Consider the following 52,985-nt stretch of genomic DNA (forward strand, 5'->3'; position numbering starts at 1 on the left):
CAACTTCAACCACTTGACTCGCTTCGATCTCTCGTTAGCGGGAGGCGAATTCTACAGCGTTTCAACTCGCTGTCAACTACCTTTTTCACCGCTGCCGATCTATTCGACCGAAGCACTTCCAGCACCATCACTAAACATCTAACTCATTGATTAACAAGGAGTTTTCCGTTTCGACTGCGCCGGAAGTGGGGCGAATTATAGAGATATAAAGCAGCACGTCAAGGACTATCTGTAACATTTCTATGTATCACGCCCAAATAGGCCATAACAAGAGAGGGGAGGCCTTACGGCCTCCCCTCTCTTTCTAGCCGCACTTACAGGCTTGGGAATGCGAACTGCGAAGCCTCATGGCTGGCGCGTTGTGGCCAGCGCTGAGTGATTGCCTTGCGGCGGGTGTAGAAACGCACCCCATCCGGGCCATATGCATGCAGGTCACCGAACAGCGAACGCTTCCAGCCACCAAAGCTGTGGTAAGCCACCGGTACCGGCAGCGGCACGTTGACACCGACCATACCCACTTCAATTTCGTCGCAGAACAAGCGAGCGGCCTCACCGTCGCGGGTGAAGATACATGTGCCATTGCCGTACTCGTGCTCGTTGATGAGCTGCATTGCTTCCTCCAGGCTTTTAACCCGTACGACGCACAGCACTGGCCCGAAGATCTCTTCTTTATAGATGCGCATCTCTGGCGTCACGCGGTCAAACAGGCAGCCCCCCAGGAAGAAGCCTTCCTCATGACCGGCGACACTCAGGCCGCGACCATCAACAACCAGTTCGGCACCGGCCTTGAGACCGTCTTCCACATAGCCTGCCACCTTGTCGCGATGCTGCCCGGTAACCAACGGCCCCATGTCCAGACCACAGGAAGTGCCTGCACCGATTTTCAGCGCCTTGATCTGTGGCACCAGCTTGGCCACCAATGCATCAGCGACCTGGTCACCGACACATACGGCAACCGAGATCGCCATGCAACGCTCGCCACAGGAACCGTAAGCGGCACCCATCAGTGCGCTGACCGCGTTATCCAGGTCGGCATCCGGCATCAGTACTGCGTGGTTCTTCGCACCACCCAGCGCTTGTACGCGCTTGCCACGGGCAGCGCCTTCTTTATAGATGTACTCCGCGATTGGCGTAGAACCTACAAAGCTCAGTGCTTTGACTTCAGGTGCTTCAATCAGGGCATCCACGGCAACCTTGTCGCCGTGCACCACGTTGAGCACACCGTCAGGCAGGCCAGCCTCTTGCAACAGTTGAGCAATCAGTAACGTCGAGCTTGGGTCACGCTCAGACGGTTTGAGGATGAAGCAGTTGCCACAAACGATGGCCAGTGGGTACATCCACAGTGGAACCATGGCTGGGAAGTTGAACGGAGTGATGCCGGCAACCACACCCAGCGGCTGGAAGTCGGACCAGGCGTCAATGTTCGGGCCGACATTGCGGCTGTACTCACCCTTCAGTACTTCGGGTGCGGCACAGGCAAACTCAACGTTCTCGATACCCCGCTTCAGTTCACCAGCGGCGTCTTCCAGGGTCTTGCCGTGCTCTTCGCTGATCAACTGGGAGATACGCGCTTCGTTCTTTTCCAGAAGTTGCTTGAAGCGGAACATTATCTGAGCGCGTTTAGCCGCGGGTGTATTGCGCCAGGCCGGAAACGCTGCCTTGGCGGCATCGATAGCCTGTTGGACCGTTTCCTTGCTGGCCAACGCTACCTTGTGGATAACCTGGCCAGTGGACGGGTTAAAGACCTCGGCGGTACGTTCGCCGCCAGACACCAGGTCGCCGTTGATCAAATGTTGAACAATGCTCATGCAGAACTCCAGAGAGGGTGCTAGTCCAGGCGCGGGGCTGCCCGCGCCTGCTACTTATATATAGAAGGGCTCAGTCGACCTGGTTCAGCGCTTCGCCGACTGCATCGAACAGACGGTCCAGCTCCTGCGGCTTAGCGTTGAAGGTTGGTCCGAACTGCAGGGTGTCACCGCCGAAGCGGACGTAGAAACCGGCTTTCCACAGTTTCATCGCTGCTTCATAAGGGCGAACGATGGCATCGCCGTCACGCGCAGCAATCTGGATCGCACCCGCCAAGCCGTAGTTACGAATATCAACGATGTTCTTCGCACCCTTCACGCCGTGCAGCACGCTCTCGAAGTGCGGTGCCAGCTCAGCGGCAGCCTGAACCAGGCCTTCTTTCTGCAACAGGTCCAAGGCCGCAATACCTGCCGCGCAGGCAACTGGGTGCGCCGAGTAGGTATAGCCATGGGGGAACTCCACTGCATACTCGGGAGTCGGCTGGTTCATGAAGGTCTGGTAGATCTCAGTACTGGCAATCACGGCCCCCATCGGAATGGCGCCGTTTGTGACCTGCTTGGCGATACACATCAGGTCTGGCGTAACACCAAAGGCCTCAGCGCCAAAGTTCGCCCCCATGCGACCAAAACCGGTAATCACTTCATCGAAGATCAGCAAAATGTTGTGCTGGTCACAGATCTCGCGCAAACGCTTCAGGTAGCCCTTCGGTGGCGGCAATACGCCTGCCGAACCCGCCAGCGGCTCAACGATCAGCGCAGCAATGTTCGAGGCGTCATGCAGCTCGATCAGCTTGAGCATCTCATCGGCCAGGGCGATACCGCCTTCTTCAGGCATACCCTTGGTAAAGGCGTTGCTGGCCAGCACGGTGTGAGGCAGGTGATCGACGTCCAGCAACTGGCCGAACATCTTGCGGTTGCCATTCACCCCGCCAAGGCTGGTACCGGCAATGTTCACGCCGTGATAGCCACGGGCACGACCGATCAGCTTGGTCTTGGTTGCCTGCCCCTTCAGGCGCCAGTAGGCACGCACCATCTTCACAGCGGTGTCGGCGCACTCAGAGCCCGAGTTGGTATAAAAGACGTGGTTAAGATTGCCCGGGGTCAGATCGGTGATCTTCTCGGCCAATTGGAACGACAGCGGATGACCAAACTGGAAGGCTGGCGAATAGTCGAGGACACCCAACTGACGCGACACGGCTTCCTGGATTTCCTTGCGGGTATGGCCCGCACCACAGGTCCACAAGCCCGACAGTGCGTCGTAGATCTTGCGGCCCTTGTCATCGGTCAGATAACTGCCTTCAGCGGCGACGATCAGGCGCGGATCACGCTGGAAGTTACGGTTGGCGGTATACGGCATCCAGTGCGCATCCAGCTTGAGCTGGCTGGCCAGACCGTTCGGTGCGTGTTCAGGCATGTTCATCGGACAAACCTCGCAAGGCGATTGGGTGATGTGTGTTGTTGCAGCTAAGTTGTCATGGCTATAAAGTCTGAAAAAGCCTACTTTTCTAATCTTTAGATAACCGAGCACTAAACTATGAGCCGTCGCCCGGAGCCCCTTGCCCAGGTCAGTGATTTCGATATTCGCTTGCTGAAGATCTACCGCAGCGTGGTGGAGTGCGGCGGCTTTTCGGCTGCCGAGAACGTACTGGGCATTGGTCGATCGGCAATCAGCCAGCAGATGAGCGACCTGGAGCAACGCCTTGGCTTGCGCTTGTGCCAGCGGGGCCGTGCCGGTTTCTCGCTGACCGAGGAAGGCCGCGAGGTCTATCAATCTGCGCTTCAGTTGCTCAGCGCACTTGAAAGTTTTCGCACCGAAGTCAACGGTCTGCACCAGCACCTGCGAGGCGAGTTGAACATCGGCCTGACCGACAACCTGGTCACCCTTCCACACATGCGGATCACCCATGCCTTGGCACAACTCAAGGATCGTGGCCCCGACGTGCGTATCCAGATCCGCATGATTGCACCCAGTCAGGTCGAGCAAGGTGTGCTGGACGGCAGCCTGCATGTTGGCGTGGTACCACAAACCAGCCCGCTCTCCGGGCTGGAGTACGAGCCACTGTACAGCGAGCGCTCACTGCTCTACTGCGCCGTGGGGCATCCATTGTTCTACGTCGACGATCGCCAGCTCGACGACGAACGCCTGAACACCCAGGACGCCATTGCACCGACGTTTCGCTTGCCCGCCGACATTCAGGCTCACTATCAAGTGCTCAACTGCACCGCCAGTGCCTCGGACCGCGAGGGCATGGCCTTTCTGATCCTGACTGGGCGCTACATCGGTTATCTGCCAGACCATTACGCCAGTTCCTGGGTACAACAGGGACGATTGCGAGCCCTCAAAGCCAGCGAACGCTTTTATGATTTGGGGTTGTCCTGGGTAACCCGTAAAGGCCGCCGACCACACCTGGTACTGGAGAGCTTTCTGGAAAGCCTTGCCGCGACCCGCTAAGAGGCTGGCACAGCAGTACCAAACACCCAAAAAAACACGAAGATTGCGTTTTTTAGCGGGTAGATGCTTGCCTGATAGCCGTGACTGGGTTATCTGTTGCTCTGCATTTACTTCGTATTTTCCGGAAACGCCCCATGACCCTGGAAGTCCCTGCGCATCGCCTGACAGCCTCCGGCAAACCTGCTGGTCGCATACGCCAAAAGAACGAGCAAGCTATTCTCAAGGCCGCCGAAGACGAGTTCGCCCGCCATGGCTTCAAAGGCACCAGCATGAACACCATTGCGCAGAACGCCGGGCTGCCCAAGGCCAACCTGCACTACTACTTCACCAACAAGCTGGGGCTTTACGTTGCGGTGCTGAGCAACATCCTCGAACTATGGGACAGCACCTTCAACACCCTGAACAGCGATGACGATCCCGCTGTTGCGCTGAGCAACTATATTCGCACCAAGATCGAGTTTTCGCGGCGCAACCCACAAGCCTCACGCATCTTCGCCATGGAGATCATCAGTGGCGGCCAGTGCCTGAGCGAGTACTTCAACCAGGACTATCGCACCTGGTTCCAGGGGCGGGCAGCGGTCTTCCAGAGCTGGATCGACGCTGGCAAGATGGACCCCGTCGATCCAGTACATTTGATCTTCCTGTTATGGGGCAGTACCCAGCACTACGCAGACTTCGCGACCCAGATCTGCCAGGTCACCGGCCGTAGCCGCCTGACCAAGCAGGACATGGAAGAAGCCAGCAACAACCTTATCCACATCATCCTCAAAGGCTGTGGCCTGACACCTCCCAATTGAACATCGTTTATGCCTTCAACTCTGTTGGACACCTGCGAGTTTCGCGAAGAAATCCGTAAAAGCCGCTTCATTACCCTCGCAGGCCCGATCAGTAGCCCAACTGAAGCTCAACAATTCATTGAGCGACACAGTGATCTGGCTGCAACCCATAACTGCTGGGCCTGGAAAATCGGTCAGCAGTACCGTAGCAGCGACGATGGCGAGCCTGGTGGTACCGCAGGCCGGCCAATTCTCGCCGCCATTGAAGCCCAGGACTGCGACCAGGTCGTTGTGCTGGTGATCCGCTGGTACGGCGGTATTCAATTAGGTACTGGAGGCTTGGCACGGGCTTACGGTGGTGGCGCCAACAAGTGCCTGCAGCAGGCCGATAAAAGACGCCTGGTCAGCCGAGTCGGCCTGCGCTGCAGTTGCACGTTCAGCGAACTGGCACTGCTCAAACTACGCGTCGCAGAAGTCGACGGCCTGGTGCTGGATGAGAAATTCACCGCCAATGGCGTCGACGTGCAGATTGCCCTTGGCGAAGCGCACATCGAGCCTCTCCAGCGCCAATTGGCGGACCTCAGCCGCGGCCGGATCCTGTTGGAACGTACCTGACAGTTGCCCACATCCACTGTGGGCCTGGCTGTGGATAAGCTCTGAGCATTCCTCTACAGCCCTTTTAAAACGTGGCCTGCAAGCAAACGATCATATTTTGATCAATATTTGATGACAGCGCTTCAATTGCCCGAAAATCAGACGCTTAGGTTGATTTATAGCCAATCGAAGACTGCCCACTGACGCTTATACCTCTGTTTTCGCCTTGCACACAGATACTGTGGAGCAACCTGTGGATAAACCGTGTACGCCTTAGCCAAGCGCTTGAACGGTCACGCCTGTGGCAAGCTGGTTGTTTTTTGAACAATCCTGACACTCAGTGCAACGTCATGACGAAGGCGCCCCGCCGCGTCATCGCGACCGAACTGCACCTTGGCTGAAGGCTGGAGTATGCTTCAAGGCCACTCCCAAATGAGCCTCGGCACATGCATTGGTAAATGCCCTCAACCCTGCAGTGTGAGCGGCAATGCCGTGCGCCTCCTTGAAAGGAACCCTACGCATGAGCACCCAGAAAAACGCATTGATCATTGGCGCATCACGCGGCCTGGGCCTTGGCCTGGTGCAGCGTCTGAACGAAGAAGGCTGGAACGTCGTGGCCACCGTCCGCGACCCGCAAAAAGCCGCTGCGCTGAACGCAGTGTCGAATGTTCAGGTCGAGACACTGGAGATGAACAGCAGCGCCCAACTTGACGCGCTTCAACAGCGCCTCAAGGGGCAGACCTTCGACCTGTTGTTCATCAACGCCGGCGTCAAGGGCCCGGACAACCAGAACGCTGAGCACGCGAACCTCGATGAGGTCGGTCAACTGTTCATGACCAACGCTGTAGCGCCCATTCGTGTCGCCCAGCGCTTTGCCCATCAGGTAAAGACAGACGGGGGCGTGATCGCCTTCATGAGCTCAATCCTAGGCAGTATCAGCATTCCCGATGCGCCAGAACTGGCCTTGTACAAAGCCAGCAAGGCCGCGCTGAACTCCATGATCAACAGTTTCTACGGCCCCCTGGAAATCCCCGGTCTGACCGTATTGGCCATGCACCCGGGTTGGGTCAAGACCGACATGGGCGGTGAAGGTGCCGAAATTGATGTCGCCACCAGCACCCGTGGCATGGTTGAACAGGTCAAGGCAAACAGCGGCCGGGGTGGCCTGTATTTCATCAACTACAAAGGCGAGCCCCTGATCTGGTGAATTGAATCACCACCGCTGAAACAGTAGACTCCAGGTCTCGCCTCCATGGCGGACCTGGATCAGCAGACAGGGCAACACTGAGCTGGCTAACCTGAACCCACTTTCAGAGGAGCCGGCACCATGCCTGCGACCCGTATCTGGTTGAAAAACCCCCTCGCCATCTTCACCGCCAACACCCTTGACGCCCGCGGCGGCCTGGTGATCGAAAATGGCCGTATCCACGAAGTTCTTGGCTTGGGACAATCTCCCGCCGCCCCCTGCGATCAGATCTTCGATGCCCGCGAGCACGTGCTGCTGCCCGGGCTGATCAACACCCATCATCACTTCTACCAGACCCTCACCCGCGCATGGGCGCCGGTGGTCAACCAGCCACTGTTCCCCTGGCTCAAGACGCTCTACCCGGTCTGGGCTCGTCTGACCCCCGAGCGGCTTAAAGTGGCCACCCAGGTTGCACTGGCTGAACTGTTATTGTCGGGCTGCACAACGGCAGCCGATCACCACTACCTGTTTCCCGAGGGCCTGGAAGAGGCCATCGATGTGCAAGTCGAAAGCGTGCGGGAACTGGGCATGCGTGCGATGCTCACACGCGGCTCGATGAGCCTGGGCGAAGCCGATGGGGGGCTGCCGCCGCAGCAAACTGTGCAACAGGGCGAAGTGATCCTTGCGGACAGCCAGCGACTTATCCACAACTACCATGAGCGCGGCGACGGCGCGCAGATCCAGATTGCCCTGGCCCCTTGCTCGCCCTTCTCGGTCACCCGCGAAATCATGCAGGCCAGCGCCAGCCTGGCGGAAGAACTGGATGTACGCCTGCATACACACCTGGCAGAAACCCTGGACGAAGAAGACTTCTGCCTGCAACGCTTCGGCCTGCGCACCGTCGACTACCTGGACAGTGTCGGCTGGCTTGGGCCACGCACCTGGCTGGCCCACGGCATTCATTTCAACCCCGATGAAATCGCCCGCCTCGGCAAAGCCGGCACGGGCATCTGCCATTGCCCGAGTTCCAACATGCGCCTGGCTTCGGGTATCTGCCCGACCATGGACCTTAGCAATGCCGGTGCGCCGGTCGGGCTGGGTGTGGATGGCTCTGCGTCCAACGATGCCTCCAACATGATGCTGGAAACTCGCCAGGCCCTGTACCTGCAACGCCTGCGCTATGGTGCGCAAGCCATTACGCCGGAACGGGTACTGGGCTGGGCAACCCGAGGCTCTGCACAATTGCTCGGGCGCAACGACATCGGCGAACTGGCGCCGGGTAAACAGGCCGACCTGGCCCTGTTCAAACTCGACGAACTGCGCTTCTCAGGCAGCCACGATCCGCTCTCAGCCCTGCTGCTGTGCGGCGCAGACCGCGCTGATCGAGTGATGGTCGGTGGCCGCTGGCGTGTCATCGATGGGCACATCGACGGCCTGGACCTCAAAGCACTCATCGCCAACCATCGCCAGGCTGCAGCGGCGTTGATGGCAGGCTAAGCAACTGAAGCCAATGCACGCTCTCATCGATGGCATATACAGCGCCATCGATGGGATTACTGTCGTGATCACTCATCCTAGCAGTGTGCAGGCACGCTAGAATGACGGCATCTGTACCTGAAGAGAAACGATTATGTACGACTGGCTTAACGCGCTGCCCAAAGCAGAATTGCACCTGCACCTGGAGGGATCGCTGGAGCCCGAGTTGCTGTTCGCCCTGGCCGAACGCAACAAGATTGCCCTGCCCTGGAACGATGTCGAAGCCCTGCGCGCGGCCTACGCGTTCAACAACCTGCAGGAGTTTCTCGACCTCTATTACCAAGGCGCCGATGTACTGCGCACCGAGCAGGACTTCTACGACCTGACCTGGGCCTACCTGCAACGCTGCAAGGCGCAGAACGTGATTCATACCGAGCCGTTCTTCGACCCTCAGACCCACACCGACCGCGGCATTCCTTTTGAAGTGGTGCTCAGAGGCATTGGCCGCGCACTGGAAGATGGCCGCAAGCAATTGGGTATCAGCAGCGGCCTGATCCTCAGTTTCCTGCGTCACCTGAGCGAGGAAGAAGCCCAGAAAACGCTGGATCAGGCGCTGCCCTTTCGCGATGCATTCATTGCCGTTGGCCTGGACAGCTCGGAGCTCGGCCACCCACCCAGCAAGTTCCAGCGGGTATTCGACCGTGCCCGCAGCGAGGGCTTCCTGACCGTTGCCCACGCTGGCGAAGAAGGCCCACCGGAATACATTTGGGAGGCACTGGATTTGCTGAAAATCCAGCGTATCGACCACGGGGTTCGGGCCATCGAGGACGAGCGATTGATGCAACGCATCATCGATGAGCAAATTCCACTGACCGTCTGCCCACTGTCCAACACCAAACTCTGCGTGTTCGACCATATGAGCCATCACAACATTCTCGACATGCTCGAGCGCGGTGTGAAGGTCACGGTCAACTCCGACGACCCGGCCTACTTCGGTGGCTACGTCACGGAAAACTTCCATGCCCTGTACACCCACCTGGGCATGACCCAAGACCAGGCCCGTCGCCTGGCGCAGAACAGCCTGGATGCACGTCTGATCAAGGCCTGAGCCCAGATGGGGTAGTGGCTGTCCAGCCACTACCCCAAACTAGCGCGCGACACTAACGGATAACGGCCTTCAGCCAGCCACCTTGGCCACGACGGGTTGAGCCATCTGACGAATCTTGTGCATACCGGCTGAGGTGACATGCAAGGCGCGTGAATCATCATTCACGCGAACCCAACCAGACTGGATAATCAGTTTTAATACGCTGCTTCCCAACGCCCCGCCCAGATGCGGACGCCGCTCACTCCATTCACTGCAACAATTGCACGGGACGCCCATCTTGCGCTGTCGTTGAGCCAACGCTTCAATGTAAATGCCCAGACGGGCAAACTCCACACGCCCCTCCTGAGTCACTTCAAGCTGCTGCTCGACCAACTCCAACCACCCGCAGTCAAGTAACCGCTGATAGAGATCGGCCGCCAACTCGCCTCCCAGGTGATCGCCACACAAACGTGCCCGACGCATCGACAAGGGAATGCTGGGGTTGCCTTTTTCGGCAGCACTGCCTTTCACCTCAAGCCCGAGAACCTGAACACTGGCCAGCGCCTCAACGGCTGCCCCAACCTCTGGCGTTGCGAGTTTGAAGTAACGTTTACGTCCACGCGCCTCCAGCTTCAACAAGCCACTGGCCGACAACCTGGCCAGATGTGCGCACGCCGAGGAGGGCGTCAGCCCGGCCATTACGGCCAGTTCCTCCGAAGGCCGAGCCATCCCATCAATCAACGCCCAGAGCATGGCGCTACGTTTTGGGTCAGCCAGCAAGGTTGCAACTTTGCTTATACTCGAAACAGATTTCATCTCTTCACTCCCCGAGAAAAAGTCACTCTTTGCCAATTGATCAGGACACTATCAACAGCGATGCTCCGCTCCCGTGAGCGCAGAGAGCCGACTGTTTCGCAGACAACTACTAGATCGATGAAATCAAATGATGGGAGGCCCGCAGTTCGTTCCCTGCCATGGAAGCATCTCACGCTGTTAAACGATGACAACGCCAGTATAAGCCTGCGCATGGAAACAAAAATCACTTAAACCCGAGGCTATGCCGGCAATACTCTGTGCTTCGCTCAACCTTGAACAAAATTAATGCCGGTTGATATAAGCGGCCTTTTCACCCCTCTATCCTTCACGCCACGAAAACCATGTCTCGTAGCGTTTCATTTAATAATTATGTTCTTTCACTGACGTAACAAAGCCTACGCAGTGAGTACATTAAACCCGCAGATAAATAGTCTGTAATTGTAAGATGGGCGGAGTGACGTCCTATACGAAACTAACACTCGTGCCTCCGGTAATTGTCGGCAACACTCATTGCATGAGCCCTGTGACAACGGCAATGGCTTACTGAGCGGCGTTGCGCTCATACCTTGCGGAAAAGAGGTCAGGCCAAAGGCACGCATGTGCTGGAAGGTTTCCGAGCTATAGGCATGACCGCCAGTCAGCCTGATGACCCAGGTCATGTCGCCCCCTGTGCACCAACGCTAAACTGATGTCACCTGTTACTTGCCAAGTGGAGTCGGTGCGATGAACATCGTTGTCAAAGCAGTCGCTACAAAATCCGGAAGCCCATGGCAAGTGCAACTCGACCAGCACGTGGTGAGCTTTCGCAGCGAAGCCGAAGCACGGGCCTTCGTCACCACGCTGCAAGCCCGCCTACAGGCACCGCATCCACTCAAGCGGGTCGGCTGAGCATCAGCCAGCGTGTGACCTGAGAGAACACAACGGCCATCACGCCGCACAAGCTGATCACCAGTGCCATCGGTATGGCGCTGCCATCATCCAGTGCGCTGACCAACGCCGCAGCACCTGCCGCCACACTGAACTGCAGGCACCCCAGTAATGCCGAAGCACTCCCAGCCCGCGCGCCCTGACCATTCATGGCACAGGCCGAGGCATTCGGCACAATCGCGCCCAGGCTGGCAATGCCTATGAACAACGGTATCAACAACGGCCACAAGGCGGCCGGATGCAGGGCGCTGAGCGCCAGTAGAACCAGCCCGGCCGTCACGTATGCCCATACCGCCCGCGACAACAGTACAGCTGGACCGCGCCTGGCCAACAACCGCGCATTCACTTGCGCCATCAGGATGAACCCGGCGGCATTGGTGCCGAACAACCAGCCGTAGTGCTCGGCAGGCACACCGTACAGTTTGATGAACACGAACGGCGAACCTGCGATGTAGGCAAACATGCCCGCGATGGCGACGCCGCCGGTCAGGGCATGCCCAAGAAAGACACGGTCGTTGAGCAAACGCCCATACTGGCGCAACGCACCAGACAAGGGCTGGCGCGGCTGATGCGCAGGCAGGCTCTCGGGCAAACCGAGTAACACCGCCAAGGTGCATAAGGCACTGAACACCGTCAGCACCAGGAAAATCGACTGCCAGCCGTGCAAACTGACCAGAACCCCACCAAACATCGGCGCCAGAATCGGCGCAAGGCCCATGACCAGCATCAACTGGGAAAAGACCTTGGCCGAGCCAACGGCATCGCACGTATCACTGACAATCGCTCGCGATAAGACCATCCCGGCACAACCGCCCAACGCCTGAACAAAACGCGCCACAATCAGCGCCTCCAGTGTCGGTGCGAACGCACAGGCCAGCGAGGCAACGGTAAACAGCACAAGGCCGATCAACAGCGGAATACGACGCCCGAAACGATCGGCCACCGGCCCGTAGGCCAACTGCCCCAGGGACAGGCCAAGAAAGTAGGCGGCCAACGTCGCCTGAATGTGCTTCTCATCGGTGGCGAACGCCTGCGCCATGGCCGGAAAGCCCGGCAAATAGAAATCAATTGCCAGGGGGCCGAAGGCACTCAAGGCACCAAGAATCAAAACGGTTCGCAGGTTCATCGGAAATCCGTAGCAGGCTAAGCAAGTTCGCTAGTCTAACCGTACGGGATCCATTACAGATGAGCTGTTGGCCATTGCTGTAAAAAAAAAGAGCGAACCTGCGTCCGCCCTTTCAGGTTATCAGGCCACCTCGGCCTGATAACCTTCTTCATGGATCAGTTCGATAATTTTCGAAGGTGTCAGGGTGCTTTGCACACGCACCTGTTTCTGACCCAGATCGACTTCAACCACCGCCGTCGGATCCTGGTTTTGCACCGCGTGGGTAACCGCTTTGACGCAGTGGCCGCAGGTCATGCCTTGGACATTGAATACATGCATCGGGAGTGCCTCCGTTCAGGTTTTGATGCAGTCTCAAGCTTGCCACCGTGGCAAGGTCAAGTTCCTCGATCTGCTGCCGGGCTGGAAATCGGCGCCCGCCTCGGCCAAGCTGCGCTCCTGACGATTCATGATTCAGGAGATTCAACTCATGCGCAGGGCAGCATTGGGCCTTTTCGGCCTGCTGGGTATGTTCGGCCTCGCCCCCCAGGCCAGTGCCGAAGGCCCCTCGGACTATAGCGTGCTGATCATTTCCCGGGAACGCCTGGAAGTGGCGACGACCTGCGAGATAGGTCTGTACCTCAACGATCATCTGGCGGGCCGGCTGTTCCAGGAACAATCGACTTCGTTCAACCTGCCAGCAGGCCCGGTAGCAGTGCGCATGCGCTTGTTACCAGGACAAGCCCCCGGCTGCCTGCCGGGTATCGAGAATCAACGCAGCACCCAATTGAACCTGCAGGCCGGGCAGATCAATAAGTACCGAATAGCGGTGGATCAAAATGGCCTCTACCTGAAAAAGGCAAGCCTGGGCTATTGACCTTCCCCGCGTGGGAAGGTTGAAGCTGGAGGCACGCCCAAGGAGGAACGCCCCCATGCCCGAATCTACCACCTTCGACCTGCCAATCGCTGGCATGACCTGCGCCAGCTGCGCAGGTCGCGTCGAGCGAGCATTGCGCAAGGTCGCTGGCACCGAACAGGTCAGTGTCAACCTTGCCACTGAGCAGGCACGCGTCACCGCACCGCCGCAGAGCCTGCCGGCATTGCTTGAAGCCGTCACGGATGCCGGCTACAGCGTGCCCACTCAAAGCCTTGAGCTGCAGATCAGCGGGATGACCTGCGCGTCCTGCGTCGGTCGGGTCGAACGCGCACTGGCCAAAGTGCCCGGGGTTCACCGCGTTAGCGTCAACTTGGCCAACGAGCGCGCCCATGTCGAGGTTCTCGGCACGATTGATACCGCGCTGTTGACTGGCGCAGTCGAACGCGCCGGTTACACTGCCACCCTGCCGCTCACCGGCAAGGCCGACCAGGACGTCGCCGAGCGCCGCTTGCACAAGGAGCGTTGGGCGGTAGGCCTGGCGATTGCCTTGGCCCTGCCGCTGGTACTGCCAATGCTGCTGCAGCCCTTCGGTATTCACTGGATGCTGCCGGCCTGGCTGCAGTTCGCCCTGGCCACGCCGGTTCAGTTCATCCTGGGGGCACGCTTCTATGTCGCCGCCTGGAAGGCCGTGCGGGCCGGGGCAGGCAATATGGACCTGCTGGTCGCGCTGGGTACCAGCGCCGGTTACGGCCTGAGCCTCTATGAGTGGGCGCGCACCAGCTCCGGAAGCATGTCCCACCTGTACTTTGAAGCCTCAGCGGTGGTGATCGCTTTGGTACTGCTCGGCAAGTACCTGGAGAGCCGCGCCAAACGCCAGACGGCCAGCGCCATCCGCGCCCTGGAGGCACTGCGCCCTGAACGTGCGTTGCAGGTGATCGATGGCCAGGAGCGCGATGTGCCGATCAGCGCCTTGCGCTTGAATGACCTGGTAATGGTCAAGCCGGGCGAACGCTTCCCGGTGGATGGCGAGGTAATCGAAGGGCAAAGCCATGCCGATGAAGCCTTGATCAGTGGCGAGAGCCTGCCCGTGCCCAAGCAACCGGGCGACCGTGTAACCGGCGGCGCGATCAACGGGGAAGGCCGCTTGCTGGTGCGTACCCTGGCGCTGGGCACCGAAACCGTGTTGGCCCGCATCATCCGCTTGGTCGAAGACGCTCAGGCGGCCAAGGCGCCGATCCAGAAACTGGTCGACCGCGTCAGCCAGGTATTCGTGCCCGTGGTGCTCCTGCTGGCCCTGGCGACACTCGCGGGTTGGTGGCTGGTCGGCGCCCCCATGGAAACTGCACTGCTCAACGCCGTCGCGGTTCTGGTCATCGCCTGCCCCTGTGCGCTGGGCCTGGCGACACCAACAGCCATCATGGCCGGTACCGGCGTGGCGGCTCGTCACGGCATCCTGATCAAGGACGCCGAAGCGCTGGAACGTGCCCATGCGGTCAATCGCGTGGTCTTCGACAAGACCGGTACCTTGACCTCCGGTAGCCCGCGCATTGTCCACAGCCAGGCGGTGGTCGGCGATCAGGCGCAGTTGTTGCAACTGGCCGGTGCGCTGCAGCGTGGCAGCGAACACCCATTGGCCAAGGCCGTTCTCGACGCCTGTGATGAACAGCACCTGGAAGTGCCGCCCATCAGCGCCAGCCAATCCCTCACCGGACGCGGCATCGCCGGTAGCCTGGATGGACGCGAACTGGCGCTGGGTAACCGCCGGCTGCTTGATGAAAGTGGCTTGCAACCGGGCGATCTGGCCAAGGCTGCACAGGAATGGGAAGCGGAAGGTCGTACCCTTTCCTGGCTGATCGAGCGCGCCCCGCAGGCGCGCGTGCTGGGCTTGCTGGCCTTTGGTGACAGCCTCAAGCCTGGCGCACTGCAAGCGGTTCAACAGCTCAGTGAGCAAGGCATCAGCAGCCACCTGCTAACCGGCGACAACCGTGGCAGCGCGCGCGTGGTGGCCCTGGCGCTGGGCATCGAAGATGTGCATGCCGAAGTGTTGCCGGCAGACAAAGCCGCCACCGTTCTGGCACTTAAACGCTCAGGCACCGTGGCCATGGTCGGCGACGGTATCAACGACGCTCCTGCCTTGGCGGCGGCGGACATCGGCATTGCCATGGGCGGAGGTACTGACGTTGCCATGCAGGCCGCCGGTATTACCCTGATGCGCGGTGATCCGCGCCTGGTGCCAGCGGCCCTGGAGATCAGCCGCAAGACCTACGCCAAGATCCGCCAGAACCTGTTCTGGGCCTTTATCTACAACATGATCGGGATTCCGTTGGCCGCTTTCGGCCTGCTCAACCCGGTGCTGGCGGGTGCTGCCATGGCCCTGTCCAGTGTCAGTGTGGTCAGCAACGCACTGTGGCTTAAAACCTGGAAACCCGAGATCCGACAACAGGACGACGCCCCATGAACATTGGTCAAGCCGCCCGCCACACGGGCCTCAGCGCCAAGATGATCCGTTACTACGAGTCGATTGGCCTGCTCAAGCCGGCCCTGCGCAGCGACAGCGGCTATCGCCTCTACCAACCGGAAGACCTGCACAGCCTGGCCTTCATCAAGCGCTCACGCGACCTGGGTTTCTCGCTTGAGGAAGTCGCTCGGCTGCTCACACTCTGGCAAGACCGCCAGCGCGCCAGTGCCGATGTGAAGGCACTGGCCAATGAACACATTGCCGACCTCAATCGCCGTATTGACGAACTGGTCAGCCTACGTGACACCCTGAATGAACTGGTCGCCCACTGCCAGGGCGACGACCGGCCGGACTGCCCGATCCTCAAGGACCTGGCTGCCGGCGGTTGCTGCCACTAACCCTGGCTTACTGCATCCAGGGCGGGGTAGGCTCGGCCTCCACGCCCTCCTGTGCAAGGGCTGCGCGACGACGGGCTTCGTCGGCGCGCGCGGCATCGATTTCACGCATCACATCGGCCACATTGGCACTGTGCTCGGTTTCGGCAAACTGCCCGCTCAGCTCGGTCTCCGGCAGCAGTTCACCCGCCTGATACAGCGCCCACATTTCCTTAGCGTATCGGGTTGCCTTGAGCTCGGGCGCAAAGCGCCCAAAGTAGCTGGCCATGTTGCCAACATCGCGCTCAAGCATGCTGAACGCATGGTTGTTGCCCGCGGCATCCACCGCCTGTGGCAGGTCGATAATCACCGGCCCCTCTGGCCCCAGCAGCACGTTGAACTCCGACAGGTCGCCATGCACCAACCCGGCGCAGAGCATCAATACGATCTGGCGAATGACAAATGCGTGGTACTCCAGGGCCTGCTCGGGCTCAAGCTCCACATCATTGAGGCGCGGCGCGGCGTCGCCATGTTCGTCGACGACCAGCTCCATCAGCAGAACACCGTCGAGAAAGTCATAGGGCTTGGGAACCCGAACGCCTGCGTTCGCCAAGCGGAACAGCGCGGCTACTTCGGCGTTCTGCCAGGCCTCTTCAGCCTCCTTGCGTCCATACTTCGAGCCCTTGGCCATGGCACGTGCCTGGCGGCTGTTGCGTACTTTACGACCTTCCTGGTACTCGGCGGCCTGACGGAAACTGCGCTTGTTAGCCTCTTTGTAGACCTTGGCGCAGCGCAGGTGCTGACCGCAGCGTACCACGTAGACCGCTGCCTCCTTGCCACTCATCAGGGGGCGCAACACTTCGTCGACCAACCCGTCTTCCACGAGCGGTTCAATCCGTTTTGGCGTCTTCATCAGCTTTGATTCTGGCTCCTTGTGAGGCGTATAGGGGTTTGTAACGGCAAACCGCGCGACCCGCCATTCTTTTTATGAGTAAAACGCCGGCAAAAAGTCAGATTCGGCTGTTTTGCCAATAAACACGGGGGTTTTCTTCTACGACACTTTATTTCCTCTGCACCCTGCCGATCCACTCTTTAGAGGGTTCATGTGTTTAATAAGAATGATTCGGAGCGCGGATGAACATCAAACAGAAATTGACCTGGGCCTTTGCCGTCATTGCCAGCCTGCCCATTCTAGTGGTCGCCACGCTGGTGGTGTTGAACCTGCGCACGGACGCTCGTGAATCCTTCATCGACGGCAGCAACCGCGAGATTCGCCAAGTCGCCAATGCCATGCAGCTGTTTTTTGAAGGCATCAGCCAGAACATCGACTACATGGCCGCACAGCCTCTGTTCACTGGCACCGGCGCGGGATTGAAACAGTACATCAGTGCCGATGCAGCCAGTATCGCCCAAGGCGAACAGGACAAGCGCCTGGTCGACTTCTTCACTCGCATGGCCGCCAGTCATCCCGCTTACGCCTATGTTTCCTACGGCGTCAAAGACGGCGGTTACGCCTCCTGGCCAGATGATCCGAAACTGGCCAACTATGATCCGCGCCAACGCCCCTGGTACCAGACCGCGATGGCTAACCCAGGCAAAACACTGCGCACTGCTGCTTACTACTGGGCACCTGATGACGCGGTACTGCTCAGCACCGTACGCACCGTGTCGAACTCATTGGGTTCGCCCGGTGGAGTGGTCAGCGTCGATGTTTCGATCAAACAGCTGACCGAGTTGGTCAAGCAGATCAAGCTGGGTGAAAGTGGCTACCTGATGCTGCTTGAACGCAACGGCAACGTGCTGGTCGACCCACATCAGCCCGAGCACAACTTCAAGATGCTGGGCTCTCTGGGCGAAGGCTATGCGCAACTGGCCAAGGTCGAGAAAGGACTGGTAGAAGTCGAGCTTGATGGCGTGCGCTACATGGCCAACGTCTGGCCGTCCGAACAACTGGGCTGGAGCTTTATCGGCCTGGTCCGTCAGGACGAAGTCATGGGCGCGGCCACGCAACTGACCTGGTTGATCGCGGCCATTGCCTTGGTGCTGGCCGCCGTCTTCGCCGTTGTCGGGGCGACCTTCGCGCGCTTGATCGTGCGCCCGATCAACAGTGTCAGCCTGGGCCTGGAAGGCATTGCCCAGGGAGAAGGTGACCTGACCCGCAACCTCGAAGTACGGGGTCGTGACGAAACCGCTCAACTGGCCAACTGGTTCAACCAGTTCCTCGCGGCCATCCGCAGCCTCATCCAGCATATCGGCCAGGCTGCCGGAAAGATCCTCGCCACCTCCAGCAACTCGACCCGCGTCTCCGGCGACATGGTCGAAGCCGCCGGGCGCCAGCGTGAAGCGGTGGATATGGTGTCCACGGCGTTCCATGAAATGGTTGCCACCGCCAACGAAGTCGCGCGCTCCTGCAGCCAGGCCGCCGAATCGGCCGACAGCGGCCAACAGCAGGCCCGGGAAGGCCAGCAGCAGATCGACGCAGCCGTTCAGAGCGTTGATCGCCTGAGCCAGGAAATCGAGCAGTCAGCGCAATCGATGCAACAACTGGAGCGCGACAGCAACGACATCCAGTCGATTCTCGGCACCATCCGCTCCATCGCCGAACAGACCAACCTGCTGGCGCTCAACGCCGCCATTGAGGCCGCACGCGCCGGTGAGCAGGGTCGAGGGTTCGCCGTGGTGGCCGACGAAGTACGCGCCCTGGCCAAACGCACGGCCGACTCCACAGCCGAAATCGATGGCTTGCTGGGGAATCTGGCGCAACGCACCAGCCAGGTTGCGCAACAAATGCACGCCAGCCTGGAAGTGTCGCAACAATCGGTCAGCCGTATTGGCATGGCACGCACCAGCTTCGGGCAGATCCGCGAGTCGGTGGACGTCATTCGTGACATGAACACCCAGATCGCCACTGCAGCCGAAGAGCAGCATCAGGTCGCCGAGGACATCAACCGGCACATCAGCCAGATCCATGGTGACGCGCAACTGGTAGCCGAACTGGCTAGCGCAGCGCGGCATGACTCCGAAAGCCTGGCCGGGTTGTCCAACGAACTGGATTCGCTGGTGCGCCGTTTCCGTACCTGATGTCCTGCCTTGGGGGGCCGGCTACAGGCCCAGGCTCCCCGGGGTAAAACCAAACAAGCGCTTGAACGCTGCGATGTAGGCAGAGGTTGAGTCATAACCACACCCCAGCGCAGCCTCCGTTACCCCTGCGCCCTGTTCAAGCACGCTGAGCGAGGACAGTAGGCGCATCCGCTGGCGCCAGCCTCGAAAGCTCAAACCTGTCTCGCGCTGGAACAGGCGAGTCAGGGTTTTCTCCGACATGTTCAACTGCTCCGCCCACTGGCCAAGGGTGTCGGACTGTGTTGGCTGTTCAAGCAGGCTGTCGCATAGTTCACGTAAGCGCGGATGCTGTGGCAACGGCAAGGAAAAGCCCACCTCCGCCAGCCCCTGCAACTGGTCAAGCAATACCTGCACCAGGCGCGCCTCGGGGCTGTTGCCTTCGGGGTACTCCACCGGCAACTGGCAAAACTGCTTGATCAACTCACGGGCCAGCGGCGTGACGGCCAGCACCCGACAGCCGTCCGGCGCCCACTGCGCATCCTCGCGTCGCACATAAACACTGCGCATCTCGGCACGCATCGACGACACCACTTCATGCTCGACCCCCGCAGGAATCCAGATGCCCCACTGTGGCGGTGCAAAGTAACTACCTTCAGCGGTATAGACCCCAAGCACACCGCTGATCGCATAGGAGAACTGCACCCAATCATGTTGATGCCGCGAGGTCCAGGATCCAGCGCTGAGACTTTCGGCTCGCGCATACAGCGGCCGGGGCAGGCGCTCCAGCGTGGGAATCGGGCGAGGGCCTGAAGGTTGTCCGTTACGCGGCATCGATTGACCTGGTATCGCAAGACGGTAGAGACCTCGCAGGTTAGCCTCTGTCATCGCCAATTACAAAATATCCACAGGCCTCCCCATGCAAGCGTTCAAACACCTCAAGCGCGTGGTAACCGACTGGTTCCTCTGCGGCATGTTCATCGCCACCCTGCTCGCCTGGCTGTTCCCTCGTTTTGGAAGCAGCGGTGGTGCCCTGCATGCCGAGTACGTGACCAACATCGGCGTGTTCCTGGTGTTTTTCCTGCACGGGGTCAACCTGTCCAGCGAACAGATTCGTCACGGCCTGAAAAACTGGCGCCTGCACCTGATGGTGCAAGGCTTTACCTTCGTGGTCTTTCCCCTGCTCTGGCTGGTCGGCAAGACATTACTGGGTACCCAGGTACCGGCCCTGCTGATGCTGGGCTTCCTCTACCTGTGCGCCCTGCCCTCAACCATCTCGTCCTCGGTGGCGCTCACCGGTAGCGCCAAGGGCAACGTACCCGCTGCGATTCTCAACGCCAGCCTGTCCAGCGTGCTGGGTATCTTCATCACCCCTTGGTTGGTCAGCCTGGTGGTTGGCAGCGGCAGTGACGGCATCGATCTTGGCTCAACCTTGCTCGACCTGTGCGCCATGCTCCTGCTGCCGCTGCTGCTTGGGCAACTGCTGCGGCCCTGGCTCGGATACCTCTTCGCCCGTTACAAGCGCTACACCGCCGTGCTGGACAAACTGGTGATCCTGCTGCTGGTCTATGCCGCGTTCTGCAACTCGATGGTTTCGGGAATGTGGCAACAACAGGGCACCGCAGTGATCGCTATGGCCCTGCTCGGCAGTGCACTGTTGCTGGCGCTGGTGCTATGGCTGACCACTCGAAGTGCCCGCGCCTTGAACTTCAGCCCGGCGGACGAAATCGCCGCAGTGTTCTGCGCCAGCAAGAAGTCCCTGGCCGCCGGCGCGCCCATGGCTGCACTGATCTTCGGCGCTCACCCCGGGCTTGGGCTGATCCTGCTGCCGATCATGATCTACCACCCGCTGCAATTGATCGTCTGCTCAGTCATGGCCGAGCAGTACGCCAACCGTACAACTCGCATCGACAGCAGCGCCGCCCTCAGCGCTCAATAATCGCCGTCACGCCCTGGCCGCCGGCTGCACAGATAGAAATCAGCCCGCGGCCTTTGCCAGCATGTGCCAACAGCTTGGCCATATTGGCCAGGATGCGCCCACCGGTCGCGGCAAACGGATGCCCGGCCGCCAACGAACTGCCCTTGACGTTGAGCTTGCTGCGGTCGATGCGGCCCAGCGGCGCCTCTAGGCCAAGGCGGTCGCGGCAGTAAACAGGGTCTTCCCAGGCCTTGAGCGTGCATAACACCTGCGCGGCAAACGCCTCATGGATTTCGTAGTAGTCGAAGTCCTGCAGGCTCAGGCCATTGCGCGCCAGCAGCCGTGGCACCGCATAGGCCGGGGCCATCAACAGCCCCTCCTGGCCCCGGACAAAATCCACCGCCGCGCTCTCGCCGTCGACCAGCCAGGCCATCACCGGCAAACCACGCTCCTGCGCCCAGGCTTCACTCCCCAGCAAGACCACCGAGGCACCATCGGTCAACGGCGTCGAGTTACCTGCCGTGAGGCTACCTTGGCTGCTTCGATCGAACACCGGTTTGAGTGCAGCAAGCGTGTCCAGAGTAAGGTCGGGGCGCAGGTTCTGGTCGCGGTTCAAACCCAGGAAAGGTGTCAGCAGGTCATCGTGCCAGCCCTCGGCAAAAGACGCCGCCAGGTTCTGATGGCTGCGCAAGGCCAGTTCGTCCTGAGCCAGACGCTCAATCTGCCAGGTACGCGCCATCAACTCGCAGTGCTGGCCCATCGACAGGCCTGTGCGAGGCTCGCCATTACGCGGCAATTCGGGCTTCAGGTGCCGGAAGCGCAGTTGCAACAGTGCCTTGAGCTTTTCACCCGTACCTTTCGCCCGATTGGCCTGCAACAGGATCCGACGCAAGCCTTCGCTCACCGCAATTGGCGCATCCGAAGTGGTATCAACACCCCCGGCAACCCCGCATTCGATCTGCCCCAGAGCGATCTTGTTGGCGACCAGCAACGCCGCTTCCAGCCCAGTGCCACACGCTTGCTGCACATCATAGGCCGGCGTTTGCGCTGACAACCGCGAGCCGAGGACACATTCGCGGGCCAGGTTGAAATCCCGTGAATGCTTGAGCACCGCGCCAGCGGCCACCTCGCCCAGGCGCACGCCGTGCAGGCTGAAGCGCTCGATCAGCCCCTCCAGGGCCGCAGTGAGCATGTCCTGGTTGCTGGCCTTGGCATAAGGGCCATTCGCGCGAGCAAAGGGGATTCGGTTACCACCGATTATTGCGACCCGGCGCAAAGAACGCATGCACAACCTCCTTGTGTTGAGGGCAGACTCGATACAGCGTAGGTGTTTTTTCCACCTTCAAGCGACCAACGGCAAAACATGGTCCACACTTTGAGGCTGATCTCATGGAGGCCTCATTCATGTCCGACCGCTATCTCGACTTCGCCAACTCCGACTTCGGTCGCCGCCTGGTCGGTGTCATCGGCTTGCCGACACCGGCCCGCCTGGAGCGCTGGGAGGCCGGCCGGATGCGTCCGATCGAAGGGGCGCTGCTGCTGGGCGGTGGGGCACTGTCGCGGCAGGTCGCCGGGTTTGCCACACGCCTGACCGACGAGGTCTACAGCTATGCCGATGAGGGCCTGCAACTGCCGGCGTGGGTGGCGGGCCTGGGGCCATCGCTCAAGGCGGTGCTGTTCGATGCCAGCGAACTGGAGGACATCGACCAGCTCAAGCAACTGCGCGAGTTCTTCCAGCCGCTGCTACGTAGCCTTGATGCCAATGCGTCAGTGGTGATTCTCGGGCGTGCCCCGGAACAGCTCGAAGCGCCGCTGGCCAGTGTTGCCCAGCGTGCCCTGGAGGGCTTCAGCCGTTCGCTGGCGAAAGAACTGCGCAACGGCGGCAGACTGCAACTGCTGTATGTCGGCGACGGTGCCGAGGACCAGCTTGAAGGCGCACTGCGTTTCTTCCTGTCGCCCAAGAGTGCCTTCATCTCCGGCCAGGTGCTGCGCTTGAATGCTTGCACCAGCCACGTTCAGGACTGGACGCGCCCCCTGGCCGGGCGCAAGGCACTGGTGACCGGCGCCGCACGCGGTATTGGTGCGGCCATCGCCGAAACCCTCACCCGTGACGGTGCAGACGTTGTGCTGCTCGACGTACCGCAGGCCAAGGCCGAGCTTGAAGCGCTCGCAACCCGCCTGGGGGCACGCAGCCTGGCCCTGAATATCTGTGCGGACGATGCTCCAGAACAGCTCATCGCAGGCCTACCTGATGGCCTCGATATCGTCGTTCACAACGCCGGAATCACCCGTGACAAGACCTTGGCCAACATGACCCCGGAGTACTGGGACTCGGTCATGGCCGTTAACCTTAAGGCACCACAGATCCTCACCCAGGCCTTGCTCGACAGAGGCGCCCTGCACGCCAACGCCCGCATCGTGCTGCTGGCCTCGATCAGTGGTATTGCGGGCAACCGCGGGCAGTCCAACTATGCCGCCAGCAAGGCCGGCCTGATTGGCCTGGCCCAGGCCTGGGCGCCACGCCTGGCCAGCACGGGGAGCAGCATCAACGCCGTCGCCCCGGGTTTCATTGAAACGCGGATGACCGCCGCCATTCCTTTCGCCCTGCGCGAGGCAGGCCGGCGCATGAGTTCACTGGGCCAGGGCGGCCTGCCACAGGATGTCGCCGAAGCCGTGGCCTGGCTGGTGCAGCCGGGCAGCGGCGCGGTCAACGGACAGGTGCTGAGGGTCTGCGGGCAAGCGGTCATGGGGGCTTGAGCATGACGCATCAATGGCATGAACTGAGCACGACCGCCGCGCTGCCTGGGCTGTACCTGCGAGCAGCGCGCAAGCGCAAGATCAGCGGCACCAGCTTGCCGACGACCGGGCTACGCTGCAGCCTTGAGGTCAATGCCGAGCGACTGGCAGCCTACCGCACGCTGTGCCACTTTGGTGACGACCCGCTGCTGCCCGCGACCTGGCCGCATGTAATGGCATTCCCCCTGCAACTGCAGTTGCTCACTGCCAACGACTTTCCGTTTCCGCTGCCAGGCCTGGTTCACCTGAGCAACAGCATTCACGTCATACGACCGCTGGGCGGTGTCACCCGACTGCACTTCGCGGTGCGGGTGGATAACCTGCAGGCCCATGAGAAAGGCGCAACCTTCGACCTCATCACCGAAGCCCGCGATGGTCTCGGGCTGCTCTGGAGCGAAACCAGCCGCATGCTGTGCCGAGGCGTGAAACTTCCAGGCGAACCCGCCTGCGAACCTGAAGCCGAAGCCCTGCCCCTGAGCGAACTGACCCGCTGGTACGCCGACAGCAACATCGGACGACGCTATGCACGCCTCTGTGGCGACTACAACCCGATCCACCTGAGCGCCATCAGCGCCCGCCTGTTTGGTTTCCCCAAAGCCATTGCCCATGGCATGTGGAGCAAAGCCATGGCCCTGGCCGCCTTGCGTGGCCACCTGCCAACCGGTGGTTACGCGATTGAGGTCAATTTCCACAAACCGGTACGCTTGCCCAGCGAGGTGATACTCGACGCCAGCCCTGCCGCACCCGCCGGGCAACTGCGTCTGAGTGGTCATGGCGGGTTGGTGCATATACAGGGGACATGGCGAGCGCTCGAAGCCCGCTGAGCCAGCAACCTCCGGCCTTGAGGTCCTTGCGTTGCAGCGCGCTCAGGCTGAAGCTATGCAGCCTGAGGAGACTACCCCATGAATTTGCAAGCATTGACCGAGCGACTGCACCGCATTCGTGACAATAACGACTGGCGCGGCTTTCATAGCCCGAAAAACCTGGCCATGGCGGCCAGCGTTGAAATGGCCGAACTGGTCGAAATTTTCCAGTGGCTGAGCGAAGACCAGTCGCGCCAACTCTCCAGGGAGCAACTGGAACACGCCGGCCAGGAAGTCGGCGATGTCGTCCTCTACCTGCTATTACTGTGCAGTGAACTGGGCCTGGACATGGAGCAGGTCGTCACACTCAAGTTGGCTGACAGCGAGAGGCGTTTCGCCCGATGAATGACCGTCACTTCGATGAGCTGGCGACCCGTTTTGCCGAAAAGATCTACGGTGGAGCAAAAGGTGCGATTCGTCTGGCGGTGCTCCAGGCCGACCTTGTCGAGAGCCTGCCAGAGCGCCCACTACGCGTTCTCGATATTGGTGCAGGCCTGGGCCATATGGCCTTGTGGCTGGCCGAGCGCGGCCACCAGGTAACCCTGGCCGAGCCCGCCGCGCCGATGCTTGACGGTGCCCGGGCACGTTTTGCCGACGCAGGCCAACACGCCACGTTCATCCAGGCCCCCTGGCAAGACCTGCTCGGCCAACTCACCGAGCCCTATGACCTGGTGTTATGCCACGCCGTGCTTGAATGGCTGGCCGAGCCCGAGGCCATTCTGCCCGTCCTGCATCAACTGACACGCCCCGGTGGCTGGTTGTCGTTGGCGTTCTACAACCGTGATGCCTTGGTGTACCGCAACCTGCTCAAGGGCCATTTCCGCAAAATGCGGCGCAACAGCATGGCTGGCGAAAAGCAGAGCCTGACCCCGCAAAAACCACTTGATCCACGCGAACTCAAGGTGCACCTTGAACGCCTGTGGCAGGTTGAAAACGAAAGCGGCGTGCGGGTTTTCCACGACTACATGCCGAGCGAATTCCAGGCCAAGGCCGCGTTGAGCGACCTGCTGGAAATGGAACTGGCGCATCGCCGCCATCCGGTGTTCGCCGGGCTGGGCCGCTACCTGCACTGGATCTGCCGGCCCCTGTAGCGGGTCGACTGGAGCACGACATGTCGTACCGCCCTGTTGCTGCGAGCCTGATCTGCCTGGCCTTGGTTGGCTGTCAGGGCAGCAACCCTTATGTCGCCAGCGCTCTGCCAATGCCGCCAGCACCCACGCATGCAGCCAACACCTTCGATGCCAGCGCCTACCCGGCAGCGAACCGTGATTATGCGCACTACCGCAGCTGGAGCTGGCGCAATGGCCAACTGCCCGATGGCAGTAGCATCGCCGATCCGGCGCAACTGGCCGAGGCGGTCAGTAACGCACTTGACCAACACGGCCTGCGGCCCTCCCGCGAGCAGCCCGCCGACCTGCAGGTCAGCGCCAGCCTCAGTGTGGAAAAACGCCTGCGCCAGGTTCGTGAGGACGACTACCCTTATGGTGGCTATGGGTACAGCGGTTATGGCTATGGTCACCACGGCGGTTATGGCATGTACACCAGCGTCCCCATCGTGCGGACCTACGAAATCGAAGTGTTAGTGGTGCGCCTGCACCTGTTCGACGCCAGCAATGGCCAAGCGGTCTGGAGTGCCAGCGCCGAAGCCGCGAACCCGAGCTCCGAGCGGGGCCGTGCCGATGCAGTGCGTAGCGCAATCAACAAAGCACTGGAGGGTTATCCTCCCAGTTAGGTTGTAGAGGCCACCGGAGAACCGTCATGTTCCGCCGTATTGCGTTACTTGCCTTGTTTGCCCTGTTGAGTGCTTGCCAGAGCAACAATGTCACCCAGGACTTCGACGCCAGCCGAGACTTCGCCAGCTACCGTAGCTGGGCCTGGAAAGAACCGGCCTTGCAGTACCGGCCCGACGATCCGCGCATCCAGAGTGACTTGACCGAGCAACGCATCCGCCAGGCCATCAGTGGTCAGCTCGATCAACGCGGCCTGCGCCCAGCGCAAGGCAGCAGCCATGCCGATCTGAGCGTACAGGCCTACCTGATCGTCGAAAACCGCCAGCAGCAGGTCACGACCAACTATGGTGGCGCATGGAACGGCTATTGGGGCGGCTACTGGGGCGGGCCGGCCTACAACGAAACCCGCAGCGTCGACTACACGGTGGCCACCATTCAGGTCGACCTGTTCGACGGCCATGACGGCAAGCTGGTCTGGCGCGGCAGCGCTGAACACGTCATGAGCAACTACCCGCCCAGCCCTGCAGAGCGCAGCAGTGCGATCCAGCAAACCGTCGCCAAGGTCCTGGCCAACTACCCTCCGCGCTGAGCTTTTTTTTCCGCCGTGGCTGAAGGCGTCTACCCTGAAAGAGAGAGCAGACGGCTCCTAGAATCAATCATCGAAAAGGATGGCAACTCACCCATGCAAAGCATCGTCCTGCTGCTGTGGCTCGCCTTGTGTGCCGAACAGGATGTACGTGAACGCGAGGTCGCCAATACCCTGACACTGGGTGCAGCCACGTGCGCACTGGCTTACCTGTTTACCACCGGGCATACCTGGATAGGCGCCGACGCCAGCGAAGGCGGCTGGGCGCTGGCCCTGGTCATGCTGCTGACCTTACCCGGCTACATGCTTGGTCATGTGGGTGCGGGTGACGTCAAGCTGCTCGCCGCGTTGGCACTGGCCACCGACAAGATGCATGTCCTGGGCACCTTTATCGGTGCGGGCGTGGCCTTGGTGATCTGGCTATTGAGCCGGCGCTGGCTGTGGTCGCTCTTGAGCCTGCGAGTGAAAAAACGCCTCACGCAACTGCGTGAAGCGTCATCGAGCAAACAGCCCTTCGCACCGTTCCTGATGGCAGGCTTTCTTCTGGCTGCGGTGTGGATCCAGTAACCGAACCGCCCCTGCTTAGCGCTCGCGCTTCAAAATGACACGCTTCCTGCCAGGGACCGGCGGCCAGTGCCCGCCAGATTCTGCGCCCCAGAACCTGTTCAAGACGTTGAAAATTGCCTGAGGGCGGTACGATCAACCGCTCACTCATGAACACCGGCACGGCCTCCGATACGCCAGTATCCCGACTGAGCACCTGCCCGCAGAAACAGGCCACAAGCGCTCCCAGTAGAAACGCCCTCACCAGGCTAATGGTAATGCGACTACTCATGTCGGCCCCCTCTGCTCAAACGACCACTCACAGTGTCTTTTCAGGCAGCGCCCCAACTCTGCAGCGGCATTCAATGGCTTCGTTAATTGACGGTAGCGCAAGGAAAACGAAATGCCATCCCGTACAGGTTTACAACTTCAGGCTGACGCTCACGGTAAAACGCGGCTGCCGATCGACGCTGTCAAACGCTGCATCGGCCAAAGGTTTGGCGATCTCCAATGACAGGTTGTAGTCACGCAAATCCCCCATGCGCACCCCCAGCGCCAGCGATGCCAGGTGCGCACTGCGTACATCCAGTTTGTTGAACCAGGCCTGGGCGGTATCCAGTACAGCATACGGTTGCACCACGTTCAGTAGGCCACCCTCTCCCATGACGCTGTAGTTGACCTCATAAGCCAAGCCCCATCCTTTGTCGCCAGAGGCTTGGTCGACCGGGTAACCTCGCCCAAAATACCGCCCACCAAACACGGCCCGTTCACTGTCCGGCAGGCTGTCGTCGCTCCAGTACAGAGCCCCCGATGCCACACCCTGCCAATTGTCGAAGAAACGGTCACGCTGGACGCCGGACACGCGCAGGCGCAAAAAATCCAGGTCGTAATCGCTGTTGGTTTTGGCCCCCAGGTAATCAAGCCCCTGGTACACACCTCCACTGATCATCCGCAGTTGCCGCTCATCAGCCTTGCGCCAATCCCCCTCAAAGCTGAGCACACGGGTATCGGTATCCGTTGAGGTATTGAGCGGCGTACCGTCAGCCCGATAGTCAATGCGGTCACGCACCGCGTAGAGCCTTGCCGCAACATTCAGCCATTCGTCAGGTGCGGCAATCAGTGGCTGGCTCAGCCCCGCCGATACGGTATCGCTACGCCAATCCCGCAGCAGCTCCTGGCCATTGCGAAGGTGTAGCGGCGTGTCCGACTCCGTGCGGAAGGTCGAGGCAGCCAGGTTCAACTGGCTGCCCTCGCTGTCCAGGTACTGGGCATAGTCGAGACGGTAGTAACGCTGATGATCATCGCCCGGCGCAAACAAGCCACCAACACTCAATTGCTCACCCAGCGCCGTCTGCGACTGGCTGTCCAGGCTCAACAGCGCTTGAGGGTCTGCACGGCTGCCATCGTTCAGTACCACTGCGGCCGCCAAGGGTTTGCGCGAGGCCCTGACGATCAACCGGGCAGCACCGTCCGACGGGCTGGCGGGGCTCAACAAGCCTTTCAGGGTCACGCCTGGGATGTGGTTCATCAAGCGGGTGTAGCGCTCAAAGGTCTGCTGGGTCAGTGGTTTTTCCGCTCTGATCCTCTCTGCCAGGCGTGTCACATAGGCCGACACCGGGCCGACATCACCGCGCAGTTCAACGTCGCGCACGTAGCCTTCAACCAGCACCACCCGCAAGGAACCTTCACTGAAGTCCTGATCCGGCACCACCGCATAAGACAGAAAATAGCCATCACGGTGATAACGCTCGGTCAATCGCGCCGTGGCCTCAAGCACCTCGTCAAGGGTGACGGCGCGTTCTATCAGGTCCTGATAGTTGTCTTTCAAATCACTCAGTGGGTAGACCGTACCACCCTCAAAATGCACCTTTCGAAACCACACCCGAGTACCGGTCGGCAAACGCAACAAAGGCGGTTTCGCAGGCGCGACAAACACATCGGCTGCGGCCGGGCGATAGGCATCGATCGGCAGGTTCGATGTCGGCAGGTAGCGTTCGATCGCACTGCGATTGAGGTCATTCTGCAAGGCATCGGCGCACACGCCACACCCCCAGGAAAGGCCCAGCAATGCGAGGGTCATCGAACGCATAGGACACTCCTTGACCCTGAATGTACGGGGCGGCTCGACGGTGCGTTTCGTCTAACCCAAGCGTAGGTGTTGCCCGAACAACCGTCTAATTGGCCATCCGGTCTACAGTTGCCAGAGGCAAGACGAGCACCCCTCGCCGCCTGCCGTTATAATCCGCGCCCCTTTTTTCTGGAGATTGCCATGCCCGCCCCTGCCTGGTGGCTGCTCTGCCTGCCGTTCGTCGCTGGCGCCTTTCTGCCGCTGCAAGCCGGTATCAACGGCCAGTTGGCCAAACAGGTGTCCAGCGTGCTCGCCGCCGCCCTGATTTCCTTTGGTGTCGGCACCGTCGCGCTGCTTGCGCTGGTGTTGCTGCAGCGCGAAGTGCCTGGTTTCAACGCACTCAAGAGCCTGACCTGGTGGCACTGGTGCGGTGGTCTGCTGGGTGCCTTTTTCATTACAACGGCCGCCTTTGCCGGCCCGCGCATTGGCGCATTGCTGTTCATGGCGCTGGTACTGGCCGGACAGCTGGCAATGGCCTTGACCCTCGACCATTTCGGCTGGGCCGGCTTTCGCGAAGCGCCGGCCAGCCTGGGCAAGGTCGCCGGTTTGCTGCTGGTACTGGCCGGCGTCTGGATGATTCGTCGCGGCTGAAAAAGCTGCGGCTCAGTCGTTGACCTGAAACTCGATACGCGCGGTCTGCCCGCTGGCGTCGAGTGCACTCAACTCATAACGGCCGGCCTGCTCGAAACTGACCGTGAGGCTATCCTGTGCAGCAGTCTCGCCCAGCGGCGCGCCGTTGAGGAACCACCAGCGCTGGCCACTGCCACCCAAGGCCGACACTTTCAGTTGCAGCGCGTCGCGACTGGTCGCCGGTCGGCGCAATTGGTCGCCGTTGCGCACACCAACAATCGACAACGGCGCGGTTGCGTCCGGCACCTTCGGCGGGCACCGTGGATCAATGGCCGGCAACCGTGCCTCGCGTCGTTCCCCCCGGGGCAACCACGGTTCCAGCGGCGCAGGCCACAAGGCGATGTCGCGTGCATGGGCACCGGGGCACGCCGCATCGACACGCAAGCCCTGGTCATTGACCCAGACCTTTTCCAGCAAGCCCACACTCAGGGGCTGATCAAGCGCCTGCAACGTCGGCGGCGTGGTGCCATCAAGCGTCCAGGCGAAACGTTGCCGCCGACAGTTGTCATCCTGCCGGGCCATCTGCTGGCCCAGTGGCCAGCAGATCGCTGCCACCCCAACGTTGGCCGGTACGGCTGCTACCGGTGCGGTGATGCCGCGCTGGCTGTCGCGGTTACTCAACACGTCATGCACCTGCAGCATCAACGGCGCCGCCGAGGCCAGGCCAAACTGGCCCGGCACCGGTGTGCCATCGGGGCGGCCGATCCAGATCCCGATCAGGTAGCGTGGGCCGACACCAATCGACCAGGCATCGCGAAAGCCATAACTGGTGCCCGTCTTCCAGGCCAGTTGTGGCCGCTGCACCAACTCGGCATGGGGGTCGAGGTCTGGGCGGGCCTGGCCACTGAGAATGCGCCGCGTGATCCACGCCGCACCCGGCGACAACAGGCGCCGCTCCAGCAGTGGGTCGTCGGGCTGCAAACGCAGCGCGGCACTCATGCCGTTGCGGGCAAAGGCACTGTAACCGCTGACCAGATCCTCAAGGCGGCTGCCCGCTCCGCCCAGGATCAACGACAGGTTGGGCTCGGCCAGTGGTGGCAGCGTCAACGGCATGCCGCCCTGACGCATCTGCGCGGCAAAGCGTTTCGGCCCATAGGCTTCGAGCAATTGCACCGCGGGTAGGTTCAGAGACAAGGCCAGGGCCGAACTGGCCGAAACCGGCCCGCTGAAACCCTGAGAAAAATTGCCGGGACGGTAGTCGCCGTAACGCCGAGGTACGTCCTGCAGCAGCGACTCGGAGTGAATCAACCCTTCATCAAGCGCCATCCCGAACAGGAACGGTTTGAGGGTCGAACCGGGTGAGCGCAGGGCACTGATCATGTCGACATGACCGAAGCGCCGGGTATCGCCGAGATCGACCGAGCCCAAGTAAGCGCGCACGGCCATGGTCTGCGACTCGACCACCAGAATCGCTGCCGACGTACGTTCAGGCAGGCGCGCGCGCCACCCCAGCAGCAGGTCCTCCAGACGGCGTTGCAGGGCGGCATCGAGGGTGGTGCGGATCAATGGCCGGCTGCCCGGACGGTTCAAGCGCCGGGCCAACAGCGGGGCCAGTGTCGGCTCCTGACGTGGCGCCAGCAACAGTGGTTCCTGCGCCGCTTCGGCAACCTGTTGCTCAGGCCACACCCGGTATTCGGCCAGCCGTTGCAGCACTTTGTCACGTGCAGCCTGGGCACGCTGCGGGTGACGATCAGGGCGCAGGCGGCTCGGTGCTTGCGGCAACACCGCCAACAGCGCGGCGTCGGCCGGGGTCAGTTGTTGGGGTGACTTGCCCAGGTACGCCCAGCTCGCCGCCGCGACCCCTTGCAATGTTCCGCCAAAGGGCGCGCGGTTGAGGTAGATCTGCAGGATCTCGTCCTTGGACAGGTGCCACTCCAACTGCGCGGTACGCCAGAGCTGGCGCAACTTGCCGGGCAGCGTTCTGGCATGCGGGTCGAGCAGTCGCGCCACCTGCATCGACAATGTGCTGCCACCGGACACCACGCGGCCACCCTGCAGGTTCTGCCAGACAGCGCGCCCCAAGGCCAAGGGGTTCACCCCGGGATGGCGATAGAACCAGCGGTCCTCGTAGGTCAGCAAGGCCTGCAGGTACAGGGGCGACACCTGCTCAGGAGTGATCGGGTAGCGCCACACGCCATTGGCATCGGCGAAACGCCACAACGGTGTACCATCCTCCGCCAGCACCACCCGGGCCAGGTCATCCGCAGGCAACGGCAGCGGCCAGATACGGTCGGCAAGCCATAGCAGCGCGCACAGCAGCAACCCACTCGCCGCGATGCCCGCAAGCCATCTACCCGTGCGACTATCAGGGCGAACTACGCTGAACATCACGTGCCGACACCTTGTTCCGGGCACAGGGAACCGAGCCGGCCCGTGAGTGGCCAAAGGCTGGAAAATGGCGAAGCTGCCATGATGATTATCAGGAAGCGATTATGCATGTAGAAGGTTTTTTCGAATGGCTCGGCCAAGCGCTGGGCGCCTTGATCCGCTTTGTAGTGGATGGCCTCAATGGCCTGTTCAGCCTGCTGTCCAACGCTGGCGGCAGCTTTATCGAAGGCCTTTCGCGCACGTTGGGCATGGACACCTCGCTGGTCAGCATCCTCACGCTGATCGTCGGGCTGCTGGTGCTGTACTCGGCGGTTCGCGCATTCATGCGCGCCTCGATCATTATCGGGATCATCTGGTTGCTGCTGGGGTTGTGGATTCTGAGCTGGGTGGTGCATTGACCACCCTCGCCGGCAAGGCCGGTGCCTACAGGACAGACATCACCCTGTAGGCACTGGCAGCAGACTCAGCGCTCCTTGACCACCAACGACCCACGCGCCTCGCCGACCGCCTGCCAGTTTGGCCGGTACATCGACTCGACCTGTGGCGGTGGCACCCGGTAAACACCCGGGGTCACTGCACGGGCCAGGTACAGCAGGTGCGTGGAGCCGTATCCGTCCAGGTCCACCGCCGCGACATAACGATCGTCACGGAACTCCTGATGCAGCAAGGTCGCGTTCTGCATCGCACTGTGCCACTCCTTCACCGCACTGCTGGCGTTGTCCAGGCTGGCCGCGCTTTGCGCCAGGTTCTGGTTCTCCAGCTCCAGGCCGGCAGGCAGCAGGTCGACCACCAAGGCATCCGGCACACGCTGACTGGCACTCACCGCCAGGTGTACCAACACCAGTTGGCCGCTCTTCAGGCCATTAAGGTCCAACGGCTGGCCGTTCATGCCCAGGTAATCGCGGCGGATGCTCAGGTTCTCGCCACCGGCCGGTGGCGCCACCTGTGGATAACCCGACAAGGTCAGTTGCTGGTAGAGGGTCTGGTCACCGTTGTTCTGTACGGTCAACGACTGAGCCAGCGCAGTGCTTTCAAGCTTCACTGCAGGCTGTGCCTGGCTCAGCTCTCGCACCTCGCCACCAGCCTCCAGGCGAGCGGTCCAGGGTTGCTCTGGCTTGCCGAGCAAACCGCGCCCGGCCAGGAACAGGGCGTTGCGCTCCTGCGTCGACAACCAGCGATTGGCCGCCAACAGGTCCGACAACTCGAACAACCGAGCCTCACGCTTGCCCGCCGCCAGGTTGTTTTCTTCCAGCAGGGCCAGAATCAAGGCCTGATCCCGTAGCGGGCTACCGTAGTCGCCCAGCCAGTAGCGGCTATCACGGGTAACCGCCAGCCCGGCCTGCATCGCCTGTTCGGCACGCGGTTTGTCGCCCATCTTGTCCAAAGCCACGGACAACTGCACCAGCGGCAGGCCCGAGCGCGCATCGCTACGACGCTCGAACAAACTGCGCAGGGCGCCCAGTGGTGCTTGCTGACTGCGCGCCAATACCAGCGCGGCATACGCCTGCACGGCAAAGCGGCTGTGCTCGGCGTTCTGGCTGTAGCGCACCTCGATCAGGTTACGCTCCTGCACGTAACGCAGCAGGCGCTCACTGGCCTTCTTCAAGGCTTCGGCCGGCACCGCATAGCCTTGATCACGGGCACGCAGGAGGAAGTCGGTGACATAGGCGGTCAACCAGTACTCTTCCTCACCGTCAGCACTCCACAGGCCGAAGCTGCCGTTGTAGCGCTGCATGCCCAGCAAACGCTCAATACCGACTTCGATCTTGCGCTGACGTTTATCCGCAGCCTCGCCTTTCAGGCCCAGGCGTTTAAGTGTCGCGTCATCGGCATAGAGCGAGGGGTACAGGCCACTGGTGGTCTGCTCGGCACAGCCATACGGGTAGGCTTCCAGCGCGCGAATCTGCTCGCCAAGGTTCAGCGGTGGGCGGCTGGACAAGGCCAGGCTCGCCTCAAGGCCGGCCGGCTCGAACACCGCCAGTTCCGACTGCGGCAGGCTCCATGGCTGATCGCTGAGCGTTGCGCGGTAATGCTTGAGCAGCGCCGGGTACGCCGGGCGTATGCCCAAGGTCCACTCCCGGCTGAACACGGTGTTCGGCTCGCCTGGCAGCACCAGGCCTTGCACCTGCACCTTGACCTGCCCTTGCCCCAAGCCACCAACGGCCTGCACCGGAATCAGCAAGGTCTTGCGCTGGCCTTCAGCCAAAGGCACTTGCTGCTCGGCGGCGCGCATCAGGCTGAGCTGACCATCTGCGCTGAACTGCACCGTAAGGTTCTGTGCCTTGCCGGAGAGGTTCGACAGGTCCAGCGCCAGGGTGGTGCGATCACCACCGGCGAGGAAGCGCGGCGCCGACAGCTCGGCAATCAGCGGCGCGGCGACGACAGTCTTGGCCTCGGCCATGCCGAAGCGGTCTTCGGTCCAGGCCTGGGCCATCACCCGCAGCTCACCGTTGAAATCCGGGATATCGACACTGGCCTGGCCTTCACCCTTCTCGTTCAGGGTCACCGGCGCGCTTTGCAGGGCAACGATGGTGACGCTGGTGTCCGGGCGCTTGCCACCTTTGGTCAGGCCGGCGTCACCACCGAATGCCAGGCTGGCCAGGCGGCCCTGACCGGCTTCGATCAACTGGCCGTAAATATCCAGTTGATCGGCCCCATAGGCCTTGCGCCCGAACATCGCGGCAAATGGATCAGGCGTTGCGTATTCAGTGATGTTGAGAATGCCAACGTCAACCGCTGCCAGCAGCACATGCACCTGTTTCGGCACACTGCCATCGGCGTTACGCGCCTGTACCTTGACCGTCAGGGGTTGCTTGGGACGCATCTTCTCTGGCGCCGTCAGGCTGACCGCCAGCTTACGCTCGGCACGCTCCAGTGGCAGGTGCAGAATACCCACGGCACGCTTGGGCGTGACGTTGGCCTTGCGCTCACCCGGGCGAATCACCAGGGCGCTGACATACAGATCGTGCCGCGCCCACTTGCGGTCCAGCTTGACCTCGAAGGCTTTGCCTTCGGCCGGCACGTCGATTTCCTCCCACCACAGCGGGCCATCGGCGGACTCGACCATCAAGTAACCCTTGCCTGCAGCGGGCGGGGTCACGGTGACCGTGGCGGTGTCGCCATCGGCATAGGCTTTCTTGTCCAGCGCCAGCTTGACCTGGTCTGGGCGTACGGCGCCGCCGTCGGTGTTGTCCTGGGCGCGGTAGCCGGCCCAGAAACGCAGGCTGCTGACCAACCCGGTGCGCGGGTCTTCCACCTCGACACGGTACGGGCCCCACGCGACCGGGAAGCTGATCTTGGCAGTACCACCGGCCTTGATGCTGACGGTTTCTTCGCTCTGGGTCAGGTACTTCTCGTTGAAGTTGTAGCTCCAACCATCGCTTTCGGAGTAGTTCCAGTAGTAGTCACGGCGCTCCTGCACCAGGCGCACGCGCAGGTTATCCACCGCCAGCTTGTTGCCGTTGCGGTCGGCGACAAGCAGTTCAAACTCGACCGGGCCGTCACCGTCGGTTTCCTCTCCGTCAAACAGGCCACGCAGCCCCGGCAGCCGCTCGGCAGGCCAGATCGGCTGTTCAAGCCGGCGAGTGATTGGTCGGCCTCCGGACTCCTGCAGGCTTGCCTGCACCGTCAACTGCAAAGGCGAACGGGCTTCGGACCATTTGCTCTCGATGCTGAGCGTGGCATCACCGGAGGCATCCAGGGTTGTTTCGTCCAGCTCCAGATCCTGGCTCAACTCCTGCTCGGTAACCGAACCGAACTGGTAGCCGGGCAAGGCCGGCACCGCCTCCCGCAGTGGGCGGATGTAGGCCTGGCCGCTCAGGCGATTGCCCGACGCTGGGGCGCCGTAGAGGTAACGGCCATTGACCGATATCTCGGCAGTTTCATCAGGGCTCAGGGGTGTCGGGCTGCCTTTGAGTTCAAGCGCCAGGCGCTCGGGCAGGAAGTCCTCGACCATGAAGCCGTAGACCTGGCGCTGACCGCCGCCGAAGTCGAAGAGCAACTCCCAACGCCCGGTCGGCGCTTCGCCAGCCAGTTGCAGGGCGTATTGATAAAGGCCCTCGCTACCCGGCTCCCAGACAAACTTGCGGCTGATCTGGTTATCCGGGCGACGCACTTCGACCGTGACCGGTTGCGGCTTGACCGGCTTACCGTCCTGATCACGCAGCAGCGCGTTGAGCAGCACCGTCTCACCCGGGCGATAAAGGTCACGCGGACCAAACACGAAAAACTGCAAAGGGTTGGCCAGAGGCCCGGTGATGTCGAACTCGGCCAGGTCCAGCGCGGCGTTGTTCAGCCGCAGCATCGTGGTGTGTTCAGCCTGCTTGGCCAACAGCACCTCAGCCTTGGCCGCTGCCGGCAACTGCGCGTGGCCGCTGCCATCGGTCTTGCCCTGGCCCAGCACACGGCCCTCGTTGTCGAGCAGTTCGACCTCCACACCGCTGAGGGCCTTACCGCCCTCCAGCGCCTGGGTAAACACATCGAGGCGGTTCTGATAACGGTGCGCCGACAGGCCGATGTCACTGAGGGTGAACAGTGTGGCCGGCTGCGAGTAGTTGTAGGTACCCGAGGCACGCATGACCGCCAGATAAACACCCGGTTGTTGCAGCGGCTTGAGGCCGGCGATCGGCAACAGCAGGGTTTCACGGGTATTGCGCGCCGGGTTCAGGTCGAAGCGACCGCCATAGACCAACTCGGCCATCGGCAACAGCTCGCGGGACTCATAGGTCTGCAGGCTGCTGTTGCGGCCCCACTGCCCCAGGAAGGTCGGCAGCGCTTCAGGCTTGATCCGGAAAAATTCGACATCGACCTTGTCGACGTTCAGCGCGATCACCGGCAGGCCTTCGGCCACGCGGGTCGGCAACAGCGAGCCGCGGCTGGCGAAACCGACAGTCGGCTCCAGGTCGCGGGTTTCCAGGCGGCTGACCGACTCGGCAGCCAGGCGCTTGCCATTCACCGCCAACAGCCCGGCGTCGATGGTCAGCACCAGCTTGCGCTTGGGCTCCAGGTGCCGCAGTCGCAGCTCCATCTGGTTATCAGAGAGCTCCCAGGCACCGTCAACCTTGCCCTTTACCGTATCGACTAGGTGCAGGCGCTCGGCGAATGGCTGCTGAGCGTCCAGTGGTGCGCTGAATGACACCGACAAGGTGCTCGATCCATCCAACTGCACCTCGGACACATCCACCACGCTCAACTCGCGTCCGGCGTAGCGTTGGGCCAGGGTTGCCGCATCTTCACGCGCGGGCTTGGGCGCGCTGGGCGCCGCCTTCTCTGCCGGTGCAGGCGCGGGTTTATCCACGGATGACGAGTCACAGGCACTCAATAGCGCCAGCGCACAGGCCAGCAACAATCCTTTGTTGAACATGGGAGATGAACTCTCTTGGGCAGCAGTGTCTTTAAGGGGTGAACTATATCTCATCAGCATCAGGGCAAGCGTGCGCAAATGCACGCTTTAGCCACAGGCCAGGCGCTCAGACCGCCTGTCGGCCCATTAGTGCCGTCTGTCCACTACAATGCGGGCTGACAAGGAGCCTGCATGACCTCACTGATCGCCGATTGGCGCGACCGCCCTACCCACCGTAACGTGTGGGCGCTGGCCGCGCCGATGATTCTTTCGAACATCTCCGTACCGCTGGTGGCCTTGGTCGACAGTGCCGTGATCGGCCACCTGCCCCATGCCCACCAACTCGGTGCAGTGGCTGTCGGCGCCAGCCTCTATACCGTCCTGGCCTGGGTGATGGGCTTCCTGCGCATGGGCACTACCGGCTTTGCCGCACAAGCCGCCGGCCGTGAGGACGGCGCTGCCTTGCGCCAGGTACTGCTGCAAGGGCTGGCACTGGCGCTGTGCTTTGCACTGTTGCTGGGCCTGCTGGCGATCCCCTTCAGCCACCTGGCGTTGAGCGTGATGCAACCCTCGCAGGCGCTGGCACAAACCACCCATGACTTCTTCCAGACCCGCTTGCTCGGCCTGCCGGCCGCCCTGGCCAGCTTCGCCCTGGTAGGCTGGTTCCTCGGCACCCAGAATGCGCGTGCACCGCTGGCGATCCTGCTGACCACCAACCTGCTGAACATCGTGCTCAACCTCTGGTTCGTGATGGGCCTGGACTGGGGCGTTATCGGCTCGGCGCGGGCTTCGGTGGTCGCCGAGTGGAGCGCTGCCCTGCTCGGCCTGGCCTTGACCCGCTCGGCCCTGCGCGCCTACCCGGGCAAACTGGCCTGGGCAGCGCTACGCCGCTGGCAGAGCTGGCGACCGCTGCTGAGCGTCAACCGGGACATCTTCATTCGCAGCCTGGCCTTGCAGGCGGTGTTCTTCCTGATCACCGTGCAGGGCGCCCGCTTAGGCGATGCCACCGTCGCAGCGAATGCCCTGCTGCTCAACGGCTTGCTCCTCACGGCCTATGCACTGGACGGCCTGGCCCACGCCGTGGAAGCGCTTTGCGGTCACGCCATCGGGGCCGGCGACCGTCCCGCCCTGCGTCGATCCTTGACCGTGGCGGCGGGCTGGTCGTTGCTGGCGAGCCTGGGGTTTGCCTTGCTGTTCATGCTTGGCGGCCACCTGTTCATTGAAATGCAGACCGACATCCAAAGCGTGCGTGAAACCGCCTTCGAGTACCTGCCGTACCTGGCAGTGCTGCCGTTGATCGCCGTGTGGAGCTACCTGCTCGATGGCCTGTTCATCGGCGCCACCCGCGCACGGGAAATGCGCAACGGCATGCTGCTCAGCGTCGTCCTCGCCGTCCCCTTTGCCTATGCCATAAGCGGGCTGGGCAACCATGGGCTGTGGCTGGGTTTTCTGCTGTTCATGGCCTTGCGCGGCGTGACACTGGGTCTGATGAGCTGGCGGATGCAGCAACGCAATGAATGGTTCAAAGAGCCCACCCACGCACTGAAATCCCGCTGATGCCATCGCAGGCAAGCCTGCCACACAGACAATGCAGTGCTCCACACTGATCCCTGTAGGAGTTGGCTTGCCAACGATGCGGGCGCCGCGCCTGAAAGGTCTGACCTCAGCGCCCCTTCGCCGCGTCCAGACTTTGCTGCTCCAGGCTATCGAGCAACGCGTCGACCAGCGCCTTGGCCATCTCCACCGAGTGCAAGGTTGACTGGGCGAAGCCTCGCCCGGACTCACTGGCCTGCTCGACCATCAACGGTCCCGTCAGGCTGGCGCACTTGAGGTACAGCCCGGCATGCACCAGTGCATCCTCAAGGTTGATACCCGCGCGTACGGCAAACAACGGCGGATGGCCAACGTCGCAAAGGCCGAAAGGCGTTTCGGTGGTTTGAAGGAGATGAAAATCGGGAGGATCAGGAACGATTTTTTTCATGCACGAGGTCCTTTTGAAGTGGAGCCACCACCCGATCATCGCCAAACAATAAGGTGGCAGCTGTACGCGGGTTGGCGAACCGAGACAAAAGGAAAACCCGGCAGGGCCGAAACCCTCCCGCGCACAGCCACCATAAAAATGGTGCGGACCTTTTGATTACCCCGAGTCGCCAAACCCGATCACCGAGATGTCAGTGACTCAGAAAGCCTAGTGACATGCTTCCCTTGGAGCAATCATCCGCACAACGACAGAATTCGTAGGATAGGTCCTAGGACAACTGCAGCACCAGCAGCGCTGTATTGCAGCATTTGTGAAGGCCGACTCCTGGTCTGCAGGAGCCGGCCTTGGCCGCGATGACAGCCGACGCCGTGTTACGAGGACAGGTACGAAGAACGCGTCAGGCCCAGGCGCAGGGCATCCAGGAACTGGGTGCGCTCGCGGGCACTGATCTTGGCGCTGGCGACCTTGTCGCGGTAGTGCGTCATCAGCTCTTCCGGCGACAGGTGCACGTAACGCAGCATGTCTTCGATGGTGTCGTGGGTTTCGATACCGGCGTGGTACACGCTGCCGTTCGGGTTCTGGTAGATGTTCACCGAATCGGTATCACCGAACAGGTTGTGCATGTCCCCCAGAATTTCCTGATAAGCACCTACCAGGAAGATACCCAGCAGGTAGTCTTCACCTTCTTTGATGCCATGCACCGGCAAGCTGGTCTCGATGCTCTGCTCGTCGACGTACTGGTTGATCTTGCCGTCGGAGTCACAGGTCAGGTCCTGCAGCACAGCGCGGCGCATCGGCTCTTCGTCAAGACGGTGCAACGGCAGGATCGGCAGTACCTGGCCAATCGCCCAGGTGTCCGGCAGGCTCTGGAACACCGAGAAGTTGCAGATGTACTTGTCGGCCAGCTTGTCGTTGAGCTCGTCCAGCACTTGACGGTGCGAACGCTGGCGCGCCTTCAGCGAGTTGTGCAGGCGGCGGCAGACGGCGAAGTAGCACTGTTCGGCCAGGGCTTTCTGGGCCAGGGTAATCTTGCCATCGGCATACTGGGCAGCGACGTCACTCATGTAGTGCGTGGCGCGCCAGTAGGTCTCGGTGACCATCTCGATGTCAGTCGGGCCAAGCAGGTCGATCAGCCATTGCACGGTTTCCGGCAGGCTTTCCTTGTCTTCGATGGTCGGCACTTCATCGTTGTGTTTCTCAACGTCCGTCACCTGCACTACGAGGACGGCGTGGTGGGCTGTCAGCGAGCGACCGCTCTCGGAGAAGATGTGCGGGTGCGGCAGGCCCTGCGCATCGCAGAACTCCTTGAGCATGCCGACCACGACACCGGCGTAGTCGTCCATGTCGTAGTTGATCGAACTGGCGTTGCGCGAGTGGGTACCGTCGTAGTCCACGCCCAGGCCACCGCCGACGTCGATGTGATCGACCGGCAGGTTCAGGGCGCGCAGTTCGCCGTAGTAGCGAATGGCTTCCTTGAAACCGTGCTGGTAGTCCGCCAGGTTGGCGATCTGCGAACCCATGTGGAAGTGCAGCAGGCGGATACCCTGATCCAGGCCGGCATCACGGAAGCGCTGTACCACCGAGATCAGTTGTGCCGCCGACAGGCCGAACTTGGATTTTTCGCCACCGGTGTCAGCCCACTTGCTCGAAGCCAGGGACGACAGGCGCACACGCAGGCCAACCTGCGGCTTGACCTTGAGTTCGGCGGCTTCTTCGATCACCAGCGCCACTTCCGACTCTTTCTCGATGACGATAAAGACGTTGTGGCCCAGCTTCTGGCCCATCAGCGCCAGGCGGATGAACTCGCGGTCCTTGTAACCGTTGCAAACGATAGTGCCGCCCTTCGGCGCCAGCGCCAACACGGCCAGCAGCTCAGGCTTGGAGCCTGCCTCAAGGCCGATGGACACGTCCTGGGTGGCGATGATGTTTTCCACCACCGCTTCCTGCTGGTTGACCTTGATCGGGTACAGCGCGGTGTACTTGCTCTGGTATTCCAGGCGCGCGATGTTGGCGTCGAAAGCACCGGTCAGTTGGCGTACGCGGTCTTGCAGGATGTCGGGGAAACGAACCAGCAATGGCAGCGACAAGCCGCTCTTGCGCAGTTCATCGACTTCCTCGAACAGGTCGATCGGCGCACTGCCCGGCCCGTTGGGGCGTACTTCGACGCGCCCGGCCTCGTTGATCGCGAAATACCCGGCCCCCCAATGGCGGATCCCATACACACTGCGGCTGTCCGCAACGGTCCATTGGCTGCCATCGTCTTTGCGTGTGCGTCGTACGGACATCGAAGTCCCCTATATAAAAAATCGAAGAACACCGGCCAGCCCGGAGCGGGCGCAGTGTAAATCCTGAAAATGACGGTCTTCCGTGTTCAGGGGTAGACCCTTCCTACGGGAACGAGTTTAGAAACGGGAATGCAAAAAATCGCGACGGGGCCGATCAGCCACCGGATTTTTTCGCCTTGAAGCCCTGTTTGACCAGTTCTGCCAGTAACAGCTCGACATGATCGCCCTGGATCTCGATGACACCGTCCTTCAAGGCACCACCGGTTCCACAGCGGCGCTTGAGCGTGCTGGCCAGATCCTTGAGTGCTTCGAGGGGCAGCGGCACGCCGCTGATGGTGGTAACGGTCTTGCCGCCACGGCCTTTGCTTTCGCGGCGCACGCGAGCAATGCCATCGCCTTCGGGGATGGCCGTCTGCTTGCAGATGCAGGCATCGATGGGTTGGCTGCAGTCCGGGCAATGCCGACCTGCATCGGTGGAGAACACCAGGCCGCCAAGGGCAGCGAATGATGCGGCTTTTTTGGCCACTTTTGATCCTCTATCGTGAGGACAAAAACTGGTCGATGCCCCGAGCGAGGTACCGACCGCGAAGCCCCACTCTGGCAGGGGCAGCGCAACCGGGTCTGCGAACAGTCCCGGCTTTAAAAGGCCGCGCAGTGTAACGACAAATGCAGCAAATGCTAAGTACAAATCTGCGCCATTTTAGGCAGATTTAGCGACCTCAGGATTGACGGTCGAGGTAACGTTTCAACGCGGCCAGTGAATCGGGGCAATACGGCTGCACCAGGCTGTCGGCCATGACCGCTTCCAGAGGTAGAAAACGAGCCTCGCTGACCTCCTCCGGCTGTAGCCGCAGGGGGCCGTCCCAGACGGCCGAGAACACCGCGCACCACAAACGGTTGTCGGGCTGATCGAAGAAAAAACGCTCATGGGCCGTCAGCTCAACACCGGTTACGCCCAATTCTTCTTCCAGCTCTCGCGCTGCCGAGGCGGCGTAGCTTTCACCCACCGCCACCATGCCACCAGCGGCCACATCCCAATAGCCCGGATAAAGCGCCTTGCTCAGCGTGCGCCGGTGCACGCACAGGTGCCCGGCCGAGTTGAACAGCAGAATGAACGTGCCACGACCGATCAAGCCGCGCTCGCGCAACTCGGCCCGTTGCATGGCACCCAGCTCGGCATCATCGCGGTCGACCCAGACGATGCGCTCAGCATCTGAAGCGGCGCGATGCGCCGCCTCGCGGGAAGAGATGGCCACCGCCTCAGCCTTGCGACAGCAGTTGGCGCAGGTCGATCACTGCGGCGTTGGCCCGGGAAATGTAGTTGGCCATCACCAGCGAGTGGTTGGCCCACATGCCGAAGCCACTGCCGTTGAGTACCATCGGGCTCCACAGAGGCTCTTGGGAGGCCTCCAGCTCGCGGATGATCTGACGCACGCTGACGGTGGCGTTCTTCTTCGCCAGCACGTCGGCGAAGTCGACCTCGATAGCGCGCAGCAGGTGCGACAGCGCCCACGCCTGGCCACGGGCCTCGTAGAACACGTTGTCGATCTGCAGCCACGGGGTCTCGACCACTTCCTCATCCAATTGCGGTACCTGGCCGGCAACCACAGACTCGGTTTTCAGGGTGGTATTGAGCTTGACCCGACCGACGCTGGCCGACAGGCGCTGGGACAGCGAACCCAGGCGCGTGGCGACATCGCCCAACCAGTTGTTCAGGTTGTCGGCACGGGTATAGAACTGCGCGCCCTGCTGGTCAGGCGAGGCCAGGCGGTTCTGATAACGGGTCAGGCTGTTGATGCCTTCCTGGAACTCCGACTCGCTCGACGGCAAGATCCAGCTCTTGTTATCGAAGTTGAAGCGCGGCTCGGCCTTGGCCAGGTCAGCATCCTCGGTGGACTGCGACTGGGAGCGGGCAAAGTCCTTGCGCAGGGCGCGGCTCAGGTCACGCACCTGGACCAGCACGCCGTACTCCCAGCTCGGCATGTTGTCCATCCACAGGCCTGGCGGGAAACGGTCGTTGGAGATATAGCCACCGGGCTTGTGCAGCAACGTACCGGAAACAGTCTTGAGGGTTTCGATGGTGGTATAGCCGATCACCATCTGCTTGCCCGTGCGCTCAGCTGCAGCCTGGGCGTTCTGCTGAACCGGGAACAGGTCAGGCTCCTCGCTCCAGTACCAGCCCAGGGCAATCGTCACCAACAGATAAAGGGCAATGAGTGTTCCCAGCGCCCGGCTGAACAACAGGCCGCTGAAATAGCTGCCCGCTGCTGTTTCACGGGTACCAGCCCGCTCGCTCGCCTCGGCTTTGCCTGTACGGTTTTTCCAGTCCAGCATGGCATTGTCCTTTCAGTCACGTCGGTTCAAAGGTTCGACCGCAAGCCCAGGCATTGCGCCGGCGTACCCTGTGCTTTTCACAGCCGCTCGCCTGCCGGGGGTCGGCATCATGCGTTGCACTATAAATCAACCCGACTGCTTCGCATAAGCGACTATCCGGTCACAAACTGAATTTGCAGGCAACGCGGTAATTTGACGCAAGACACGCGATCGCCTGAAAAGTAGTGCTAGCATAGAGCCATCACTGGAACTCAGCCTCACCCCTATATAAGTAGTCAGGATATGACCGAGCCAGAAGACCCAAATCGTGAGCGCCTCAAACAGCACTTTGCCCAGCGGGTCATTCACCAGGCTCGGCAGATACTTGAGATCTGGCAACGCCTGCAGCGTAGCGAATGGTCGAGCAATGACCTCGGTGAACTGTGCGAAGCCAACCTGCGACTGCAGCGTTATGCCGAGCGCTTTGACCAGCCTGAGCACAGTCAACTGGCCGAGGCAATAGGGCAAACCCTGAAGGCCATAGAGGCTAACGGTGCGCGCCTGAGCAGCGGCTTGATCAATGAACTCAACCGTCTGATGCAACGCCTGTCGCGCACTGGCTTGCGCCAGGGCGACCAGCTTGAGCAGACCCCGCTGCCGCCGCTGCGCAAGCCGGTTTACATCATGCTGCAAGACCATGACCGGGCAGAGCGACTGGCGACGCAATTGGAGTTCTTTGGCCTAGGGGTACAGGGGCTGAACAGCGCCGAAGCCTTTCGGGCCTCGATGGCCGAGCGTCTGCCGGCTGCCATTGTCATGGACGTCGACTTCACCGGCAGCGGGCAAGGCCTGCATCTGGCGGCCCAGGCTCAACAGGGGCTGGAGCAGCCCCTTCCGCTGTTGTTCTTCAGCCTGCACGAAACCGATACGCCGACGCGCCTGGCTGCCGTGCGTGCTGGCGGCCAGGAATTTCTGACCGGCACGCTGGAAGCCTCCAGCCTGCTGGAAAAGGTCGAACTGTTGACCAGCGTGACTCAGTACGAGCCGTTCCGGGTACTGGTCATTGATGATTCGCGGGCTCAAGCCATCTACACCGAGCGCTTGCTGAACAACGCAGGCATCGTTACCCGCACCCTCACCGACCCGATTCAAACCATGGCTGAGCTGGCCGACTTCCAGCCAGACCTGATCATCCTTGATCTGTACATGCCAGGCTGCACGGGGCCTGAGCTGGCCAAGGTCATCCGACAAAACGACCGTTATGTCAGTGTGCCGATCATTTACCTATCGGCCGAGGACGACCTGGACAAGCAGCTCGAAGCCATGAGCGAGGGCGGCGATGACTTCCTGACCAAACCCATCCGTTCGCACCATCTGATCACCACGGTACGCAACCGTGCGGCGCGAGCCCGCAACCTCAATGCACGCATGGTCCGCGACAGCCTCACCGGCCTGTACAACCACACGCACATCCTGCAATTGCTGGAAGACTGCAGCTTCCGCGCCCGTCGCGAAGAGCGCCCATTGAGCTTTGCAATGCTCGACATCGATCACTTCAAGAAGGTCAACGACAGCCACGGCCACCCCATGGGCGACCGCGTGATCAAAAGCCTGGCGCTGTTTCTGAAACAACGCCTGCGCAAGACCGACTTTATTGGTCGCTATGGCGGTGAAGAGTTTGCGATTGTCATGCCCAGTACAGACCTGAATGCCGCACACAAAGTGCTGGATGAGATCCGCCAACGCTTCTCCGAAATTCATTACCCGGCTCAGCCGCGCGACCTGTACTGCACGTTCAGCGCCGGGGTTGTACAACTGAACGATGGGCTCGATGCGTTGAGCATGGCAACCGCCGCCGATGAGGCGCTGTACCGGGCCAAGGCTGCAGGACGCAACACCGTGCTGCGCAGCGAACCATAAAGGCAATGTGCCAGTTTTTTTAGTTCTTCCGCGCCTTCGTCATAACCTCGTAACAAAAACGCAATAACTTCAGAGGCTTACCATTCAGCCGTTGGTAGACCCTGGATATGCGCCTGAAGCTGCTTACCAATCTCAACACCTTGTTGCTGGTCACCGTCTGCCTGGCCTTGGGCGCGACACTGTGGTGGTCACAGCATGCACTGGAGCGCCCCTATCTGCTGATGGAGCGCTACCTGGGCCTGTCCCAGCAGTTTCAGAACCAGGCCGCGCGCAACATTCAGGACTACCTGAATAGCGGCGATGCGCTGCGCCATGCTGAAGCACAGCAGGCTATCGTCGACTTGCAGGCACAACTGAGCGTTCTCCCCGACGACCTGGCCGCTCGCCTGCGCCCAAGCCTGGACAGCCTGCAGGCGTTCACCGGCTCCGAGCTGCTGGCCGCCGGCAAGCTTGCCGGCGACCCTCAAGCCCTGTTGCTGCAAGCCGAACGCGAGCTTGGTGCTGCACTTGAACAACTGGCGCAGTATGCCCAGAGCAGCAATAGCCCCGACGCTGGGCACTACCCACAAGCGCTGCTCAATGCCAGCGTGCATTTGGGCAGGCTCTCACTGGCACGCGACAAGTTGGTCAGCAGTGGTCGCAGCGAACTGGCCGACGAGGTAGAGCGCGAGCTGCAAAGCATCGTCGGCCAAGCCCGCGCCCTCGACCAGTTGCCATTGCTGGGCGTCACCGCCAGCACAGCCTCGAGCACAGACGACTTCGCCGCGCTGATGGGCTTGCAGAGCGAAACCACCGCCGTCGCCGAAGACAGCGGCATCGCCCTGAAACGCGAGCTTAACAGCCTGCTAAGCCGTTATCCGGGCGAGCTTCAACGCACCCGCGAACAGATTCAACGCCGCGCCGAGCTGGCCAACAGCACCCATGAGCGCATTGCAGCAGTACAACAGGCGATTGCCGAACTGGAGCCAGGCGTGCGTAGCCAGCACGCGCAGATACAGGGTGAAGTACGCCTGATCCAGGGTGTCATGATTGCCATGATCCTGCTGATTGCCCTGTTGATCGACACCCTGCAAAGACGCTTGACGCGGGTGCTGACCAACCTCTCCCCGGCACTGTCGCGCTGGGCGGAAGGCGACTTCAGCCAAACCATCGCCCTGGGCGCAACCAACCGCGAGCTGCGCGATATTCAGGACTCGCTCAATCGCCTGCGCATCTATCTGGTGGAACTGGTTGGCACCTTGCGCAGCAATGCCGAACAAGTGGCCGGCAGCAGCCATGCCCTGGCCGACATGAGCAGTGCCCTGCACGATGGCGCCGAGCGCCAGGCCGGAGATACAGCGCAGATACGCGACGCGCTGGGTGAGCTGGAGGCCACGATTGTCCAGGTCGCTGGCGATGCCAGCCAGGCTGCCGATGCCAGCCGCAGTGCCGGGCGTGCCGTCGAGCAGGGGCAGCGAGTCATTGGCCAAAGCCTGACCGGGCTGCACTCGCTGGTCGGCGAGGTGCAGGGCAACGCCCAGATGATCGAACAACTGGCTCAGGAGTCGGCAACCATCGGGGGTGTACTGACGGTGATCCGCTCGATTGCCGAACAGACCAACCTGCTGGCCCTCAACGCGGCCATCGAGGCCGCACGGGCTGGCGAGATGGGCCGGGGGTTTGCCGTGGTCGCCGAAGAAGTCCGCTCGCTGGCGCAGCGCACGACGGGGGCTACTGGAGAAATTCAAACGCTGATCGAGCGCTTGCAACAAGCCGCACGCCATTCGGTGGAAGGTATGCGTGCGCAGGTTGAACATGCTGAAGCGACCGCCAGCCAGGCCCAGGCCGCCGACGGCGCACTGGATGAAATCGTCGGGGCAATCCAGACCATCGCTGCCACCGCCGAGCGTATCGCAGATGTCACGGCTCAACAGAGTGGCGCGGTCAGTGAAATTCGTGATCACAGCGAGCGCATCCACACCTTGGGTGAAGACAACCTGCATCGTATCGGCGAGGGCCGTGAACAGGGCGAACAGTTGCTCAGGCTGGGGGGCGAACTGAACACTGCCGTTCGCGCATTCAGGGTTTGAGTGGCGCACCGGATGCCTGTAAAGGCATCCGCGGGATGTAAGGGGGTGCGCGGCGCCTGCACGTCTCGGCACACTCCGCTATGATGCGCCCATACCCGTTCCGCGAGATTGTCATGCGCCGTCTGCTTTGCCTTCTGTTTATGCTCCTGGCCCTGCCCGTTGCCACCGCCGGCCTGCTCGACAGCCGTCCGAGTGCAACGCTGGGCGCCACCACGCTGAACAACAGCGCCGATTTCCTCCCAGTACGCGAAGCGTTCAAGCTCAGCCTGGTCAAGGACGATGCGCAGTCCATCACCCTGCGCTTCGTCGCTGCCGAGGGTTACTACCTCTACCGACACCGCTTTCAGTTCCGTAGCGAACCCGCCGACATTGCACTGGGAAGCGCACAGCTGCCCAAAGGCGAAGCCAAGCACGACGAATTCTTCGGCGATGTCGAGGTGTATCACGGCATCCTCGACATAACCCTGCCACGGGGCGCCGATAAACGCGCCTTCACCCTGCTGGTAACCTACCAGGGCTGCGCCGACAAAGGCCTATGCTACCCACCGGAAACTGAGCGCCTGAGCATTTCGGGCAGCGGCGCGGCGCCAGCCGACACGGCAAAGACCAGTACCCATAGCGACTGGAAAGCCTTGCTGCTGTTCTTCCTCGCCGGCGTCGGCCTGACCTTCACCCCGTGCGTACTGCCAATGCTGCCGATTCTTTCCGGCGTGGTGTTGCGCGGCCATATTGGTGGGTGGCGAGGCTTGAGCCTGTCACTGGCCTACGTCCTGCCGATGGCCGCCTGCTTTGCCCTGCTGGGCGCATTGATGGGGCTGTTCGGCGCCGAACTGAACCTGCAGGCGCGCCTGCAATCGGCCTGGGTACTGGTGCCGTTTTCGCTGTTCTTCGTGGTCTTTGCCCTGGCCATGTTCGGTCTGTTTGAACTGCGCTTGCCGTTGGCAGTGAGCACTCGCCTTGACCATATTGCCGGGCGTACACGCGGCGGCTCACTGCTTGGTGCGGCGGTGCTTGGCATCCTCTCCAGCTTGTTGGTATCGCCCTGCGTATCCGCACCATTGGCCGGCGCCCTGCTGTACATCAGCGCCAGTGGCGATGCGCTGGGCGGCGCGCTGAAGCTTTTTGCCCTGGGCCTGGGCATGGGGGCGCCGCTGCTGTTGGTCGCCACCGGCGGTGCCGCCTGGCTGCCAAGAAGCGGCCCTTGGCTGGTCACTGTGAAAAATGCCATTGGTGTCTTGCTGCTGGGTTTGGCCATCGGCCTGCTAAGCCGGATATTGCCGGGCGAAGTGACCCTGGTGCTGATCGGCTTGCTGACGGCGGGTGTCGCACTGTTCCTCGGTGCCCTTGAGTTCATCGAGAAAAGCCCGGCCCGACGCCTGACGCAATTGCTCGGCCTGTTACTGCTCGCCTATGCAGTGGCCTGCTGGTATGGCGCCTTCAGTGGCCAGACCGATCCGTTCAGGCCACTGGGCAAAACGCACCTGCCAAGCAGCGCCAGTGCCATCGCCAGCGCCCAGGCCGACGCATGGCAGAAGGTGCACACACCCGCAGCACTCGACGCCGCCCTGGCCGAGGCCAAAGCGGCAGGGCAACCCGTGGTGCTGGATTGGTACGCCGACTGGTGCATCAGCTGCAAGGTGATCGAGCGCGAGGTACTGAGTGCACCTGCTGTCCAGGCGCACCTGGAGGGCTTTCGCTTGATCAAGTTCGACATCACCGAGAGCACCGCTGAACAACGCGCCCTGCTCGACCGCTACCACCTGTTCGGCCCACCTGCGCTGATGTTTTTTGCGGCGAACGGCAGCGAAAAAACCGACGCCCGAGTGGTTGGCGAGACAAACGCCGGCGAATTTGCTGAACATCTGTTGCGCATTCGTAGCGAACTGCGTCTATAACTTGCTGTGGTCGTAAAAAGCGGCATGCATGACCAAAATTAACAAAATGGTCATATATTTTGCGTGAATCTCGCTCATCGTGCTGGCTATTGCAGGTAACTGGACACTGCCCCGTGCTTGCGGCATAGTCGCCGCGCTGATGTGTTCGCACGAATAAAAAAGGATCCGCAGATGGCAACGCTACTGGTACTGCATGGCCCCAATCTGAACCTGCTTGGCACCCGCGAGCCTGGTGTTTACGGTGCCGTGACCCTGGATCAGATCAACCAGGACCTGGAACAGCGCGCCCGTGCCGCTGGCCACCACCTGCAGTACCTGCAGAGCAATGCCGAGTACGAGTTGATCGACCGTATCCACGCCGCACGCAACGAAGGCGTGGACTTCATCCTGATCAACCCGGCGGCTTTTACGCACACAAGTGTCGCATTACGTGACGCGCTGCTGGCGGTGAGCATCCCATTCATCGAAGTGCATTTGTCTAACGTGCACAAGCGTGAACCTTTTCGCCATCACTCCTACTTTTCAGATGTCGCCGTAGGCGTGATCTGCGGCCTGGGCGCTAGCGGTTACCGGCTGGCCCTGGAGTCTGCACTGGAGCAATTGGCAGCGAACGCAAAGCCCTGATAACGAGTACCTGGCCCATTGGCCGGGCTCATAGAAACGTTTGATTACACGTTTATACGCCCCTGACCGAACCTTGGGAGTTGATGATTCATGGATATCCGTAAAGTCAAGAAACTGATCGAACTGCTGGAAGAGTCCGGCATCGACGAGCTGGAGATCAAGGAAGGCGAAGAATCCGTACGGATCAGCCGCCACAGCAAGACTCCAGCTCAGCAGTACTACGCGCCAGCCCCTATGGCTGCTGCCGTCGCACCTGCCGCTGCACCCGCTGCTGCAGCCCCGGTTGCCGAAGCTGCCGCCGCGCCAAAACTGAACGGCACCGTGGTTCGCTCGCCAATGGTCGGTACCTTCTACCGCAAGCCTTCGCCAACCTCGCCAAACTTCGCTGAAGTTGGCCAGACCGTGAAGAAAGGCGACACCCTGTGCATCGTCGAAGCCATGAAAATGATGAACCACATCGAAGCTGAAACCAGCGGTGTGATTGAATCCATTCTGGTAGAAGACGGCCAGCCGGTTGAGTTCGACCAGCCGCTGTTCACCATCGTTTGAACCGCGGAGAGCCAACGATGTTGAAACCTGCGAAGTTGGAAAAAGTTCTGATCGCCAACCGCGGTGAAATTGCCCTGCGGATCCTGCGTGCCTGCAAAGAGATGGGCATCAAGACCGTCGCCGTACACTCCACGGCTGACCGCGAGCTGATGCACCTGGGCCTGGCCGACGAATCGGTTTGCATCGGCCCGGCTTCGGCCAGCCAGTCCTACCTGCACATCCCGGCAATCATCGCCGCGGCTGAAGTGACCGGCGCTACCGCCATTCACCCAGGCTACGGCTTCCTCGCGGAAAACGCCGACTTCGCCGAGCAGGTAGAAAACTCCGGGTTTGCCTTCATTGGCCCAAAAGCCGACACCATTCGCCTGATGGGCGACAAGGTTTCGGCCAAGGACGCCATGAAGCGCGCCGGTGTACCGACCGTACCAGGCTCCGACGGCCCACTGCCGGAAGACGAAGAGACTGCACTGGCCATTGGCCGTGAAGTCGGCTATCCAGTGATCATCAAGGCCGCCGGTGGCGGTGGTGGTCGCGGCATGCGTGTGGTGCACAAGGAAGAGGACCTGATTGCCTCGGCCAAACTGACCCGTACCGAAGCCGGTGCTGCGTTCGGCAACTCCATGGTCTACCTGGAGAAGTTCCTGACCAACCCACGTCACGTGGAAGTTCAGGTACTGTCCGACGGCCAAGGCAATGCCATCCACCTGGGCGACCGTGACTGCTCGCTGCAGCGTCGTCACCAGAAAGTGCTGGAAGAAGCACCAGCACCAGGCATCGACGAGAAAGCCCGTCAGGAAGTCTTTGCCCGCTGCGTCCAGGCGTGCATCGAGATCGGCTACCGTGGTGCTGGCACCTTCGAGTTCCTCTACGAAAACGGCAACTTCTACTTCATCGAAATGAACACCCGTGTTCAGGTGGAGCACCCGGTTTCGGAGATGGTCACAGGCATCGACATCGTCAAGGAGATGCTGAGCATCGCCGCTGGCAACAAGCTGTCGTTCACCCAGGAAGACGTCGTGATTCGCGGCCACTCGCTGGAATGCCGGATCAACGCCGAGGACCCGAAGAAGTTCATCCCGAGCCCAGGCACGGTCAAGCACTTCCACGCGCCAGGCGGCAACGGCATCCGTGTCGATTCGCACCTGTACAGCGGCTACAGCGTACCGCCGAACTACGACTCGCTGATCGGCAAGCTGATCACCTACGGCAAAGACCGCGACGAGGCCATGGCCCGTATGCGCAATGCCCTGGACGAGATCGTCGTTGATGGCATCAAAACCAACATTCCACTGCACCGCGACCTGGTGCGTGATGAAGGTTTCTGCAAAGGCGGCGTGAACATTCACTATCTGGAACACAAACTGGCTAACCAGGAGTGATCCGAAAGTGATGTACAGAAGCCCCTGACCGAAAGGCCAGGGGCTTTTTGTTGTGCGCCAGGCATGGCGCGTTGCGCGTTAGCGCAACCCGTTTGGCTGTGGTGGCTGAATGGGTGACTT

At 61.2% G+C, this 52,985-nt stretch carries 44 protein-coding genes and 1 pseudogene; 29 read left to right on the top strand and 16 right to left on the bottom strand.

Annotated elements, in window-relative coordinates; translation table 11 throughout:
- Positions 1-314: 314 nt before the first annotated feature.
- Together CYD26_RS19765 and CYD26_RS19770 are read right to left on the bottom strand one after the other, a co-directional pair.
- Positions 315-1,808 carry a CoA-acylating methylmalonate-semialdehyde dehydrogenase gene (locus CYD26_RS19765; protein ID WP_102053399.1) on the bottom strand — a complete coding sequence of 498 codons (1,494 nt, stop codon included), beginning with the start codon at positions 1,806-1,808 and terminating at the stop codon, positions 315-317.
- 70 nt (positions 1,809-1,878) lie between these two features.
- Positions 1,879-3,225: an aspartate aminotransferase family protein gene (locus CYD26_RS19770; RefSeq protein WP_065761678.1), complete on the bottom strand. Its 1,347-nt coding sequence runs from the start codon at positions 3,223-3,225 to the stop codon at positions 1,879-1,881.
- A gap of 114 nt (positions 3,226-3,339) precedes the next feature.
- Here CYD26_RS19770 and CYD26_RS19775 point away from each other — a divergent pair, with 114 nt between their 5' ends.
- The 6 genes from CYD26_RS19775 (at position 3,340) to CYD26_RS19800 (ending at position 9,397) form a co-directional block, all read left to right on the top strand.
- On the top strand, positions 3,340-4,257 hold the full coding sequence (locus CYD26_RS19775; RefSeq protein WP_065761677.1) for a LysR family transcriptional regulator: 918 nt from the start codon (positions 3,340-3,342) through the stop codon (positions 4,255-4,257).
- A gap of 134 nt (positions 4,258-4,391) precedes the next feature.
- Entirely contained in the window at positions 4,392-5,054 is a 663-nt protein-coding gene (locus CYD26_RS19780) for a TetR/AcrR family transcriptional regulator (RefSeq protein WP_099773466.1), read from the top strand.
- 9 nt (positions 5,055-5,063) lie between these two features.
- A complete protein-coding gene (locus CYD26_RS19785) occupies positions 5,064-5,648 on the top strand; it encodes a YigZ family protein (RefSeq protein ID WP_102053400.1) in 585 nt (194 codons plus the stop codon).
- A gap of 499 nt (positions 5,649-6,147) precedes the next feature.
- A complete protein-coding gene (locus CYD26_RS19790; protein ID WP_102053401.1) occupies positions 6,148-6,834 on the top strand; it encodes an SDR family oxidoreductase in 687 nt (228 codons plus the stop codon).
- Between the two features lie 120 nt (positions 6,835-6,954).
- Positions 6,955-8,310, top strand: a complete 1,356-nt coding sequence (locus CYD26_RS19795; RefSeq protein ID WP_102053402.1) for an 8-oxoguanine deaminase — start codon at positions 6,955-6,957, stop codon at positions 8,308-8,310.
- 133 nt (positions 8,311-8,443) lie between these two features.
- Complete coding sequence (locus tag CYD26_RS19800; RefSeq protein ID WP_099773462.1) at positions 8,444-9,397, top strand: adenosine deaminase; 954 nt, start codon at positions 8,444-8,446, stop codon at positions 9,395-9,397.
- Positions 9,398-9,466: 69 nt separating this feature from the next.
- On the opposite strand, the gene CYD26_RS19805 is transcribed toward CYD26_RS19800, so the two are convergent.
- Positions 9,467-10,192: a helix-turn-helix transcriptional regulator gene (locus CYD26_RS19805; RefSeq protein WP_102053403.1), complete on the bottom strand. Its 726-nt coding sequence runs from the start codon at positions 10,190-10,192 to the stop codon at positions 9,467-9,469.
- Positions 10,193-10,915: 723 nt separating this feature from the next.
- Between CYD26_RS19805 and CYD26_RS25255 the strand changes: the two genes are divergently transcribed.
- The gene (locus tag CYD26_RS25255) at positions 10,916-11,080 is read left to right on the top strand and encodes a hypothetical protein (RefSeq protein ID WP_178081725.1); all 165 of its coding nucleotides are present in this window, start codon (positions 10,916-10,918) and stop codon (positions 11,078-11,080) included.
- Here CYD26_RS25255 and CYD26_RS19810 read toward each other — a convergent pair.
- Positions 11,064-12,245, bottom strand: a complete 1,182-nt coding sequence (locus tag CYD26_RS19810) for a multidrug effflux MFS transporter (protein WP_102053404.1) — start codon at positions 12,243-12,245, stop codon at positions 11,064-11,066. The two genes, CYD26_RS25255 and CYD26_RS19810, sit on opposite strands and share 17 nt — an antisense overlap.
- Before the next feature lie 120 nt (positions 12,246-12,365).
- On the bottom strand, positions 12,366-12,563 hold the full coding sequence (locus CYD26_RS19815; protein ID WP_065761624.1) for a heavy-metal-associated domain-containing protein: 198 nt from the start codon (positions 12,561-12,563) through the stop codon (positions 12,366-12,368).
- Positions 12,564-12,711: 148 nt separating this feature from the next.
- Here CYD26_RS19815 and CYD26_RS19820 point away from each other — a divergent pair, with 148 nt between their 5' ends.
- Genes CYD26_RS19820 through cueR form a run of 3 tightly spaced genes read left to right on the top strand, consistent with a single transcriptional unit; the run spans position 12,712 to position 15,954 of the window.
- Positions 12,712-13,098, top strand: a complete 387-nt coding sequence (locus CYD26_RS19820; RefSeq protein WP_065761623.1) for a hypothetical protein — start codon at positions 12,712-12,714, stop codon at positions 13,096-13,098.
- A 55-nt stretch (positions 13,099-13,153) separates the two neighbouring features.
- The gene (locus tag CYD26_RS19825; RefSeq protein ID WP_065761622.1) at positions 13,154-15,556 is read left to right on the top strand and encodes a heavy metal translocating P-type ATPase; all 2,403 of its coding nucleotides are present in this window, start codon (positions 13,154-13,156) and stop codon (positions 15,554-15,556) included.
- Positions 15,553-15,954, top strand: a complete 402-nt coding sequence (gene cueR, locus CYD26_RS19830) for a Cu(I)-responsive transcriptional regulator (RefSeq protein ID WP_102053405.1) — start codon at positions 15,553-15,555, stop codon at positions 15,952-15,954. The genes CYD26_RS19825 and cueR overlap by 4 nt, the downstream gene beginning before the upstream one ends.
- Before the next feature lie 7 nt (positions 15,955-15,961).
- Here cueR and CYD26_RS19835 read toward each other — a convergent pair whose 3' ends face one another.
- On the bottom strand, positions 15,962-16,843 hold the full coding sequence (locus CYD26_RS19835) for a PA4780 family RIO1-like protein kinase (RefSeq protein WP_102053406.1): 882 nt from the start codon (positions 16,841-16,843) through the stop codon (positions 15,962-15,964).
- Positions 16,844-17,262: 419 nt separating this feature from the next.
- Between CYD26_RS19835 and CYD26_RS26015 the strand changes: the two are divergent.
- Both CYD26_RS26015 and CYD26_RS26020 read left to right on the top strand, forming a co-directional pair.
- A pseudogene (locus tag CYD26_RS26015) lies at positions 17,263-18,153 on the top strand (cache domain-containing protein); the annotation flags it as partial.
- A 129-nt stretch (positions 18,154-18,282) separates the two neighbouring features.
- Positions 18,283-19,011, top strand: a complete 729-nt coding sequence (locus tag CYD26_RS26020) for a methyl-accepting chemotaxis protein (protein ID WP_371917250.1) — start codon at positions 18,283-18,285, stop codon at positions 19,009-19,011.
- Positions 19,012-19,032: 21 nt separating this feature from the next.
- On the opposite strand, the gene CYD26_RS19845 is transcribed toward CYD26_RS26020, so the two are convergent.
- Positions 19,033-19,821: a helix-turn-helix transcriptional regulator gene (locus CYD26_RS19845; RefSeq protein WP_102053407.1), complete on the bottom strand. Its 789-nt coding sequence runs from the start codon at positions 19,819-19,821 to the stop codon at positions 19,033-19,035.
- A gap of 85 nt (positions 19,822-19,906) precedes the next feature.
- Here CYD26_RS19845 and CYD26_RS19850 point away from each other — a divergent pair, with 85 nt between their 5' ends.
- Positions 19,907-20,926 (top strand): bile acid:sodium symporter family protein, encoded by a 1,020-nt coding sequence (locus tag CYD26_RS19850; RefSeq protein ID WP_102053408.1) that lies wholly within the window; start codon positions 19,907-19,909, stop codon positions 20,924-20,926.
- Here CYD26_RS19850 and CYD26_RS19855 read toward each other — a convergent pair.
- A complete protein-coding gene (locus tag CYD26_RS19855) occupies positions 20,913-22,190 on the bottom strand; it encodes an acetyl-CoA C-acetyltransferase (RefSeq protein ID WP_102053409.1) in 1,278 nt (425 codons plus the stop codon). The genes CYD26_RS19850 and CYD26_RS19855 overlap by 14 nt on opposite strands.
- Before the next feature lie 119 nt (positions 22,191-22,309).
- Here CYD26_RS19855 and CYD26_RS19860 point away from each other — a divergent pair, with 119 nt between their 5' ends.
- From CYD26_RS19860 to CYD26_RS19890, 7 genes are all read left to right on the top strand, one after another.
- On the top strand, positions 22,310-23,662 hold the full coding sequence (locus CYD26_RS19860; RefSeq protein WP_102053410.1) for a 3-oxoacyl-ACP reductase: 1,353 nt from the start codon (positions 22,310-22,312) through the stop codon (positions 23,660-23,662).
- A gap of 2 nt (positions 23,663-23,664) precedes the next feature.
- Positions 23,665-24,525: a MaoC family dehydratase gene (locus CYD26_RS19865; RefSeq protein WP_102053411.1), complete on the top strand. Its 861-nt coding sequence runs from the start codon at positions 23,665-23,667 to the stop codon at positions 24,523-24,525.
- 78 nt (positions 24,526-24,603) lie between these two features.
- Positions 24,604-24,909 (top strand): MazG-like family protein, encoded by a 306-nt coding sequence (locus CYD26_RS19870; RefSeq protein ID WP_065757969.1) that lies wholly within the window; start codon positions 24,604-24,606, stop codon positions 24,907-24,909.
- Positions 24,906-25,655 (top strand): methyltransferase, encoded by a 750-nt coding sequence (locus CYD26_RS19875; protein WP_065757968.1) that lies wholly within the window; start codon positions 24,906-24,908, stop codon positions 25,653-25,655. Before CYD26_RS19870 ends, CYD26_RS19875 begins: the two co-directional genes overlap by 4 nt.
- Positions 25,656-25,675: 20 nt before the next feature.
- Entirely contained in the window at positions 25,676-26,296 is a 621-nt protein-coding gene (locus CYD26_RS19880) for a DUF4136 domain-containing protein (RefSeq protein WP_102053412.1), read from the top strand.
- Between the two features lie 26 nt (positions 26,297-26,322).
- On the top strand, positions 26,323-26,883 hold the full coding sequence (locus CYD26_RS19885; RefSeq protein ID WP_065757966.1) for a DUF4136 domain-containing protein: 561 nt from the start codon (positions 26,323-26,325) through the stop codon (positions 26,881-26,883).
- A 93-nt stretch (positions 26,884-26,976) separates the two neighbouring features.
- A complete protein-coding gene (locus tag CYD26_RS19890) occupies positions 26,977-27,447 on the top strand; it encodes a prepilin peptidase (protein ID WP_065757965.1) in 471 nt (156 codons plus the stop codon).
- Between the two features lie 397 nt (positions 27,448-27,844).
- Here the strand turns inward: CYD26_RS19890 and CYD26_RS19895 are convergent, their stop codons facing one another.
- Positions 27,845-29,512 carry a ShlB/FhaC/HecB family hemolysin secretion/activation protein gene (locus CYD26_RS19895; protein ID WP_102053413.1) on the bottom strand — a complete coding sequence of 556 codons (1,668 nt, stop codon included), beginning with the start codon at positions 29,510-29,512 and terminating at the stop codon, positions 27,845-27,847.
- Between the two features lie 180 nt (positions 29,513-29,692).
- Here CYD26_RS19895 and CYD26_RS19900 point away from each other — a divergent pair, with 180 nt between their 5' ends.
- Positions 29,693-30,142, top strand: coding sequence for a DMT family transporter (locus CYD26_RS19900; RefSeq protein WP_065757963.1), 450 nt, complete (start codon positions 29,693-29,695; stop codon positions 30,140-30,142).
- Positions 30,143-30,154: 12 nt separating this feature from the next.
- On the opposite strand, the gene pbpC is transcribed toward CYD26_RS19900, so the two are convergent.
- Positions 30,155-32,509 (bottom strand): peptidoglycan glycosyltransferase PbpC, encoded by a 2,355-nt coding sequence (pbpC, locus tag CYD26_RS19905; RefSeq protein ID WP_102053414.1) that lies wholly within the window; start codon positions 32,507-32,509, stop codon positions 30,155-30,157.
- 104 nt (positions 32,510-32,613) lie between these two features.
- On the opposite strand from pbpC, the gene CYD26_RS19910 reads away from it, so the two are divergent.
- Positions 32,614-32,907 carry a hypothetical protein gene (locus CYD26_RS19910; protein ID WP_065757961.1) on the top strand — a complete coding sequence of 98 codons (294 nt, stop codon included), beginning with the start codon at positions 32,614-32,616 and terminating at the stop codon, positions 32,905-32,907.
- Between the two features lie 65 nt (positions 32,908-32,972).
- Here the strand turns inward: CYD26_RS19910 and CYD26_RS19915 are convergent, their stop codons facing one another.
- Positions 32,973-37,871: an alpha-2-macroglobulin gene (locus CYD26_RS19915; RefSeq protein ID WP_102053415.1), complete on the bottom strand. Its 4,899-nt coding sequence runs from the start codon at positions 37,869-37,871 to the stop codon at positions 32,973-32,975.
- A 171-nt stretch (positions 37,872-38,042) separates the two neighbouring features.
- Between CYD26_RS19915 and CYD26_RS19920 the strand changes: the two genes are divergently transcribed.
- Positions 38,043-39,407 (top strand): MATE family efflux transporter, encoded by a 1,365-nt coding sequence (locus CYD26_RS19920; RefSeq protein ID WP_099773445.1) that lies wholly within the window; start codon positions 38,043-38,045, stop codon positions 39,405-39,407.
- 106 nt (positions 39,408-39,513) lie between these two features.
- Here CYD26_RS19920 and CYD26_RS19925 read toward each other — a convergent pair whose 3' ends face one another.
- From CYD26_RS19925 to CYD26_RS19945, 5 genes are all read right to left on the bottom strand, one after another.
- Positions 39,514-39,831, bottom strand: coding sequence for a DUF3077 domain-containing protein (locus CYD26_RS19925; protein ID WP_102053416.1), 318 nt, complete (start codon positions 39,829-39,831; stop codon positions 39,514-39,516).
- Positions 39,832-40,202: 371 nt separating this feature from the next.
- Entirely contained in the window at positions 40,203-42,116 is a 1,914-nt protein-coding gene (speA, locus tag CYD26_RS19930; protein ID WP_065757958.1) for an arginine decarboxylase, read from the bottom strand.
- A gap of 154 nt (positions 42,117-42,270) precedes the next feature.
- Entirely contained in the window at positions 42,271-42,642 is a 372-nt protein-coding gene (locus CYD26_RS19935) for a translation initiation factor Sui1 (RefSeq protein ID WP_065757957.1), read from the bottom strand.
- 193 nt (positions 42,643-42,835) lie between these two features.
- Entirely contained in the window at positions 42,836-43,372 is a 537-nt protein-coding gene (locus CYD26_RS19940; protein WP_099773444.1) for an NUDIX hydrolase, read from the bottom strand.
- Positions 43,373-43,376: 4 nt separating this feature from the next.
- Positions 43,377-44,450: a DUF2333 family protein gene (locus CYD26_RS19945; protein WP_099773443.1), complete on the bottom strand. Its 1,074-nt coding sequence runs from the start codon at positions 44,448-44,450 to the stop codon at positions 43,377-43,379.
- 282 nt (positions 44,451-44,732) lie between these two features.
- Between CYD26_RS19945 and CYD26_RS19950 the strand changes: the two genes are divergently transcribed.
- The 6 genes from CYD26_RS19950 to accC all read left to right on the top strand — a co-directional run bounded on the left by CYD26_RS19950 (position 44,733) and on the right by accC (position 52,865).
- A complete protein-coding gene (locus tag CYD26_RS19950) occupies positions 44,733-46,349 on the top strand; it encodes a PleD family two-component system response regulator (protein WP_102053417.1) in 1,617 nt (538 codons plus the stop codon).
- Between the two features lie 1,289 nt (positions 46,350-47,638).
- Positions 47,639-48,418 (top strand): methyl-accepting chemotaxis protein, encoded by a 780-nt coding sequence (locus CYD26_RS26025; protein ID WP_371917251.1) that lies wholly within the window; start codon positions 47,639-47,641, stop codon positions 48,416-48,418.
- A gap of 113 nt (positions 48,419-48,531) precedes the next feature.
- Positions 48,532-50,313 (top strand): protein-disulfide reductase DsbD, encoded by a 1,782-nt coding sequence (locus tag CYD26_RS19960; protein ID WP_102053419.1) that lies wholly within the window; start codon positions 48,532-48,534, stop codon positions 50,311-50,313.
- A gap of 171 nt (positions 50,314-50,484) precedes the next feature.
- Entirely contained in the window at positions 50,485-50,937 is a 453-nt protein-coding gene (gene aroQ / locus CYD26_RS19965; RefSeq protein WP_065757952.1) for a type II 3-dehydroquinate dehydratase, read from the top strand.
- Positions 50,938-51,027: 90 nt separating this feature from the next.
- Complete coding sequence (accB, locus tag CYD26_RS19970; protein ID WP_065757951.1) at positions 51,028-51,486, top strand: acetyl-CoA carboxylase biotin carboxyl carrier protein; 459 nt, start codon at positions 51,028-51,030, stop codon at positions 51,484-51,486.
- A 17-nt stretch (positions 51,487-51,503) separates the two neighbouring features.
- Positions 51,504-52,865, top strand: coding sequence for an acetyl-CoA carboxylase biotin carboxylase subunit (gene accC, locus CYD26_RS19975; RefSeq protein ID WP_065757950.1), 1,362 nt, complete (start codon positions 51,504-51,506; stop codon positions 52,863-52,865).
- Positions 52,866-52,985: the final 120 nt, after the last annotated feature.

The organism is Pseudomonas sp. FFUP_PS_473, assembly GCF_002858665.1.
Taxonomy (GTDB): domain Bacteria; phylum Pseudomonadota; class Gammaproteobacteria; order Pseudomonadales; family Pseudomonadaceae; genus Aquipseudomonas; species Aquipseudomonas defluvii.

Excerpts from the sequence above, each read along its gene's own strand:
- aroQ (WP_065757952.1), top strand. The coding sequence starts at position 50,485 with ATGGCAACGCTACTGGTACTGCATGGCCCCAATCTGAACCTGCTTGGC.
- pbpC (WP_102053414.1), bottom strand. The coding sequence starts at position 32,509 with ATGTTCAGCGTAGTTCGCCCTGATAGTCGCACGGGTAGATGGCTTGCG.
- CYD26_RS19900 (WP_065757963.1), top strand. The coding sequence starts at position 29,693 with ATGCCCGCCCCTGCCTGGTGGCTGCTCTGCCTGCCGTTCGTCGCTGGC.
- CYD26_RS19815 (WP_065761624.1), bottom strand. The coding sequence starts at position 12,563 with ATGCATGTATTCAATGTCCAAGGCATGACCTGCGGCCACTGCGTCAAA.
- speA (WP_065757958.1), bottom strand. The coding sequence starts at position 42,116 with ATGTCCGTACGACGCACACGCAAAGACGATGGCAGCCAATGGACCGTT.
- CYD26_RS19945 (WP_099773443.1), bottom strand. The coding sequence starts at position 44,450 with ATGCTGGACTGGAAAAACCGTACAGGCAAAGCCGAGGCGAGCGAGCGG.
- CYD26_RS19855 (WP_102053409.1), bottom strand. The coding sequence starts at position 22,190 with ATGCGTTCTTTGCGCCGGGTCGCAATAATCGGTGGTAACCGAATCCCC.
- CYD26_RS19780 (WP_099773466.1), top strand. The coding sequence starts at position 4,392 with ATGACCCTGGAAGTCCCTGCGCATCGCCTGACAGCCTCCGGCAAACCT.
- CYD26_RS19825 (WP_065761622.1), top strand. The coding sequence starts at position 13,154 with ATGCCCGAATCTACCACCTTCGACCTGCCAATCGCTGGCATGACCTGC.
- CYD26_RS25255 (WP_178081725.1), top strand. The coding sequence starts at position 10,916 with ATGAACATCGTTGTCAAAGCAGTCGCTACAAAATCCGGAAGCCCATGG.
- CYD26_RS19885 (WP_065757966.1), top strand. The coding sequence starts at position 26,323 with ATGTTCCGCCGTATTGCGTTACTTGCCTTGTTTGCCCTGTTGAGTGCT.
- accB (WP_065757951.1), top strand. The coding sequence starts at position 51,028 with ATGGATATCCGTAAAGTCAAGAAACTGATCGAACTGCTGGAAGAGTCC.
- CYD26_RS19820 (WP_065761623.1), top strand. The coding sequence starts at position 12,712 with ATGCGCAGGGCAGCATTGGGCCTTTTCGGCCTGCTGGGTATGTTCGGC.
- CYD26_RS19810 (WP_102053404.1), bottom strand. The coding sequence starts at position 12,245 with ATGAACCTGCGAACCGTTTTGATTCTTGGTGCCTTGAGTGCCTTCGGC.
- CYD26_RS19800 (WP_099773462.1), top strand. The coding sequence starts at position 8,444 with ATGTACGACTGGCTTAACGCGCTGCCCAAAGCAGAATTGCACCTGCAC.
- CYD26_RS19795 (WP_102053402.1), top strand. The coding sequence starts at position 6,955 with ATGCCTGCGACCCGTATCTGGTTGAAAAACCCCCTCGCCATCTTCACC.
- CYD26_RS19890 (WP_065757965.1), top strand. The coding sequence starts at position 26,977 with ATGCAAAGCATCGTCCTGCTGCTGTGGCTCGCCTTGTGTGCCGAACAG.
- CYD26_RS26020 (WP_371917250.1), top strand. The coding sequence starts at position 18,283 with ATGGTGTCCACGGCGTTCCATGAAATGGTTGCCACCGCCAACGAAGTC.
- CYD26_RS19895 (WP_102053413.1), bottom strand. The coding sequence starts at position 29,512 with ATGCGTTCGATGACCCTCGCATTGCTGGGCCTTTCCTGGGGGTGTGGC.
- CYD26_RS19835 (WP_102053406.1), bottom strand. The coding sequence starts at position 16,843 with ATGAAGACGCCAAAACGGATTGAACCGCTCGTGGAAGACGGGTTGGTC.
- CYD26_RS19765 (WP_102053399.1), bottom strand. The coding sequence starts at position 1,808 with ATGAGCATTGTTCAACATTTGATCAACGGCGACCTGGTGTCTGGCGGC.
- CYD26_RS19775 (WP_065761677.1), top strand. The coding sequence starts at position 3,340 with ATGAGCCGTCGCCCGGAGCCCCTTGCCCAGGTCAGTGATTTCGATATT.
- CYD26_RS19950 (WP_102053417.1), top strand. The coding sequence starts at position 44,733 with ATGACCGAGCCAGAAGACCCAAATCGTGAGCGCCTCAAACAGCACTTT.
- CYD26_RS19770 (WP_065761678.1), bottom strand. The coding sequence starts at position 3,225 with ATGAACATGCCTGAACACGCACCGAACGGTCTGGCCAGCCAGCTCAAG.
- CYD26_RS19870 (WP_065757969.1), top strand. The coding sequence starts at position 24,604 with ATGAATTTGCAAGCATTGACCGAGCGACTGCACCGCATTCGTGACAAT.
- CYD26_RS19865 (WP_102053411.1), top strand. The coding sequence starts at position 23,665 with ATGACGCATCAATGGCATGAACTGAGCACGACCGCCGCGCTGCCTGGG.
- CYD26_RS19915 (WP_102053415.1), bottom strand. The coding sequence starts at position 37,871 with ATGTTCAACAAAGGATTGTTGCTGGCCTGTGCGCTGGCGCTATTGAGT.
- CYD26_RS19920 (WP_099773445.1), top strand. The coding sequence starts at position 38,043 with ATGACCTCACTGATCGCCGATTGGCGCGACCGCCCTACCCACCGTAAC.
- CYD26_RS19785 (WP_102053400.1), top strand. The coding sequence starts at position 5,064 with ATGCCTTCAACTCTGTTGGACACCTGCGAGTTTCGCGAAGAAATCCGT.
- CYD26_RS19880 (WP_102053412.1), top strand. The coding sequence starts at position 25,676 with ATGTCGTACCGCCCTGTTGCTGCGAGCCTGATCTGCCTGGCCTTGGTT.
- CYD26_RS19875 (WP_065757968.1), top strand. The coding sequence starts at position 24,906 with ATGAATGACCGTCACTTCGATGAGCTGGCGACCCGTTTTGCCGAAAAG.
- CYD26_RS19850 (WP_102053408.1), top strand. The coding sequence starts at position 19,907 with ATGCAAGCGTTCAAACACCTCAAGCGCGTGGTAACCGACTGGTTCCTC.
- CYD26_RS19960 (WP_102053419.1), top strand. The coding sequence starts at position 48,532 with ATGCGCCGTCTGCTTTGCCTTCTGTTTATGCTCCTGGCCCTGCCCGTT.
- CYD26_RS19910 (WP_065757961.1), top strand. The coding sequence starts at position 32,614 with ATGCATGTAGAAGGTTTTTTCGAATGGCTCGGCCAAGCGCTGGGCGCC.
- accC (WP_065757950.1), top strand. The coding sequence starts at position 51,504 with ATGTTGAAACCTGCGAAGTTGGAAAAAGTTCTGATCGCCAACCGCGGT.
- cueR (WP_102053405.1), top strand. The coding sequence starts at position 15,553 with ATGAACATTGGTCAAGCCGCCCGCCACACGGGCCTCAGCGCCAAGATG.
- CYD26_RS19860 (WP_102053410.1), top strand. The coding sequence starts at position 22,310 with ATGTCCGACCGCTATCTCGACTTCGCCAACTCCGACTTCGGTCGCCGC.
- CYD26_RS19845 (WP_102053407.1), bottom strand. The coding sequence starts at position 19,821 with ATGCCGCGTAACGGACAACCTTCAGGCCCTCGCCCGATTCCCACGCTG.
- CYD26_RS19805 (WP_102053403.1), bottom strand. The coding sequence starts at position 10,192 with ATGAAATCTGTTTCGAGTATAAGCAAAGTTGCAACCTTGCTGGCTGAC.
- CYD26_RS26025 (WP_371917251.1), top strand. The coding sequence starts at position 47,639 with ATGAGCAGTGCCCTGCACGATGGCGCCGAGCGCCAGGCCGGAGATACA.
- CYD26_RS19925 (WP_102053416.1), bottom strand. The coding sequence starts at position 39,831 with ATGAAAAAAATCGTTCCTGATCCTCCCGATTTTCATCTCCTTCAAACC.
- CYD26_RS19790 (WP_102053401.1), top strand. The coding sequence starts at position 6,148 with ATGAGCACCCAGAAAAACGCATTGATCATTGGCGCATCACGCGGCCTG.